The sequence below is a fragment of the Sorangiineae bacterium MSr11954 genome (assembly GCA_037157815.1).
Classification (GTDB): domain Bacteria; phylum Myxococcota_A; class Polyangia; order Polyangiales; family Polyangiaceae; genus Pendulispora; species Pendulispora albinea.
In genome coordinates, this window is record CP089984.1 from 5,377,817 (window position 1) to 5,435,487 (window position 57,671).

Consider the following 57,671-nt stretch of genomic DNA (forward strand, 5'->3'; position numbering starts at 1 on the left):
GAGCACCGACAGCGGCTGCAGCTCGAAGCCGATCACCGGGCGCAAGGCGCCCGCGCCGATGGCCACCCCGCCAAAGGCGCCGGCGAAGTTCTGCCGGCCAAGGAGCGAGTCCCCTCCCTCGTAGAGGCGCCGCCGGTAGCGGATGCGAAACTCGTCGCCCCCGAGCCGTGGATTGAGCTGAACGCCAACCGTGTTCGTATAGCGCAGCGGGCGCTCGGCCGGCGGGCTCTCCGCCTTGGCCTCCTTCGCGACCGACATCGGCGCCGCCCCGCCGAGCAGCAGCAACACCGGAAGGAACGATCCCCCGACCCGGTCGCGCACGCGCCGAAGAAGCGAAGGTGCCCACCCGTTGGCGCTCCCCGAAAGGCGCGAGGGGCCGCTCGCCCACGCTCCGCAGCCGAGTGATGTCATGGTACGAACGATCTATGGTATAATTTATATCGTCAATATAATATATTATATAATCGAATGATGTTCTTCCCCGGCCTGGGTAAGTTGGTGCGCCATGTCCTCCCGCAAGAACGCCCCCTCTCCGGCCCCCTCGCTCACCGATGTCGCCCTGGGTCAGCGCACCGGATACCTCTTCATCAAGGCCGGGGAGCTGGCGCTGCGGCTGGCGGAGGACGCGCTCGCCGCATCGGGCCTGCGCGCGCGCCACTTCAACGTGATGACCATGATCAACATGGGAAGGCCGCTTTCCCAGCAAGAGGTGGGGGACATCCTCGGCATCGACAAGAACCTGATCGTGGCCGTCATCGACGATCTGGAGGGGCGCGAGCTGGTCCGGCGGGAGCGCAGCCTCGAGGACCGGCGCCGTTATGTCCTGGAGCTCACCCCCAAGGGCAAGCGCCTCCTCAAGGAGGCGTACGCTCACGTCGAGCGCGCCGAGCGCGAGTTCTTGGCGCCGCTCACGGCCTCCGAGGTGCCCGCGCTGCGCGATGCGCTCAGCCGGATCGTCGCGCCGTGGTGGCCGGTCAAGAAACCGCGGTGAGACGCGCGGGTCACGAGAACGATCGTGCCACCGAACATGCTCGCAGCGCGCGTTCGATCGGCGGTCATGGAACACCGCGTTCCCACTTGTTACGTCCGCGTTTCGGGAGATCTTCCTCCGTGAAAATCTTCGGTCGATGCACCTGCTTCGCGCTTGACGATGTCGTGGCGGCGAGGCGAATGTGCTCGAACAACGAGGTGACACGATGGGACTCTTCAGCAAAATTCTCGGTACGCAACCCCAGAAGAAAGCTTCGGACGACGTGCTCCTTTTGCACGGCATGCTGCTCATGGCCGGCGCCGACGGAGTCCTCGAGGGCTCCGAGCGAGCCACCTTGGAAGCGTTCCTGACGACCCTCCCCGAGTTTCGCGACGCGGACTTCGAGGAGCAGCTGCAACAAGCGAACAAGGTCGCTCAGAAGTTCAGCACCCTCAAAGAGTCGGTGCGCGCGCTCGGCGACATCAGCAGCGAATCGGTCCGAAAGAAGTGCTTCATCTTGGCGGCCGACATCGCGCTCGCCTCCGGCGACATCGACGAACGCGAAGAGGAGCTGCTCGAGACCATGCAGCGCATCCTCGGCATCGACGACGCGCTGGCGCAACAGGCGATTCAAGTCCTCGCCCTGAAGTACGCAGTCTAGGCACGATGGACCGCGACATCCGAGAGCTTCGAGCCCGCCGCGATCTCGCCCTCGGCGAGCAGCTTCGCGCGGACAGCGGCGTGAAGCGCGCGATCGAAAAGTTCCGCGAGCGCGCCAGCGGCTACGGGTTCCGGCACCGGCGAGAGCTCTTGGCCGGTGCCTTGCGCCTCAATCGCACGATGGCGCCGCACGTCGCCGACGCGCTCGCCGAGTGCCGCGAAGCTCTCGGTGTGCGCGAGCCGGTCGAGATGTTCGTGCGGCCCGATCCGCAGTTCGGGGCCTTCTGCGCGAAGAGCCCGTCCGGGCACATCATGATCGGCGTGACCTCGCAGCTCCTGCAGCACTTCACCGCCGGCGAGCTGAAGTTCGTGCTCGGGCACGAGCTCGGGCACGTGGCCTTCGATCACTTCGCCATCCCCATGCCCATCACCGCCACCATCGAGGACCTCGGCGGCCCCATCGTCGGTCGAGCGACTCAGTTGCAGTTATTCGTCTGGTGCCGGGCGGCCGAGGTGAGCGCGGACCGCGCGGGGCTCCTCTGTGCGCGCGATCCCGAGGTGGCGGCGCGCGCGTTCTTCAAGATGGCGAGCGGCATCACCTCCGACGTGATCCGTCCCGACCTCCGCGCGTTCGTCGAGCAGGTCGAGTCCATCGTGTCGGCGCCGGCCGCGCGCGTAAAGCCGCGCGACGACGACGACACGCTCGATTGCTTCTCCACGCACCCCTACACGCCGGTGCGCGTCCGCGCGCTCCTCGCCTTCGCGCGCTCGCGCGCCTACGCGAGCTTCATCGGCGCGTCGCAGGGCGGTGAGCTCGATCAGGATCAGGTCGAGGCGGTGGTGGAGCGCGATCTGGCGCTGATGGAGCCGACCTACCTGGAAGAAACGACGGCGGAGTCCTCGTTCATGCGGCGGCTCCTCTACCACGCCGGTGTGTCGGTGGCAGCCGCCAACGGCGTCATCACCGAGTCGGAGCAGAGTGCGCTGCACGCGCTCCTCGGCCACGATCAAGCTGGGGCTCCGAGCGCACCCGAGGCGAGCGCGCGCGAGCTCGACGCCCTCCTGGCGAGCGCGCCCGAGCGCGTTCCGCTCTCCGGCCGTCTGCAGCTCGTGCAGCACCTGACGATCATCGCCGCGGCCGATGGCTGCGTCGACGCGTCCGAGCGCGACGCGATCGCGCGCATCGCGGGCCGCCTCGGGGTGGACGAGCGGATCGTCGACCAAACGCTGGCCGGGGCGGCCTCGCCGATGGATTGACGGGCGACATCGCCGTTCGCGCGCAGCGGCGCGTTCGCGCATGGCGGCGCCGTTGCACGCGGCGGCGATGCTCAAGATCGAAGCTTCGGCTCAGAAGACGGCCGACACCGCGAGCCCGCCGATGTACGCGCGCGCATTGCCGATGGCGGCGCCGCCGAGGGTATAGTCGCTGTAGTCGAACTGGAGCACGTTGCCGGTGGCGGCGAGCTTCAAGCTTTGCATCAAGCCGAAGAGGCGCCCGCGCGCCGGCAACAATGTGTAGGTTACACGCAATCCCAGCAGCACGCTGCTGAAGGGCGAGAGCTCACGGTCGCCCGTGAAATATTGCCCTTTGGGGCCCAGAGGCGCGTCGCCGCCCGTGTAGTCGTCGCTGTAGAAGAGGGCGCCGCTCTGGCGGTAGTAGCGGCCGCGGAGGGTCAAGCGCAGCGCCTCGCCGAAGTAGCGCTCGAACTCGGCTTCGACGGTGAGGCTCTTCACGTCCCACGTGTCCCAGTAGCCGCGCGTCTTCAGGCGCAGGGCGCTCTTGAGCGGCTGGAGGAAGACGTTGGCGCGGAGGGTCAACGACTCGCGGCCGCGGTTCTCCGGGTGGTGCTCCTGCGCCTTGAGCCCCTCGCCCACGATGACGCTGCGGTACGGGTTGCTCAAGAATCCGTGGAGGACCTCGGCCGAGTAGACGAGCTGCGTGGCGAAGATGCGGGTCCACGCTTGCGACCAGCTGGCCTGAAAGCCATCGCGATCGATGTCGCGGGTCCTGCGCCCCTCGTCCGACGTAAAGCAGCCCACCGAGTTCTCGAGCGCACGGTAACCCGAGGGCACCGCGTTGGCGCTCTGCACGCGATCGCACACGCGGTCGAAGTCGTGGGCGTAGGAGAACTCGAGCTGCGTGTTGTGCTCGAACAGCTCCGTCCTGGCCGCGATGTCGATGGCGTGCGACTTGTAATCCTTCTCCGTGGAGTACGTGTACCCGGGCGTGAGCGACACCGCGTCGTTCTTCAAGGTGAAGCCGCCCCTGGCCACGTTGCGCACGTCTTTGACGCTGGCGGTGGTGATCACGTCGGCCCCCGCGTGGTTGGCCTTGTACGTGGGCCCCGCCTTCACCGCCACGCTGGCCCCCGAGACGATGTCGGCCTCCCACCCGGCCCGCACGTCGAGGAACTGGGCCGGGCTCGCGCGCAGATCCGCCGAAGGCGAATAGACGGTCATGTTCGAGCGGGTGGGCGCCTCGTGGTAAATCGTATGCGTGGTGTCGAACTGCACGATGCCTTGCGCGCGGGCGCTCCCCGCCCCCAGCACGAGGCCCGCGGCCATGCACGAGGCCGAAAGCGTGGTTCTCAGTTGCACCCGCAGCCTCCACCGGAAACGCCGCCGCCCCCGTGGGATCCTTCGCGATTGTCGACGGCGTGCTGCACGCGCGAGTCAGCCTGCGGATCGCCTTCGAACTGCATGATGGGATCGGCCAGCTGACCGCGGTCTTGCGGCTTCACGGTCGCGCAGGCGCCGAGGAGCAAGGCGCAGGCGCCGAGGAGCAAGACGTGCGCGCCGCCGAGCGAGACGTACGGGCCGGGGAGCCGAGTTCCTGTTTTCATGATTAGAAATAGACTCCCAGTCCGCCCGCATACGTCTGAGCGCTCTTGTAAGTATCCGCCGTGAACAAAGTGAGGTTGGTCACCTCGAGCCGAACGAGGATGCGATTGCGGAGCGCGAGGAGCAACCCGCCGCCGACCCGTCCCACGAACGAGTCCTGTTTCTTGAGCACGAACGAGTCGGGCGCGGGAAAGGTGCTGAGGCCTCCGCCACCCAAGGTGCCAAAAGGACACACCGCCCAGCTCGGGAAAAAGTGCACGGTGGCTCCGGCGCCGTAGAGGAGCTGCTGCCCGTCCGATGTCAGCGCATCGCCCAGAAACCCGTCGAGGCTGATGGTTTTATGGAGCACGATCTGCGGGCGAATCTCCATGTACCCGAAGGTCGCGCGCGAGCCATCGCCCACGGGCCCCGAAAGGATGCCGCCCACGATCGCGAGGCCGCCGCGCGCACCCTCCAGCGGCGGCGGGGCAAAGAAGCCGGGCCGCGAGGGCGCCCCGCGCTCGCCTTCGTGCACGGCAAAGGGCTGCACGGCGTCGCCGAGCACATACGCCGCACGCCCGTCGGGCAAGAGGACGCGCAGCCAGAAGCCGCTGGTGGGTCGGCCGTCGAGCGCGAGGGTCTCGCCGCGCTTGGCGTTGCCGATGATCCGGTACGAGATCCCCGGGCCGCTGCGCAGATCGGCCGAGTCGACGATCACGCGGGCGAAGGCCTCGACCTCCTCGTCGCGGTCTTCGCGGCTCTCGCGCGCGTCGCGACTCGCATTGCGTTGTGCGTCCCGTTGCGCAAAGGCGGGGCCTGGAAAGACGGCCAGCGCCGCGGCCAACATGGCGGCAAAGATCGTGCGCCGGCTCGAACGGGGTGCGCGGGCCGAGGTCATGGCCGCTCCGCCCAGGTGCGGATCACGTCGACCACGGGGTCCTCCCTTTTGAAGACCTCGCGTGGATGGTCCCGATTGCTGGTCGGGCGAACGAACAGTGGGGCGGTCAAGTAGTCACGATTCATCTCGAGGGATGCGGCTTGCAAATTCCCTTGGGCAGGGCTCCCCGCGCCGATGCGCGTCCGGTCGACCGGATGATCGCCCCCGGCGCAGTCGATGGGGTCATGGTTGACGAGCGCCATCCCGCTCACGGCGGAGGCGTTGAAGTGGCAATTGCCGCCGTCCCCCGGCTCCCCCGAGCCACATTTCTTTCCAAAGATGAGGAGCGGCTCGACGCGGCAATAGAAGTAGTCCTCGTTGAACTGCTCCTCGGCGATCACGAAGTTGGGGCCTGGGTCAACCGCACGGCAGGCCGATAGCGCCACCAAACCGGCGGCAAGCGCCATGGGAAGGAGGAGCGATACCAGGCATTCGATGGGGAGGCGGGCGCGATGGGGCGAGCGTATCAAGCGGTCCGCACGATAGCCTGCGCCTCTTGCGTCCGGCTGATCTTTGTGTTCCCTCGCCCACAGGTTTTGGACGCTCACCCACGGCGAAAAAAAGTTCGCACCCGTAAGTTGTGAAAAGCACGCATCTTTTTTGACTCCGCAGCTTGGAATAGAAGGTGCGAAGCAGCGGCGTATGTCGCTTTCACTTGCTGAAGCAGGACCGAGCTCGGTAGAAGTTGTCCTGCCTCGCAGGGGTATCGTATCTTATCTTACATGTAGGGCCTCTGGTACTCGGCACTTCGACTACCAGATTCCAGCAATCGCGGCCATTACGGCCATTACGCCCAGGCATGTCACGCGGTCCACGCAGACCGCGGTGCTCCCCCGGAGAAGAAAGACTGCAATGAACGTAACCCCCTGGTGCCTCGCCGCTCTCGCTCCCATCGCCGTCGCCGGATGCTCCGGCACGTTTCTAGGTCACTTTGCGGTTTTGGCCCTTACCCTGGGCATCTTTTTCGGCACCTTGTCCCTTGGCCGTCATTCTTCCACGTCCTCTTCTGCCTCTTCTTCATCGGCCACCGTCGCGGCCCATGTCGTCACCGACTCCCCTGCCCCCACCGCGGCCCGCACCTCCGGCGAATCCCCCCGCGTCCTCAACGGCTAATTTCGGGCACTCCTCGGGCACCCCGAAACTTTTTTACCCCCGCAAGCGCGTGTCGTGCGACACACGCTTGCAGGTCTCGAACAAGTAGGATAATTACCCTTCCCAGATAGCAGCTGCGCTGGGGCGCATAACTCAGCGGTAGAGTGCGTCCTTCACACGGACGAAGTCACAGGTTCAAATCCTGTTGCGCCCACGGATTTCTCGGGAAATTCGACGTTTTTTTGGACAATTGGACGATTGCCGGACGATTGAGTTGAAGCTGAGCAATTGTCCGATTCGATGTGTCCCCGCCTCTCAAGTTGAGTAGGCGGACCGGTAGGACCGGGAAAACGTCTCCGAAGGTCCCCTGCCCCAGCATCTCCGCAAGCCGCGTATCGAGGAGCGTCGTTTGATAGCTCTCGTGACCGGCCCGCGCGTGAATCTTCGTAGCCTCGTCGCCGCGGATGGCCATTCACGTTAGGCCCGTGGCGCGAAGGTCATGGAAGTGAACCGGGCGGCTCGTCTTCGTTTTGACGTGGAGCTCTTCGCCGCAAACACCTGCGCGAAGTAAGTCCATCTTGAGCATGCCGGAGAGGCGGTATTCGCCGTCGGCGCGCGGGATTTCGTTCAGTCGAAGACAGAGCGTCGCCGTTCGGCTTCGGCTCGTGCCTTCATGGCGGTCCCGCCGAGGTGAGCGACCTCTGGTCTCGAGCTCGCTGTGTCGCCGAAGATGCGGACGCGCGGCCGGTGCTTTCGGAGCGAGATATCGACGTGGAAGCCATCGACGACCGTGCCATGGCGAAGATCATCCCCCCGCGACGCCACCCTTCCACGCTGGGCACGATTTCGCGGTCGAGCGTGGACCGAGACCGGGCACCGTTTGATCCTGCCCGTGTACGACGCGCGCGGGGACATGCGCTCCGTTCGGGCTTGGCGCATCATTGAAGGTGATTCGCCCAAGCGGCTACCTCCAGGTGGGTACAAGACATCCGGGCTCGTTCTTGCGGACGGCAGCGCGGTTTCGGTGCTGGCGACGGGCGGTTGGATCGATGAGGTGAATCTGCACGTCGTCATCACCGAGGGCGAGCCCGACTTCCTAACGTGGGCGACGCGCTATTCCGACGCGGATCAGGATGCGCCGGTCGTCCTCGGAGTGGTGGGAGGTTTGTGGACCGAAGACATGCGGCGCGAATTCCGGATGGCGCGCGCGTCGTGCTGCGCACCGATCCAGACGATGCGGGCAAGCGATACGCGCTACGCTACGCACTGCCGACACGCTTTTGGGCCGGTGCCGCGTGCAGCGGGCCCGCACGAACTGTAGACCCCCCGTACGGGCCAATCGTTCGCGTACCTCCATCCGCGCGAAGCCGAGGAGGTTCTGCCCGCGCCAGCGGGAAGGAACTCGCGCGCCGGGAGCACCCGCATTCCGAAAGCGGCGTGGACCGTATCAACGATCGCGATATCGAGAGAATTGCGCTGGCACCGCCATCGCGCGCAAGGGTCTGCGGACTTGCCGAGATCCCTGCGAGAGAAATGCCGTGCGATGTCACATCTCCGCGACGTGGTCGGTCTTACGGGTATGACCTTGCGACTTTTCGTACTCGGCGCCACCGGGCGAACGGGTACTCAGATCATCGATCTTGCGCTGGCGCGCGGGCATGAGGTGACCGCGTTCGTCCGCTCGCCAGCAAAGATCATGCGCCGCCATGCGGCCCTCACCGTCACGAAGGGCGACCCACTCGATGCACGCGCGCTGGGGGAAGCTCTTACGGGGCACGACGCGGTCGTCTCGGCGCTCGGGCCGGTTTCGCGTGAGGCGTTTCGCCCGAGCACCCTGCTGGCCGAGTGCGCGGCAAGCACGGTGTCCGCGATGCAGCGCGCGGACGTGGCGCGGCTCGCCATTGTGTCCGCGGCGCTGTTGTTTCCAGAGCGAAAGCTCTCGTTCGTTTTTTTCCGATGGTTCATCCGACACCACCTGCGGGATCTCGAGGCCATGGAGACCGTCGTTCGTGCTACGGACTTCGAGTGGACGATCGCGCGCCCACCGAAATTGGTCGACTCCCCCGACGAGACGTACCAAAGCCGCAGCGGCACGTACGCCGACGGCCGGTTCACGCTGTCGTTCCGCGCGACGGCGGCGTTCATGATCGATTGCGTCGAACGCGACACGCACAAGAAGGAAATCGTGGGGCTCGCCCGCCCGAAGCGAGGTGCCGCGTGACGCTCTACACGGCAGCACTCTCGCTCCACGTCATGGTCGCCATCGCCGGGACCGGTTTGCTCGGGGCCATCCCCATTGCGGCGTCCTTCGCGCGGCGGACGAGTATGGATCCAGCGCCCATTGCCAGTTTGATCGAGCGTCTCTTTCGCTATACGCGCGCGAGCTTCGCCATCATGTTCCTCAGCGGCGTCGTGCTCGACTATACGGCGGGCGGTGCATTTCACGAGAGAGGCTGGTTCCGCTCCGGGTTCGCGCTCCTCGTCGTGGCCGGCCTTTCGCAATTCCGAGCTCAGGCCGCTCTGCGCCGGGTGCGGGCGAAGGAGGCGGACGCCGAAAGTGCGCTTCGAAGCGTCGAACGTTGGGGCTGGGCCATGTGCGGGGCGGTTACATTGATCGCGCTGCTGATGGAAGCGAAGCCCTTCTAATGAGCCCCGAGTCCCGCAGGTCGCACAGCACGCACAAGCTGAGCGCGTTCGAGTCTTGCCGGCGCGAGCTCCTCGCGTTCGCCTACCGCATGCTGGGCGACGTTGCCCGCGCCGAGGACATGGTTCAAGAGACTTGGCTGCGCTGGCAAAAATACGACGGAGAGCCGGAATCCGACAAAGCGTTTCTGGTCACCATCGTGACGCGCCTCTGTTTGAACGAGCTCGACTCCGCCAAAATGCGCCGTGAAGAGAGCCGCGCGGATCGGCGCCCCGAGCCGGTCGATCTCGAAGAAGGAGGCATGCCGCTGCTCGAACAAGACGAACAGATCGAGCAGATCGAACGCATCTCCATGGCCTTCTTGGTCGTCCTGCAGCGGCTGACGCCCGCGGAGCGCGCGGTCCTTTTGCTCCACGACGTATTCGAGTTCGATCACGGCGAAATCGGGACGCTCGTCGCAAAAGCCCCGCCGCGTGCCGCAAGCTGCTCGAGCGCGCGCGACTGAATCTCGAAAGCGGGCGGCGCATGCTTGCCGCGCGGCCCGAGGAGCATCGCCGGTTGCTGCATGCCTTCTTGAACGCGGCCTCCGCGGGCGATGCGCGCACCTTGGTGGAGCTTCTCGCGGACGACGCCGTCATGGTCGCCGACGGAGGTACCGAGGGCCGCGTCGTCGGAGGCATCCGGAACCTGCCGCGTCCACTGCACGGCGCGGCGCGCATCACGGCCTTCGTTGTCGCCGCCACGGCGCGGCGGGGTATCGCTCTCCAAGTCGAAGAACACGAGCTCAATGGGCAGCCCGCCATCGTCTTTTGGACCGAGGATCGCCGTCCCTTCGCGGCACTTCTCTTGGCGGTCGCCGACGGCAAGATCCAGCGCATCTTCTTCCACGCAGACGCGGATCGCCTTCGCCATCTGGGCCCTGGCATCACCCATGGATGACGCTTCGTCGACGGAGTCGCTTATCGCTCCGTCGTGCGACGGCGAAGCACGGCCAAGACGCCCAGTCCACCGAGTGCGCAGCGGCCAGGAGCCCTCGGCGCGCGGCCGATGGCGCCGGCCCGTGGGCGGGATCGCGCAACGAGCGCCCGCCAGGGTTGGATTAGCCTGATCGCGCGCGAGACCGGAGACCGTCACCGGTCACGAGCAGCCGAAGCCAGCGTGCACGAACCTCGACGGCGGCCCCCCGCGCGCTGCCTGAGCTCGCTAGCACCCCCAACTGGCTCGCACGCGTTCGCGCATCCAGGTCCTCGGGCCGAGCGCCTACGGCGAGGCGGTCGAGCGGATCAGCGAATTTCTACGGGCGCAGGGTGAGTTTCGCGGGTCGAAGAGTACCGTGTGCGAGCGCATTGGGATGAATTGGAACAAGTTCTTCGCGGCGTTCGCCGAGCTCGAGTCGCGGGGCGACGTGCAGGCAGGTCGCGATGAATTGGGGGGGATGTGCGGTGGTTTGGGGCCACGACCACGACGACGACAGATAAATCCAACTAACCCCTACCTGATCAAACAAAGGATCCGACATCGGGCCACGCGAACTATTTATTTCGATGCCACGTTCGTAGCGCTCGTGCGTCTAAACATCGTCCTCTTTTTCGAGCGGGGCGGATGGCAAGTCCGGCAGGAAGAAAATGCGCCATGCTCCGCCAGGGGCTCCGCCAGGAAGGAAGCTACGGTCCTCGCCCCTGTACACGAGGCGCAACTCAAATTCGCGATCGAACGGCTGATCACGAAACTGTCCGCGCACCTGCACGGATACTAGACTGATTGCTGGCGATTGGTCGGCTATGCGAACCAGACGCACGTCGTGGATGCGGGTATTTTCGAAGCGCCTCCGATAAGCGCCTGCCGTCCGATTCACGCTCTCGCCGTCGGCGAGATCTGGGTCCATGCTGCGGACCAATCCGCCGTAGTTGCCCTTTCGTAAAAAGGAGAAGAACTCCAGGACTGCGCGCTCCGGGGTCCCATCTGGTAGATCTGAAGGTTCGGTGACGGATCGATACTCCGCGGCTACCTCGATGTCCCGTGGACGCCAGGCTTGGACCAGCGCTCGGAGTGCTTCATTCTTCTCGTGCAACTCCACATGGTGCCGCAATCGCGTCGCGAGCGTCCGGAGAGTCTGCCGCGAGCCCTGCTTCTTCTGTAGCGGCGGGGGTTCGAGTTTGCCCTGCTCTGACTTCAGCGCCCAATCACGAATCGAGAAGAGGGCAACCCATGACTTTGCGGCCACCATCTTGTTGTCATAACCGAGATCGCGCCCGTGAACTATGCCGTGACGATATGGAAGTGTGATTGCATTGGTCCTCGTCTTCGTGCGTGGCTCCTGCAGCAACCGTGAAAGACGCTCCAGTCCTGTCCCATGCGCGGACATCGAGTTCCACGCGTTCAGATCGACGTCCTTGGCGAAGAAACCGATCTGGCGTTGATGCAGATCGTTCACAAGGCCGTCGAGGAGAGACAGGGTAACGAGGACGCTTGCATAATAACGTCCCTCGGCGTAGTCGACCCGAGCCTTCTCAGCAAGTTCAGCTCGTGGCCTAAACGCACGAATGCCACTCATGAGCATGAGCTTCCAGCGAATGTTGTCCGGCGTAATCGCTTCGACGAGGTCTCTTTCGGCAGCATCGACGTTCCCCGCCTCGGCTTTCTCCACGCATGTTTTTGCTAGCTCGAAGTTGATCGTCTCGTACATGATCCAGCCGCGAGCCCCGAAAAATTGGTTGAATCGGTCGGGAACAGACACAAGATCCGCGGCTTGTTGTTCCCAGGCGCTCCACTCTGCAATTCTCCTATCGAACGCCTCAACATCCTTGCCGGCAAGCCGTACAATGGGGCGTGCCACATTAACTACCGCAAGCACCCCTTGGACAAACTGGCGCAGCCCAGCAAGCTCCTTCATCCGGGGCAAGTCACGGAGGCGGTCGTTCATGCTATCCCGAGATACCCACTCACCGGCGACAGGTCCACACCGAGCGCGAAGAAACCGTAGCGTCGGTGACTTCGGGCTTCACAGAGGAACCGAGATCGACGCCATCCCACACGCCAACCTATCCGTTCGTACTGTTGGACCGGAGGATCCCGCGCTCGAAGCTGCGATCGGTCCGAGCGTCCCACGCGGGGCGAAAATGTCGAGCGGACTAGCGAATTCCTGTGGGTGCAAAGCGAGGACGGCCCCCGATGCCCTGCTGCGTTGTTCGAACATCTGGATGTAGAAAACACACGATCAGGCAAAACCAAAGAGAGGTTGCCCTACGTGGTCGAAGCCTGCCACGGCTTGATCCTCCCCCGGCGCGGTGGACACGGTAACTATGCCGCAAGAGCGGCGACTTGGGACTTCAATTCGAACGCCATCGGACTGACATAGCCGACGTACGAATGTCGGCGTACGGTGTTGTAGAAGTGCTCGATGTAGTCACCGATGGACGCGGTCGCGTCGTCGCGCGTGGCGTAGCGTTGGTGGTCGACGTGTTCAGCCTTCAGCGTCGCGAAGAAGCTTTCAGCAACGGCATTATCGTAGCAGTCTGCCGTGCGACTCATGCTCACGACGACCCCCGCAGCGGCGAGCGCCTGGCGATAAGCCTCGCTCGCATACGGGCTTCCGCGGTCGGTGTGATGAATGAGCCCTGGGGCAGGTCGACGTGTTCGCAGGGCCTGGTGGAGCGCGGCGAGGACGAGGGAGCGGTCGTTGATGGCGCTCGTTGCCCATCCCACGACACGACGTGAGAAGAGGTCCACGAGAACGGCAAGATAGAGCCAGCCCTCGCCCGTCGCGATGAAGGTGACGTCTCCCACCCACGACCGATTGGGCGCGCTCGCCTCGAAGTCCCGCGCGAGGAGGTTCGGAGCGATGGTAAACGCGTGCTTTGAATCGGTCGTATGCCGAAAACGACGCTTTTGACGCGCTCGTAGGCCGGACTCCCGCATCAATCGTTCGACGCGTTTTTTTCCAACGCGTAGCCCGCGTGCCCGCAGTTCGGCGTGGATGCGTGGACTGCGTATCCCTCCTGCCAACCGCGTCGTGATTCCGTCGAGCAGGCGGCCTAGATTTGGCGGTGCGAATGACGGAGCTATCGAGCGCAGCGCTACTATGGGGACTCGCCGAGCTGCGGGGGGATGGTGATCTTCCCGAGAGGAGCCTCGAGCTCGTGGGGGAGGAGGCGGGCGCGCGTGGCGAGCCAGTTCATGGGGGCAAGTTCGACGACGCGTCGTTTGGGCCAACTCGGCAGGACACGAAACAGGTCGCGCAAGTATTCCTCGGAATCGAGTCCGGCGTGGCGCGCGGATGCGATGAGCGAAAGCCATGTGCAGGCCACTTCCGCGGCGTCGTCGGAGCCCAGGTGCATCCAATTTTTCCGTCCGATCGCCACATGTCGAATTTCGCGTTCAACGTCATTGTTGGAAAGTGGAATGCTCCCGTTCACCAAAAATCGCGTGAGCGCCTCCCAATGATTGTGGCTGTACCGAAGGGCGCGGGAGAAAGGCCCGCGTGGATCCACGCTGGGGTCGTCGAGCAGGCAATCGCGGGCCCTGGCGAAAATCTCGACCAGCGGTGCAGAGCGCTCTTTTCGAATCAAAAGGCGTGCGTCGGGCGAAAGGTGCGCGATGTCCCTCTCGATGGTGAACAGCTCGTCGGCAAGCTCGACGAAACCGCGCGCCCGCGTGTCGGTGGGCAAAGCAAAGAAATACTTGCGCCGGCAGTGTGCCATACAGCCGGCCTCTTTCGGCGCGCCGGGAGCGCGAAACAATTCGTCGTACACACTGGAGGCGTCTGCGACGACGATACCGCCAAATTCTTCGAGCCAGCTTTTCGGCATGTCGCTCGTGTGCAGCGCGGAATAGCGAAAAAAGACCTGCGCCCGATCGGCAAGGAGCACCCAGATGTGAGCTCTTCGATCGTGGGGGCTTGCCATCACGCGCACCCCCGTCGCATCGATGCCGATGACCTGGCACTGAGCCAACGCGTGTTCCCAAGCCGCATCGACGACGAGGCGCGCCACCGGCTCGGCGAGCTTTTCCCACGCGCTCAACGTGGAAACGGGCACACGCACACCATGCCGGGCGATGATCTTCGACAGGCGCGTGTACGGGATCTGATCGCCCCATTTCGAGTGAATCGTGTGGGCGAGCATCGCAGGATCGGGCAACGCGCGCGGAATCATCTCGTCGGGCACGGGCTCGATGTGCACGGCGACCGAGGCATCGTCATTGTCTTGGGCGAACTTTTTCCGGACCACACGCAATCGTGTATACCCGGACTTACGGAACGCCAATCGGTAAGAGACCTCCTCACCGATGTAGCGGGCTCCCTCAGGAGTTTCGCCGGGCGAAATGTCCACGGTTTCCACGGGCAGGTGCTCGGGAAGCTGCCCGCGCCCATGTGGAGTACGGCGCTTTCGGACACCGCTCGGAGGCGACGGGGTCACGCGATCGGGGCCGGCCAGTGGCTGCGCCGCGTTGGGCTTTTCGGGCTCGGCCGGGGCCGGCGATGGCTCACTGCCACTCGATGCGAGAATCGTCGCATCGAGCAGCACCTGCAACGTGCTTGCCGGCAAGCGCTCGCGTTTGACGCCGAAAAGCTGCTTCGAGAGCCATGCCACCTGCGCCTCGAGGGCATCGATGCGCACGCGTTGCGATTCACTTTCGGCACGTAACCGTGCGTTTTGCTCGCGAAGCTCTCTATCCTCAGCCACAAGCCTCGACACCGCATCCGAGGACGCTCCTTGGGCCAGCGCCGCAACGAGAGCGGCCGCGATGCTGGCATTGGGGGGCGTGACGGGCGACACGGCTCGATGCATCGAGAACGTCGTGCATATCACGATATCGCATCATGCGATATGTATTCAGTGTACGCTGCTATTCTTTTTCTTACCTTCGACGGCGAGTCCTTCGAGAAATCGGGAAAACGCCTCGGGACTCATTTCCATACGCGAGGCGCCCTCGGTGCGCGGCGGCGCGACGAATACCCCCTGATCAAGGCGCTTGTATAGAAGCGCATATCCGGTGCGGTCGTAGAATAAGACTTTGCACCTGTCGGTCGCCTTGTTGAGAAACACGAAGAGCGAACCTCCTCGCGGATCGTCACCGAAACGCTCGCGCACAATCCCCGCGAGCCGATCGAAACTGATGCGAAGGTCGACCCGCTCGACGCTCACAAAGATGCGGACATTCGCCGAGAACATCAGCTCTCCTCCAATACGCCGATCAACGCGCGAAGTACGGTGACGTTGGCCCCCGTCTGCACACGAAGTATCCGACCCGAGCGAAGAACCACTTCGATGCTGTCATAAGGCGAGGATGTCCCGCGCGCTGCAGCGGTCGTCGCAATAGGCACCTCGGGTGCGGGGGCCTTGCGCGACGGCACAACCTCGACAAATCCCTTGCCGACTTCGGTGCTCGCTTCGGGTCGCGCGATCTTCCTCTTCCACCACACCAACGTCCGTGGATTCCACCCGTGCTTCTTCGCATATTCGCCCGCGCTCTCCCCGCTGGCCTCCCACGCCGCGATTCGCCTCACCCACTCCGGCCTCTTCGCTCGCTTCCTCATGCATCGCGAGTTTGCTGCCGCTTCGGCCCCTCGTCACGACGCGCTCCGCAGGACGGATACGAGATCAATCCTTCCTATCTCGAGCTCGCACAGCACTACGGCTTCGCGGTCGTCCCCGCGAGGCCGCGCAAACCACGCGACAAATCCAAGGTCGAAAACGGTGTGCTCGTCGCCCAACGGTGGGTGCTCGCATGCCTGCGCAATCGCACCTTCTTCAGCCTCGACGAGCTCAACGCGGCCATCGGCGAGCTGCTCGAAAAGCTCAATGCGAAGCCCTTTCAGAAGCTCGAAGGTTGCAGGCGTTCCGCGTTCGAGAGCCTGGACCGGCCCGCTCTCAAGCCGCTCCCCGCTCACCGATACGAGCGTTCGGAATGGGAGAAACACAAGGTTCATGTCGATTACCACGTCGAGTTCGATCATCGCTTCTATAGCGTCTCGTGCACGCTCATCGGCGCACTTGTCGAGGTACGCGCCACGTCGAGTACCGTCGAAATTCTGTTCCGTGGACAGCGCGTCGCCTCTCACCCGCGCAGCTACGGACGCAAGGGCACCGCCGTCACCTCCGACGCCCACAGGCCGAAGCAGCACTCCGATTACGGCAATTGGCCGCCCGAGAGGATGCTCACCTGGGCCGCGTCCGTCGGTCCCTCCACTCGGACCGTCGTCGAGAAGATCTTCGCGCGCTACCCACACCCCGAGCTCGGCTATCGTCCGTTCTTCGCGCTTATGCGCGACGGAAAAACGTTTGGGCCCGAGCGCCTCGAGGCGGCGTGTGCACGGGCGCTCGCGCTCACCGGCTCCTACGGCCCCACGCGCAAAACCATTCACGCGCTGCTCGTGCGAAATCTCGAAGCCACGGCACTACCCGACGAGTTGGCCGAGAAGCCGCTGACAGCTCACGAAAACATCCGCGGCGCCCACTACTTTGAACTTCCCCCGATTCGGTCTGGGCATTCGTCACAATTTATTCTCGTTTTCAAGGAGTTCGAGCGCGATCGCGACGGGCGTAATGAATTCGAGGCCGCGCCGCAGTGTCACTGAGCCAGGTCGGCCACTTGAAGCGTGACCGGCGTGCCCGCCCAGTTGCGCGATCCAGCGGATCGCGTCGGCAATTGTGGGAATGTCGTCGGGAATTGATTCGGTTTTCTTCGCGTACTTTCGTTTCATGAGGACGAGCGCACGAAGCTCATAGTCGTTGAATTCGAGCGACGCCGGAGCGTCAGGCTTCGCCCGGGCGAGCATGCGTAACCGTTCGATTCGAGCGGCAGTCACCACGGCTAGAATCGCCCACTTGATAACGCGCTCCGCCGAACGCAGCTGCGACTGCTCGACGCAGCACGCACCGGACTTCCAAACTCGATGTAGTTCCTCAATCTTCCAGCGCTGTACATATCCGTGAAGAATGCCATCAACGTCTTCGCGAGTCACGATGCCGTGGTTCGTGAGCAAGCGCCAGTGCAACGCCTTTTCGCCTCGTGGTGGCGTCCCCACCTCCTTCACGTCCACCACGTTGAGCGGTACGGCCATGCGCTCGTCCGAGTAGGATTCTTTTGTGTACAAGACCACGGACGTCGTGCGAATGACGACCCGTGCCGTGCGTGCCGTCCGGTGCACGCGCTCGCGCAGTTCGAGCTCCACCGTTCCGCGAACCTTCCCCTTGCGCGCGACATCGCGCAATCGTTGAAGTCGACGTAGATTTCCAGCGTAGACAAATCGATGCGCATACGTAGAACGAACCGTGAACCATTCGCCCGAGTCACGCAAAGCCTTGAGTGTCCAGTACCGGTCGCCCTCGCGATCGACTTGAAACCACGCTTTCGAGCCACCAGCGGTCAGTGCCAACGTTGCGTCGCGGATCGCATCTACCCAATGACGAGTCTCCTTATCCTCCAGCGGCCGGCTTTGGCAATCGATACGTTTCTTCCGCCGCGCTCGTATCCACCACTGTTGATTCAGGACTCCGAGGGGCACTCCCTGCGGGGATACCGCATAGGCGTGTATTACCTTGAGGCCACTCGCTCCGAGTTGCGTGGATCCGACGCCGCCAAACCCTTTTTCTCTCTTCCAGTCTGTCAGCCGCAGGCTTGTCCCATCAACAACGACATGAACCCACGACTCGTCCGCGCATCGGCGAACCGTCGCACTACGCACGGCTGCTAGCAGATCTTCGCTGCGGACCTTCTCGTTACTCAGGAAATCGTAGGCGGCTTGTTGCTCGGCACTGCTGCGAAAAACTTCGAGTACTCGGCCCCCCGGCCGCGCCGCAAGCGACGCCGTCATACGGACCAAACGAGCCGTTCTCCGCGCATCGCCTAGTTCCGCGTGGCCAAATTCCTCATATGCCCACTCCCGCGCATCCCGACCACTTGAATCGTCCATGCTTCCAAAAGGGACCATCGCCCGTCAAAATTCCCGAAGAAAACCAACTTCCGATCAATGCCCAGCCGATTCGGTGGACATCCCCAATCATGCTGTTAACGCACCTATCTGTTGACGCTCGATGGCGCGAGATCGCGCCGGAAGTATGAGGGAGAGCGGCCATAGGCGACCTATTCCCCATCACATACATGGATTGGTCCCTTTCCCTCCAAGGGAGGTAGAGCGGGGCACGGAGGTGGAGCGTCGACGTGGTGTCGTCTGAAGACAAAAAGGAGACGGGAGGACCCGATTGGAAGCGGAAACGTCCTCCCGTCGCGCTCCGATCGCATGCTACCGAGACGGAGCGTTTACGTCGTCGTTCATCTGGCCATAGATGTCAAGAATTGGGCGAAGTCGCCGCCGAGCGTGGAGGCCGGCCGCCCCTCCTGCTGCCCCCGGTGCGGCGCGGCGTCGCGCCCGGTGGGGGGATTGCTCGGTCTCTGGGGGCATGGGCTTCGGGCTCGGCAAGTCCGCGGGCCGACAGAGCCCGAGGCAGCTCCGACGATGAGCGTCGTGCGGGTACGGCGTTACCAGTGTCGGCGCTGCAAAGCGACGATCACCGTGTTGCCTCGAGGAGCCGTGGCGCGTCGGCATTACAGCGCGGGGGCCATCGCCCTGGCGTGCGCGCTCTACGGCATGCTCGGCGCGACGCTTTCGGACACGCGCAGGCGGACGAGCCCCTGGCGTAGCGCCGAAGCAGGGTGGCCGACGCTCCGACGATGGCTCCAGGCCGTCGAGCGGCGCGTCCTGTTTCGCGTCGTACGGCCGTGGCCACGCGAAGCGCTGTTGCGGGCGCGAGCCGAGCGCGTCGCGGCCACGCTCGTCGCGTTCGCGCCCTTACCCCACCTCGTCTCGATCGAGGCGAGGGCGTTCGAGGGGGCCGCCTTCGCGGGGCGCGATTGACCCTCTGCCTCCAAGTGCAAGCCCGCGCCCCACCGCGTTGGATCGTCGCGCGCTGCGATCGAGTGCGCTCCATTCCCGTAGGCGCTCGGGCGTAGGGTCGTCCGGCGCAGAAATGGTGTATACTGCATGCAATCGCTCACTCCCAAAGATCACGCCGAGGCGGTCGCGCTTTATCGAAGTGAGATCGTAGGCTCCCTCACGCGCCGCGAGCTCGATCGCGGCCAGTTGGCCGAGGCGCTCACCGAGCTTTCTCAGCAGCGCTTTCGTCCACCACGAGGCCACTCGTCGCGCACCTACTCGGTCGCGACACTCGAGCGTTGGTACTACGCGTACAAGGAAGGAGGCCTCGAAGCGCTGCGTCCGCAGGCCCGTTGCGACCGTGGTCGGGGGCGCGAGATGCCCGTCGCCCTGCGCGAGCTTTTGGTCGACATTCGCCACGAGCATCCGTCGGCATCGGTGCCGCTCATCCTGCAGACGCTCGGAGCCGACGGGCGCCTCGAGCCGGGCACCGTCAGCGCGTCGACGGTGCGCCGTTTCTTCGCCGAGCGCGGGCTCGACAAGGCATCGCTGCGCGCCGGCGGTACGCGCGGCAAGATGCGGTTGCGTTGGCAGGCCGAGCATCCGGGCGCCCTCTGGCAGGGGGATGTCTGCCATGGCGCGCCGCTCGTCCATTCGTCCGGCTCGACGACTGTGCGCATCCACGCGCTCATGGATGATGCGTCTCGCTACGTCATTGCACTTGAAGCCATGACCTACGAGCGCGAGATCGACATGCTGTCGGTCTTCGTACGCGCCGTGCGCAAGCATGGTCCCCCCGACGCCATGTACCTCGACAACGGCGCCACCTACCGCGGCGAGACGCTCTCTCTCTCGTGCGCCCGTATGGGCACCACGCTGGTGCATTCCAAGCCGTACGATGCCCCGGCTCGCGGCAAGATCGAGCGCTTCTGGCGTACGTTGCGCGAAGGGTGCCTCGATCACATAGGCTCGCTCACCTCGCTCCACGCCCTCAACGTCCGGCTCTGGGCGTGGCTCGATGAGCACTACCACAAGACCCCTCACGGCGCGCTGATGGGCAAAACGCCGCTCGAAGTCTTCACCGCCGCTGCAAGCGAGCCCGATCCCTTCGACGAAAGAAAGCTACGCGCTGCACTCACCGTCCACGCCCGTCGTCGCGTCCGTCGCGACAACACCATCGCAATGGATGGCGTGGACTGGGAGACCGATCTGCACTTTCTTGCCGGCCAACTCGTCTCCGTCTCGCGCTGCCTGGTCGATCCGAGCGAGCCGCCATTCATCGACCACGAAGGCAAGCGCTTCGTCCTGCACCCGGTCGACCCCGTGCGAAACGCAACGCGTCCGCGCTCGGCACAAAACCTCGACGAGCCTCACGTTGCACGTGTCGCATTCGACCCATCGCGCGCGCTGCTCGACAAGGCGCTCGGCAGAAAGCCGGAGGGATCGCGATGAGCCCCGAGACGCTCTCCCACTTCGGTTTGAATCAAGAGCCATTTTCCAAGGAGATCGACGACGCGGATCTATGGCTGCCCCCCAGCAAGCACGCCGTCCTCGACGAGCTCACCGACGCGGTGCACGCTCGAAAAAGCGCCGTCCTCACCGGCGAGCCGGGCGCCGGAAAAACCTGCCTCTTGCGCGCGTTGCGGCACGCGCTCAAGGCCGACACCTTCCGTCTGACCTATTGCCACAACGTTACGCTCGGCCGGCGCGATTTCTATCGCCAGCTATGTCTCGCCCTCGGCGTTCCCCGTGGTGCCACTGCTGGTGATGTCTTCTTGTCCGTGAGTACCCACGTCGAGGAGCTCGCCAAAGAGCGCGTCTTCCCCGTCTTCCTCGTCGACGAGGCGCACCTGCTTCATCAGGACACGCTCGACCATCTCCACATCTTGCTCAATTACGCATGGGACAGTCGCGCACTGTTGTCGCTGCTGCTGGTCGGGTTACCCGATCTCGACGACCGACTGCGCCTACGGCGCAATCGGTCGCTCTATTCGCGATTACACCACCGCGTTTCCATCGGGTCGCTCACCGCCGACGATACGGCCGATTACGTCCGCATGCGAGTCACCCGCGCCGGCGGACCGAAAGATCTCTTCGCCCCCGACGCCGTCGCCATGCTCCACGAGGCGGCCGCCGGCAGCCTGCGCGACACCGATCGCATCGCCACCGCCGCTCTGCGCTTGGCAGTCCGGCGCAAACGCAAGACCATCGAACGCGAGCTCCTCGCCCGCGTCCTTCACGCCGAAGGAATTGCCACATGAATCGCGTGACCCTCGAAGCGGCCGCCCTGCGCGTCGCCATCACCCTCGTCCGGCGTACGCTCCGCGACGTCTACCTTCCAGGCGACGACGCCTTCGAGCCTCACCAACGTGACGTAGGCCGGGTACTCGAGTTGCTCGACCAACTCGAGATCGCGCTGCTCCGCCTCGACATCGCCCTGGACCGCGACCGCATCGGCTCGCAGCCCTTCTGACGCAGACCGCCCGCCACCGCGCCGTCTGCGTGATGCCCATCATTTAGCCGGCGCGGAACGACATCAAATTAAAGGCGTGGCAACAATGCGAAGATGGCCAGGGAGTGTCTCATGGCGAAACGGAAACGAAGGACGTTCACACCTGAATTCAAGGCGGAGGCGGTGCGGCTTTGCAAGGCCGGTGACCGCACGATCGGACAGGTTGCCGCCGATCTCGATCTTACCGAGACCGCACTGCGTTACTGGGTGAAACAAGCAGAGATCGACACAGGCAAAGGACTGCCGGGGGCGCTCACGAGCGGTGAGCGAGAAGAGCTCGTGGAGCTTCGCAAGCAGGTGAAACGGCTGGAACTGGAACGCGCCATCCTAAAATCAGCGGCCACCTTCTTCGCGAAGGAGAGCAAATGAAGTTCGCTTTTATCGCGGCGAAGGAGGTGGCCTTTCCCGTCCAGGCCATGTGCTCGGTGCTCGGGGTGTCACGAAGCGGCTACTACGCGTGGCGCAAGCGGCCTGTCGCGGCACGTCGGAAGGACGACGCGCGCCTTGCCGTCGAGATCGCGGCGGTACACGCTCGATGCCGGTACACCTATGGCAGTCCAGTATCCGTCCTGCGGAGCGCGTCGTGACGAGGGGCCGAAGCGGCAGCAAACTCGCGATGCATGAGGAAGCGAGCGAAGAGGCCGGAGTGGGTGAGGCGAATCGCGGCGTGGGAGGCCAGCGGGGAGAGCGCGGGCGAATATGCGAAGAAGCACGGGTGGAATCCACGGACGTTGGTGTGGTGGAAGAGGAAGATCGCGCGACCCGAAGCGAGCACCGAAGTCGGCAAGGGATTTGTCGAGGTTGTGCCGTCGCGCAAGGCCCCCGCACCCGAGGTGCCTATTGCGACGACCGCTGCAGCGCGCGGGACATCCTCGCCTTATGACAGCATCGAAGTGGTTCTTCGCTCGGGTCGGATACTTCGTGTGCAGACGGGGGCCAACGTCACCGTACTTCGCGCGTTGATCGGCGTATTGGAGGAGAGCTGATGTTCTCGGCGAATGTCCGCATCTTTGTGAGCGTCGAGCGGGTCGACCTTCGCATCAGTTTCGATCGGCTCGCGGGGATTGTGCGCGAGCGTTTCGGTGACGATCCGCGAGGAGGTTCGCTCTTCGTGTTTCTCAACAAGGCGACCGACAGGTGCAAAGTCTTATTCTACGACCGCACCGGATATGCGCTTCTATACAAGCGCCTTGATCAGGGGGTATTCGTCGCGCCGCCGCGCACCGAGGGCGCCTCGCGTATGGAAATGAGTCCCGAGGCGTTTTCCCGATTTCTCGAAGGACTCGCCGTCGAAGGTAAGAAAAAGAATAGCAGCGTACACTGAATACATATCGCATGATGCGATATCGTGATATGCACGACGTTCTCGATGCATCGAGCCGTGTCGCCCGTCACGCCCCCCAATGCCAGCATCGCGGCCGCTCTCGTTGCGGCGCTGGCCCAAGGAGCGTCCTCGGATGCGGTGTCGAGGCTTGTGGCTGAGGATAGAGAGCTTCGCGAGCAAAACGCACGGTTACGTGCCGAAAGTGAATCGCAACGCGTGCGCATCGATGCCCTCGAGGCGCAGGTGGCATGGCTCTCGAAGCAGCTTTTCGGCGTCAAACGCGAGCGCTTGCCGGCAAGCACGTTGCAGGTGCTGCTCGATGCGACGATTCTCGCATCGAGTGGCAGTGAGCCATCGCCGGCCCCGGCCGAGCCCGAAAAGCCCAACGCGGCGCAGCCACTGGCCGGCCCCGATCGCGTGACCCCGTCGCCTCCGAGCGGTGTCCGAAAGCGCCGTACTCCACATGGGCGCGGGCAGCTTCCCGAGCACCTGCCCGTGGAAACCGTGGACATTTCGCCCGGCGAAACTCCTGAGGGAGCCCGCTACATCGGTGAGGAGGTCTCTTACCGATTGGCGTTCCGTAAGTCCGGGTATACACGATTGCGTGTGGTCCGGAAAAAGTTCGCCCAAGACAATGACGATGCCTCGGTCGCCGTGCACATCGAGCCCGTGCCCGACGAGATGATTCCGCGCGCGTTGCCCGATCCTGCGATGCTCGCCCACACGATTCACTCGAAATGGGGCGATCAGATCCCGTACACGCGCCTGTCGAAGATCATCGCCCGGCATGGTGTGCGTGTGCCCGTTTCCACGTTGAGCGCGTGGGAAAAGCTCGCCGAGCCGGTGGCGCGCCTCGTCGTCGATGCGGCTTGGGAACACGCGTTGGCTCAGTGCCAGGTCATCGGCATCGATGCGACGGGGGTGCGCGTGATGGCAAGCCCCCACGATCGAAGAGCTCACATCTGGGTGCTCCTTGCCGATCGGGCGCAGGTCTTTTTTCGCTATTCCGCGCTGCACACGAGCGACATGCCGAAAAGCTGGCTCGAAGAATTTGGCGGTATCGTCGTCGCAGACGCCTCCAGTGTGTACGACGAATTGTTTCGCGCTCCCGGCGCGCCGAAAGAGGCCGGCTGTATGGCACACTGCCGGCGCAAGTATTTCTTTGCTTTGCCCACCGACACGCGGGCGCGCGGTTTCGTCGAGCTTGCCGACGAGCTGTTCACCATCGAGAGGGACATCGCGCACCTTTCGCCCGACGCACGCCTTTTGATTCGAAAAGAGCGCTCTGCACCGCTGGTCGAGATTTTCGCCAGGGCCCGCGATTGCCTGCTCGACGACCCCAGCGTGGATCCACGCGGGCCTTTCTCCCGCGCCCTTCGGTACAGCCACAATCATTGGGAGGCGCTCACGCGATTTTTGGTGAACGGGAGCATTCCACTTTCCAACAATGACGTTGAACGCGAAATTCGACATGTGGCGATCGGACGGAAAAATTGGATGCACCTGGGCTCCGACGACGCCGCGGAAGTGGCCTGCACATGGCTTTCGCTCATCGCATCCGCGCGCCACGCCGGACTCGATTCCGAGGAATACTTGCGCGACCTGTTTCGTGTCCTGCCGAGTTGGCCCAAACGACGCGTCGTCGAACTTGCCCCCATGAACTGGCTCGCCACGCGCGCCCGCCTCCTCCCCCACGAGCTCGAGGCTCCTCTCGGGAAGATCACCATCCCCCCGCAGCTCGGCGAGTCCCCATAGTAGCGCTGCGCTCGATAGCTCCGTCATTCGCACCGCCAAATCTAGGCCGCCTGCTCGACGGAATCACGACGCGGTTGGCAGGAGGGATACTTGATCTCTGGGTCGTATCGATCGGGGCCGCTGACAGCGCTGCGAAGTTGGTCGGGAACGATCACTTCGGGCACGCCGCCGATATATTCGAGCGCACGCATGGTCGAGGCGATGAAATCCGCTTTCTTCTGGGAGCGCGAGGCTTCAGCGTAGGTATAATTACTTGCGCCGAGCACGGCGACGAAAAGCTCGACCACGGTGACCTCACCGCTCTCCGGGTCGACGATGCACGGTTTCTTTCCGGAATAATCCACGAAGAGTTTCTCTCCGGCGCGATGCACTTGGCGCATCGATAGTGCGAGCGTCTTTTGCCACGCGTTGTATAGGTCACAGAATTGGCTGTACTGGTAGGGTCGGCTGCCATCGGCGCGCTCGATGACGGCGTGCTGGTACTCCGCGCACAGGAGTTGGAGTGTGACTCCCGGCTTTCGGAGCTCGGTATGAACCCATTGGAAATCGATCGGCGCGCGGAGCAATGGCTCGTTTCGACCGACAAGCCGGAACAGGCGCGCCTCAACCTCGGCATCCGTCATCGAACGCGCCTCGGGCCAGGTGAGGCCGCACGCCGCGGCGCGTTTCAAGTAGTCGCCGACCGAACCTTTCGAGAGTCCTGTCGATGCCTGGATCTCGCGTTGCGAGCAGCCAACTTCGAATCGTAAACGAAGAACTTCACGGACCTTGCGCATCGTGTGTCGCTCCGACATCCGTGCGTTGTCGCCCCTTTTCCAAGGTGACAACCACGAACCGCGTGACGACCACCTACCTCGTCGCTCACAGCCCGTGCGCCCGCCTCGTGCCCGGAACTTCGTGCCCAGGTCACGCGGAACGTGCGCCCAAGTGCTCCGGAATCAGTGCCCAAGTGCTCCGGAACGAGTGCCCAAGCCTTGGAATCGGTGCCCAAGTGCTCCGAACCGGTGCCCAAGTCCGGGCGGAATCAGCGCCCAGGTAGCGTCAGAATTGGTGCCCACGTCGGAGCGGAATACGCATTTTGGGACGAGCGGAGCTCGGGAGCCACCATCGCCTACCCTGAACCCGTTGGCCACCACGCCGGCCATGACCCGAGCGTCCTCTTCATCGTCGCATCCGGCATCGGGCAATTCTCCTGTCGTTTCAGAACCCGCCCCTCGCGCACGGTTGCCCAGTCCTCGCGACGACCGCAGAGACTCTCAGCATGCAGCTTCATGCGCAGCGGCTGCCCCGAGGACAGCACGCACGTGTGTGGCGCCTCCCACCCCGCGCGAAAGCGTGCTGCACCTCGACGTCGCGGAGAGCCTTCGACTCACCGCCGAACGCGCGCGCATGGCGTGGCCGAGAATGCTCTTCTCGGCTAACCTCACCGGGTGCCTTCCGAGAACGATTCTCAGGGATTCATCTTACGAGTCCAAGTCCTTCGCGATCGAATTCCCGACGCCTCCACGTATCCTTTCAGCATCCCTGCGCTCGCCGGCTTGACGAGCCTAGAGCTTCATCCGCAGGTGACCTACGTCGTCGGAGAGAATGGGTCGGGAAAGTCGACGCTTCTGGAGGGAATCGCTGCTGCCGCAGGCTTCAATCCCGAAGGGGGAAGCCCCAACTTTCAGTTCTCGACGCGCAGCTCCGAATCCCCGCTTCATCACGCGCTTCGTCTCGTCCGCTCCTCCCGTCGCCCACGGACTGGATTCTTTCTGCGCGCCGAGAGTTTTTTCAACCTCGCGACGAACATCGAAGAACTCGACAGGGTTCAAGCGTCCGCACCACCGATCATAAATTCCTATGGGCGACGCTCGCTCCACGAGCAGTCCCATGGCGAATCGTTCATTGCTCTGGCAACGCGTCGATTCGGTGCTCAAGGGCTCTACATTTTGGACGAGCCCGAGGCCGCGCTCTCGCCACTTCGCCAGCTCGGCATGCTCTCGCGCATGCAGGAGCTCGTGGAGCGTGGGTCGCAGTTCATTATCGCGACCCACGCTCCCCTCCTTCTCGCGTATCCCAGTGCATGGATCTATGAATTGAGCGAAGAAGGAATTCGACGGACATCCTATGATGAGACTGGAACTGTCCGGGTGACGCGCGACTTCCTCGCGGACCCAAACGGCACGCTTCGCAAGCTCCTCAAGTCCCCCCCCAGAGGGTAGGCTCCCGCGGAGAAGCTCGATCTGCCCTCCCCGCGGAGCAAGCCTCGTGTGCTGCTATTTCTGACGTTGCGCGATGCTACGTTTCACGACATCGTGCAGCTCCTCGGGGGCCAGATCGATGTACTCCTCGTAAACGGGTAGCTGCAATCGCTCGAACAGTTGCCAAATGATGGGCGCCACGGCGGAACGATAGGCTTCGAATTCGGCCTGCGTTCCATTGCTCTCGACGAAACGAAGCGCTTTGTTCAATCGGATGTCGCAGTCTACTGCGGCTCGAACGATTTCCTCTGCAATAGTGCGATCCATTTCAATTCTCCATCAGCAACCGTTGTTGAATTTACACTCCGCAACACATTTGTGAAATGGGGACGATTGCAAGTCACTATCCCTTCTTCCATTGAGATGGAACGAGCAGTCAGCGATGCACATGTTCGCCACTTGCATGCAGTCGGGCCCCTCCTTCGACTGGGTTTCCGGATTATCCGACCTCATCGTGAGCGCGATTCCGACACATACCCCGATGGCGACTCCCAGCGGACCACCAAGGCTTCCAACCGCACCGCCACTGACTCCTCCCCAGACCCACGGCGGCGCGAGGACGATCGGATTGTTCCCGCTGGGGTCGACCTTGTTGAGCGGGTCCCCCCCAACGTATGCGTAAAGGTTCGTATCACCGGCGCCAAACCGCAGCGGATCCTTTTGGAGCCACGTGCCGGTCTCCGGATCGTATTCACGCGCCCCAAAGTGCGCGAGCCCGGTGTCCGGATCGTACATCCCCCCTGCAAAGCCGAAGGGTTGAAATCCCACGCTACTGTCACTGACAATCCTTCCCCAAGCGTCGTAATCAAGTACCTGTGCGGCGGCCGTGCTCGTACCCGAGTTCACGACAAGCCGAACGCTGCCAAGATGATCGGAGACGAGCGCATACGTCACGCCATCGCGCACCATGGCATCGGGCACATTGCGGCCCCGGGCGTAGATGAACCGAGTGATCACTTTACCGGTCGCGTCGACCTCCGCCACGGGTTGAAGCTCGCTGCGGTAGAGCCAGCGATGCGTGATCGTCCCATTGCGGCTTCGCACGATGCGTCGACCAAGAGCGTCGAGCTGGTACTCGATGCGCACCCCGGACGGGAGCTCCACGGCAACTAGATTCCCTCGACCATCGTACGAATATTTCGCAACGCCCGCGGGAGTGGTTTTGGTTGCGCGTTCACCGCGCGGTGTGTACGTGAAGGTTGCATCGCCACGGCGCGTAAGGCGATCTTGTTCATCGACCTGTACTCCACCGTCGGTACGATTGCCGTTCGCATCGAAGGTGAAGACCGCTTGTTCAACGCCATTCTTGGTGACGCGCGCAAGCCGATTGGCCCCATCGTAGCTGTAGCCCCAGACCACACCGTTTTCTCGCTTCTCAACGAGCTGGCCACGAGTGTTGTAGGTGTAAGCAATGTCCAAAGAGGCACCGGCGCCGCTCGCCTTGTAGGTCGCCACCTCCCCGTGTGGCGTATACGTGTAGGTCTCGGAGAAGCGCCCCACCGTGCGTTTGGACAAGAGCCCCGAGGCAACCTCTCTCGATAGCGAGACGGGACCAAGGCCGGTGCCGAGACCGTCCGCGTCATACGAGTAAGTCAACGAGGAGCCGCCGCCCGAAACGGCTTCCGTCTTGGTTCGCAGGAGCCCGTCGTACGTCCAGGAGATGGCGCCTGGAGCGTTGCCCGTGGACGTTATGCTCGTCACGAGAGTGCCATCGTAAACCATTTGGATGGCTGAGCTCCCGGGACCGGTGAACGAGACCGCTTTACCCGTGGTGGTATCGTACCCGGTCACGACATTGCCGCTCGCGAAACGTAGCTTGGTACGACGGCCCGCGCTGTCGCGCTCGAGTACCGTCTGCGCTCCGTCCTCGTGCGTGATCGATCCAAGCGCGCGATCACCGTCGTACGCGGTGGACAGGAGTTGTGCCCCCGGGGCACCGTAGGATGCTTCGAGCCCGTCTTTGCCGTACGTCATCGTGTGCGCGGGCTTGCCGGGAGGTGTCAGCGCAATCACGTTATCGAGCGCATTGTACCCGAACGTCGTGCGAGCGCCATTCGCTTGCGTTGACGCGATGACACGCAGTACGGGATCGTGCTCGAACGAGACGATGGGTCCCAAAGCATCGGCGATGCTCTTGAGCGCTCCCGAGTTGACGTCGTACCCATAGGTGACACGTCGGTCGTCACGGACGATCTGGGCGGTGTGACCACGGTCATCGTAGACAACATCGACAGGAGCACGGCCGGGAGCCTCCATGCGTGCCAAGCGTCCGTCGGCATCGAGCATGGCGCGCACTTGTCGCCCAGCCGCGCTGGTATTGGTCCACGTGCGCGTTGCCACGTCGTAGGTCGAGCTCGACGCACCATCCGCCGTCGTGTGGGTGCCGTCGAGTCCGACGAATGCTCCGTCTGTGTCGAAGCGTGCAGACCAATTCGTATCGATGGTCCGTTTGAGACCGCTCGGCAGCGTGGTCACCTCGTGCGAAACATACGGCGCCTGCATGCCGAAGCGTGGATCTGCCGACACGACGGTATCCACCTTCGTCCCATCGGGCAATGTCACGTGCGCCCCGCGATCCGGATCCGTCGTCAGCACGGTCTTGGTGCCGTCCTCGTGCGTCACGCTACGCGCATCCCCCACGTCGCGCCCGCCCGAGGCCGAATGCAGACGCGTTCGCCCGAGCCCCGTGGTGATGCGCGTCTGCAATGGGGACGAGCTCTCGCGCGAGAGGGTCCACGTCGCGTTCTCGGCGTTGGCGTCGCTCAAGAGATTTCCGAGCCCATCGTATCCCATCGCGTGCACGCCGCCACCCGCATCGATACGCTGCGTGAGCAGGCCGCCGGCCCCGTACGAGAACTTCTCTTCACGACCGAGGGGGTCGGTCACCTTGGCGAGGTACCCGTTGGCATCGTAAGCCAAGGACGTTGTCTGCGAGAACGGTGCGACGATCGACGTTGCCCTCCCATTCGCGTCGTAGCCGATCACGGTCGCGTTGTGGTGGTTGTCCTCGATTCGCGCGAGTTTCCCCGCACCATTGTACGAAAGGCGAAGCTTCACGGCATTCGTGAGCGCATCGAGGGTCCGAAGGTGGCGACCGTTCGTATCGAAAACGTAGATCTCCCCCCCGTCGCTGCTCACAACCAATTTTTCGCCATTCGTTGTCGTAGGAACGACCGGGTGCAAGCGCAAGATGACGCTGTCCGCGAATTCGGATGTGTAGAGATCCCCATTGGGGGCCAGCACCAGCGCCGACGGAACGGTGTTCGCGACACGGCGAGCCGGTTGCCCGATGGCTCCACTCATCGTCGGGATGTCCCCGCCCCCGGCGAAGGTCGAAATGCGACCGTGATAAACGCGACGAATGCGGCCTCCGTCGGAGATGTAGAGGGTACCCTCTCCGTCCACGGCCAGTGCGCCCGGAAACTCGAGCCTGGCGAGGCGCGCATCGCCTCCATCGCCCGTGGAGCCTCTCTCCCCGATGCCTGCGACCGTCATGACGATCCCGCGCGGATCGATTCGCCGCACCCGATTGTCGATGGTTCCACCGCGCTCGGAAACGTAGACGGCACCATCGGGATCCACCGCGATGCCGGTGACATTGTTGAAGTTCGCGCGCAAGGCGAGCGCATTCTCGCCACGATCGGTCCCTCCTCCCGCCACCTTCCGCACGTAACCGCCGGGTTCGAGCTGCAGGACGATGTTGTCCACCGCCTGAAGAACGTACATGCTCCCATCGGGCCCGAATGCGAGATCCGTCGGCCGGGGAACGTTGGCTTGCGTGGCCAGTACGCCGGCAACGTTGACGATCTCCGTTCCGCCACCGAGCTCGGTTTGGATGATGCCGTTCTTGGTGACGCATCGCACTCGGTCCTGATACTGGACGCTAAAGCACACCGCGCCGTCGAAGGGACGGATGGCAATGGATGTTGGCGCGGAAATGTCGGCGGCCGTCGCGGGCCCGCCGTCCCCCGAAAATCCGTCGACCCCCGTGCCGGCGAAAGTCGTGATGGTCCCATTGGGGGCAACCTTGCGAACTCGGTTGTTGGTAGCGTCGGCGATGTAGAGCGTCCCGTCGGCGGCGCGCGCAAGACCCCAGGGATAGTTCAATGTCGCGGCTGTCGCGGGACCATCGTCGCCACCGTATCCAGGGGTGAAGTCCCCGGCGATATGTTCAATCACGGCTTGCGGATCGGGCTCATTTTGCCGTCCGTCGCCGAAGTAAAGGACGCCGTTGGTCGAATCGTAGTTTTGGAGTGCGGTGACCGTCCACCCGCCGAATCCGAGCCCCTCCTGCGGAAACGTACCGATGTTCATCTCGTAGGTGCGCCAGAACGTAAACTCACGACGCGCCGGATTCTCGGTAATGGGTCCCCCAACGTCGGTCCACGTGCCGAACGAAGGTGTTGTCGTATAGGAGCTCTCGTAGACGAGCCCCACGCGAACGTACGCGCGTGTTCGCCCCGGCCAAGCGCGCCCATAGGCGTCCTTGCCGTCCCACACGAAGGTGTGGGTCATGTTCGGCGTGAGCGTGTCGTACGTCTTGGTCGTCCGAACACCCAACACGGCGATTTCCACTTGGGCGCGCTTGGCGGACGCGGGAACCGTCGCGTCCGTGATGGGGATCGTCAAGGTCGAAGATTCGGTGTGCCCCGCCACCCGCTCCGAGCTGTACTGAAGTGCCACCTCGGTACCCACCACCGGGATCCGCTCGGTGAGCAGCCGCGATTCACAATGGATGGTCGAGCCGGCCGGCACGGTATCCTTTGGGGGGACGCACCCCGTCGACGTTCGGTCCGGTCCCGGAGGAGACGCTTTGGCGTCGGGCGATGGAGTCGACCCCCAGTTGAAGTCGTACGTGGAAAAGTGCTTCAACGGAACACGGAAGAAGCTTTTCCCGACGGGAGCGACGGGCGCGCTCGCGTCGATCTCGGCCTGGGTGATCCCGAGCGCCGCCAGCACGGTTGCACTATCGGCCTTGCCGTCACCGTCCGTGTCGTACCCACGTTTCCCGTTGGGTGCGTTCACCACGGCCAGAACACGGCCTGATTCGCTTACCTTCCACGCATCCATCTCGGGCGCGAACGCGCCGGAGGGCACGAGGGTCCCGATCTTCATGGACAGAAAGTTGTCGACGTACGCGATGACGGCCTTATCGAAGGACACTTCGCGAGCGTTCTTCGCTTCATCGAAGCCGAAATCCGAAGCATACGTGTATGCGCTCGCGGGAGGCAGCGCCCCCGGCATGGCCTCGTCGCCCAAGTCGCCGCGCGTGTACTCGGTCACGCGGAAGGTACCCGATGCGAGCGGTGCGGTCGTGCCGTCGGCCTTCGTCACGGTCGCGTGTACACCGGGCGGAAAGAGGACGTGCGTCACCCGGGCTGCCGCGTCATCGGCCGCCGAGGTCTCCCCGCTGGCGAGTTGCCAGGTGCTCCCACCGTTGAATTGAACGGCGGTTGTCTTCGCGCTCGAGCCGAGAAGGACGATGTCGTCCAGGTTTCGAAAGCGCTTGAGACCGGGTGTAAGGCCTCTCTGCGCCTCGATTTTTCCGGTCGCCGCGTAGCGCAGAAAGATACGCTCGCCGCCGTTTACCACGAAGTCGTACCAGCCTTCCGCGTTGGTCAGGGTTTGCCCGTACTCCGGATGGCCCGGCGCGACGACCTTGGCACCCGCAATCGGTTGGCCACCGCCATCGAGTACCCTTCCCCGAATGACCGCCTCACGCGACGGATCGATGGCCGCTTCTGCGACGCCCAATTGCCGCGCGTGCGGGCCGGAATAGATGAACCGCATCGCCTCGTGAAAGTTCACGGGCTTGGTGGGGTCGATGGGTGGGGCTTCGTAGCTCCCCGTCGCTTCCCCACTGCTGCACCCACCAAATGAGGGGATCACGACGACGACGAACAGACCGAGCGCCGACAGAAATCTCGAAGAGAGGCCTTGATGCATCGACGATCCTTCGCGTGATTGGACGTCGGAACTAGAATACGGCTCACCGACATCGGCGATGTCAGCACGCTTACTCTATCCGACTATCGGCGCATGGACGCGTTATCCATGCTAGCCAGTCGCGCAGATTGCACGATGGTAGTGACCAATGCAATGCCAGATTGCATCGTTCGCTGGCTGCATACGCAACGTCGTCAATTCGTAACACGGCAATCAACAATCAAATTTGTCTGAGTGACATCTACTTTTAACGAAACAAATTTGGCTCTCGGCCGATGCTCGGTTCCGCCCGTTGGTAGCCAATCGGGTCACCAGTGCATGGTCGAATACGACCATGCAACCTCCACGAAACGCGGGTAGTGCCGGGGAGAGCCTCCCACAGCAGGCTACCCGCACCGGCGACCTGCGCCTCAAGACACGCTTCGGGCACCACCGACTGCTATTAACACGACTGCGCCGGATCCCGCGCACGAGACATCGCGGTAGCCAGCGGGCGCTCGTGCGCGCAATGGGGAGGCGATGGGTGGCAAAGGAGTCTGAGAAGTGGCGTTCAGATCGCGAGGGTGCGCGGACGAGCGGAATGGTGCCGTCCGGCCTCGGGGGAAATGTTGCACACGCTCTCCGGCAATGAAGGCATAGCAGCAGAGGGCGACCGACACGTGATGATGCTCCCCGCACTCGCTGAATGACTCACGTCGTCGCGTTCACCCGGCGGGCGCGGGAAGGGCCTTGGGCGCTTCGGGCGGCTCACTCACATCGTCGTTGATCGCCTCTCGAATCACGCGCTCGGTGAGCTCGTTCAGGTGCGCATCGAGCTCCCCGGCGAGCGCCTGAAACTGTGGCCATAATGTTCGATTGTGGAATGTTTGCGGGGCACGGACTTGCACAGTGGTACTGCGACGGCCCGCTTCCCGGAACGGTTTGAGCCCGTAGCGCCGGCAGAGAGCGACGAACAGACGTCGCTTCCACGGATCGGGCATTCGGTACAAGAGTTCCACCTCTTGCTCGCGCCTGCGCAACTCCGCGAGCCGCTCGCGAATACGCTCCGCAGCGCGCCGCGCCGCCTCCCGTTCCCCGTCGACCTTCGTCCCCGCGTGCAGTGCTTCAATCTTCCGCAGCTTCTCGAGCAGTGTCCCTTCCAATGGCAACATGCCGCCCAGCCAAGCACGCCCGAATCTCGGCGTCAGCCCCCAATCCACAATACGGCGTCGGCCTGATCGAGATGCAGGCGCGACGCCAAGGCCACGTAGGATCGAGCCTGTTCGTCGAGAAACTCCGACACGGCAAGGCAAGTCCCGACGCGATTCGGGATGAGAAGCGTTACCGCTTCCATTGCCAGTGGGCGATGCCGACGGAGGGGGCGAGGGTGGGACCGGTGCCGGTCGTGGCGAGGTGGAGGCCGGAGAACCAGAGGCCGTCGACGGTGTGGGCGATCGCGGAGACGTTGGTGGCACCGATGCCGCCTTGCCAGGGAGTGAAGGTGGTGCCGTCGTAGAGGAAGACGTTGCGTGGGCCGGTGAGGGGGTTGACCTCGGGGAGGATCGATCCGGCGATCAGGAGACGGGAGCCCTGGGCAAAGAGGGCTTTGATTTGATGTTGCGCGCGTTCGGCAGGACGAGGGAGGCCGCGTTCGGGGGTGGCAATGTCTGTCCAGGTGGAGCCGTTCCATTGGCCGAGGGCGATGCGGGGTGCGCTCTCGTCGACGGCTGGTTCGGTGGCGGCGTACAGGGTGTTCGGTGCCCATGCGAGGGCGGCCACGGCGTGGGTGAGCCCTTCGCCGAGCGCCTGCCAAGTGGTGCCGTCGAAACGGGCGATGCGTGAGGCGGGCTTCGTGCCCACGTGCTTGAACGCGCCGCCAACGATGACAGCACCTGTGGGCTCGAAGTCGATGCTGAAGACCATCGAGTCAAAGCCGGATTCGACCACGGTGAAGTGGTCGTCGTCCCATCGGGCGACGAAGCCGGAGCCGGCGGATTCGCCTGTGCGCTCGCCGCCGAGGACCCAGAGGCGTCCGTTGGGATCGGTGCGGATTTCCCAGGCCACTCCGCGGACCGCGAGCGCGCCGAGGCGAATCCACTGATCGCCGTCGAGCTTGAGGATCACCGATGCGCGACCTTGATTGCAACCGAGAAAGACGCCGCTGGAAGGATGGGCGGCGATGCGCGAACAATGGAGGTCGGAAGGCGTAGGGCCGCCGACGGCGGTCCATCCGTCGTCGTAGCGAAAGACTCCGTAAGAACCATCTGGGGTTTGGCGGCTGGGCACGTCGCCCGCGTGGCTGATGGCACCGAGGACGTAGGCCTTGTTGCCTGGTCCGCTGACCACGGCGTCGGCGGAGCCCCAGAGGCCTCGCTCGGTCTTGCCTTGAGGAACCCAGCGCTGGTCGTGGTGCACCATGATGCTCTGCGATCTTTGTCCGGCGATCCCTGGGAACCAGCCGCCGACGAAGAGGCGCTCGCCGTCGCTGAAGAGGCGTTGGAATCGTACGTCCCACAGGGTGAAGCCGCTTATTTCGTTGCCGCACGTGCCGAATTGGAACCAGGCCATGGACGCGTGTGCCGTGCCATCGTCGAGGCTCTCCCATGCGGCGCCCGTCCATCGGGCGATGGACGCAGCGCGTACCGCGGGGCTGCCTGCTCCGTTGAAGCAACCGGCCGCGTAGATGCTTCCTTTGTGCGCGATGGCGTGGGCCACCACCGGCTGGGCGCCGTGAGACAAGCCGCCGCCGACGGGTTCCCAGGCAGTACCGGTCCAGCGAAGGAGGCCACCTTCGAGGTTGCCGCCGACGAGCAAATCGCCCTTTGGATCGCGGAGCACTGTGTACGCGCGACCTGGCAAGTCGAGCGAATACGCGCGCCACGAGGTGCCGTTCCACTCGGCGACGCGGTGCGCTTCGATGCCGCCGATATGCATGAATCCACCGGCGACGAGCAGGTTGTCGCCCTGGGCCACGAGTTGGTAGACCGCGCCGTCGACCGCGCCGCCCGGGGGGGCGGTCCACATGGCGCCATCCCAAACCGCTAGCGATTGCACCCCGCCGTCCGTCATCCTGAAGAGACCGGCGGCCCAGAGTTTTCCTTTGAACCAGGTGAGCGAACGGATGGTGCCTCGGAAGTGCCCGATCGCGCTCAGGCCGGCGGATGTCTCGAGCCAAATCTCTTGCTCGGCCACCCCTCCGAGCGGGCCGCTGTACGTGCTCAATGCCAGCTCGCCTCGAGGTCCGAACGCGACCGCCGAAAAACCCGTCTCCGGCACGGGACGCGACCATGCGCCGTGCGCCGGCTTCCATTCGTCATGATCGTACGCCGCGAAGTGGTCGACTTGCGTTTTGCCGAACCACTTGACCCCCCCGACGGCAACGACGCGGCCATCTTTGTCTTTGGCAAAGTCGAAGACCTCGGGGGCGATGCCAAGCGCACCGCTGAAGCCCGCGATGGTCACGCGTGGATTCCACTCTCCGGCGCGGGTGAGCGGGTCGGGTTTGGCCTCGTTCGCGTCGCCCGGCGCGTCCGCCACGGCGTCCGAACCTGCATCCGGGCCCGGAGATGCATCGTGGGGCCCCGGAGATCCGCCCGAGGAACTGCATGCCGCAATGACGACACCGCAGACAGCGGCCGCCACGATGGCGCGTAGATTACATAAAGGAATCACGATTATTTGTCCTTCCAGAGCGCGCAGTCGCGAGCGGGTTTGCTTTTCGCGTGCCGCAAGGTTCGCGTGCCGCAAGGCCCGTGCCTCGCCGCACGCGGCCACGTCGATCGCGAGAATCGCAGCGGGCGGATCATGATCGAGCGAATGCGACGCGCGGGCCGATAGCGTCAGCACGATCGTATCTGGCGCAGCACGGCACATGGCTTCCGCGCTAAACAATGAAATGTCGATAGCTGCGCCGCCATGAGCCCTATTGTCAAAACGCTGCCACATGACGTTCGTGGACGCGTCGTCGCGGCCTCGCCTTGATGAGTCTGTCCTCGGTTCGCTCGCCCGCCGTGTCCTCGTTAAAGAGCCTCGCCGCTCAAACGAAGTACAGGGCTGCTCGTAGAGAACCCATGAAAGGGCTCGTTCGACCGCAGGCGCGATGAAACGGTTGTCGCATGGTCACGAGGAAACTGAGGATGAACCTGTCGACGTTATCTTTGCCCCGAGCCCCCGAGCGTTCCACTGGAACGGGACCAGCTGGAGCGCTGCGTCCGCCGAGGGTGGCGCAATCTGGGACGCCGCGGCCAACGACGTCTGGATGATCAACGCAAGCAAGATCGAGCACTGGGATGGCACGGCTGGAGCTCGGTGCCAAACCCCACGAGCCCCAAGGTGATCGACGACGTGTGGGGCAGCGGACCTCGGAACATCTGGGCCGTCGGCCAGGATGGACGGATGCTTCATTACGATGGTGCCACGTGGAGCGTGCGGGAAAGCGGCACGGCGCACCATCTCAGCGCCGTGCGCGGCCACGGCGATCACGTCTTCGTGGACGGCCGCAAAGGCGCGATCGCATATCCGCCGCGATCTTAAATAAGACTTTGCACCTATCCGTTCCCTTGTTGAGGAAAACGAAAGCGAGCCACCACGCGGATCTTCCCCGAAACGCTCGCGTACGATGCCCCTCGGACGATTGCTGACAGTGGTGGACGAAGAGTCGTGCTGAGCCTTCCTCCGAGCGTGCGCATCTTCGTGGCTACGCAGCCGGTCGATGGTCGCAAAGGACTCGACAGCCTCGCGCTCATCGTCCGTAGCGTCTTCGAGCACGACCCTCTGAGCGGGCATCTTTATGTATTTTTCTCCCGCCGATGCGATCGCGTGCGTATCTTGTATTGGGACCGCCATGGCTTCGCAATGTGGATGAAGCGTCTCGAGCGCGGTCGATTTCACGCCAGATTTGGCGAAGACGGTGAGCTCTCGGTCAATGCGATCGAAGCTGCGGAATTGGGCTTGATTCTCGAAGGGATCGATCTGCCGGCGCGCGACGTCGTCCTCGTTGGGAGCCCCGGTCCAAAAAGCTCACCGTCGTGCGTGTCGCCTGAGTTTTCAGCAGCGCTCCGTCGTCCGATAAACGATGCGCCCGACGACGATCACTTCACCCTACGCGCCCGATATCGAGAAGGTGCGCGCGTGGCTCGAGGAGATGATCGCCGCGCTCCGCTTCATCGAGATCGTCGCCGCGATCCTTACGCTCATCACGCGCATGCGCGACGTCAACACCGAGCTGGTGACGAAGCTCGCTCACTTGAAGCGCAGGCGCCCGCCGTCGGAGACGCTGCAGCGGCTCGAGCGTCAGCTCGCACTGCCGCTCTTCAGCGTCGCGCTCCCGCGACGTAAGCGCGGACAGCACTCCAACGATCGGAGTCGGCATCCCGGGCGAGGACGGCTGCCCGCGCGTCTCGAGCGCGTCGTCGTCGACAACGAAGTCCCCGCCGCACAGCGCATCTGTCCACAGTGCGGCACGATGATGTCGACGGTGAGCTTCTCGTGCTGCGAGATGCTCGACGTCGTCCCCGCACGCATCATCGTCGTGCAGCGAAGAGACGAGACGGTCGCATGCCCCAATGACGACATGATTGTTTCCGCGTCGCCCCCCGCAGATCGTCGAGCGAGGAAAGCTCGGTGACACGCTGCTCGTCGAAGCCCTCGCCGACAAATACATCGAGCACATGCCGATCGAGCGACAGTGCACGCGCTTCGCTCGCGCAGGCATCGACGTTGCGCCGCAGACGCTCGGTCGCGGCGTCGCCGCTGCCATCGATCTCCTCGCGCCCGTCGCTCGGGTGATCGAGCAGCAGACGCGGGCCCCCGGCCTGCTCGGCACCGACTCCTCTGCGATCCCCATCCTGGATCCGACGACGCCCGAGGGCATTCGTTCGGCGGCGATGTGGTGTTGGACCAACGCGCGATGGATCACGTTCTTTTATTCGCCGCGCGGCGACTCGGAGAGTGTAAAACGATTCCTCGGTGACGACCTCGCGCGCACCGTGCAGTGCGACGGCACCAGCGTCACGACGTTCCTCAAGCGCGCGGGCGGCAAGCGGCCGGGCTGCTGGAGCCACGGAGGGAAACGCTTCGTCGAAGCCGCGCGCTCTGGCGATCGACTCGCGCTCGACGGACTTCGCCTTATCGCGCGCATCTTCGCGGTCGAGCGCGCGGCCACTCTCGCCGGCGACACCGCCCAAGAGCGGCGCGCACGACGAGACCAGCACACACGGCCCATTCTCGACGAGCTGCGCGCATGGCTCGACGACAGACGCGCCGACATCCCGCCCAAGTCGCCAGGGGATACTGTTCAGCATCCTCGCTGCTCTGAAACTTCCGACGATTGTGTAGCTGCCGCTATTGTTGCTCGCGAAGGCTCGAAAGAGACGGATACGCATGTTTACACGAGGGGTAATGAAGGCCGAAGGGTGGCGAGGCCGAAGCCGGGCGTGCGAGCGCATCCCGGATCCGCCGCGGGGCTGGTTGCCCCTGGGCGAGCCTTTATCGCTGTCAACCGCCATTGTATCGGTGCCCGTCACCGTCACCCGCCTCCATTTTGCAACGCCGCAACTTTGATGGGGCGTCCAGCGAGAGCCGGCGTCACCACAAATGCGCGGCGAATACCGGCGCTCCAGCAAGCCCGCCCGTCGCTCATCGCGGGAGCGAGGAGAACGCAGGCGCCTGGCTACGCGCGAGGCGATCGCTTCCTTCATCGGCGATGGCTTCGAAGCAGGTATCGAGATCCACGAAGATACTCCAGCGGTCTGCCTGGGTCCGCCGTGCGACCTCGTCGATGATGGCCGTTTCGAGAACCGGCCGCCGAACACCCTTCCAGAGCGCATCGGCGAGGGCGACGAGCTTCTCCTCGACCGAGCACGACGCGTGCTCCCACGCCGCATGGGATACGCAGGTATGAGCGACATGGCGCTCGACGCCGTGGGCCAAGAGCAACGCCTCACCCGCGCTCTCGTGCGACTTACCCGGTGCGTCGAGTTCGGATGGGTGCACGATCTTGCCCGCGTCGTGCAGAACCGCACCGGCCAAGACCCACGACTCATCCACGACAAAGCCGACCTGTCGCAGCTTCAAAAGGAGCACCTCCGCGGCTTCCGCGACGAGAAGTCCGTGGGCGATGAGCCGATACGGCGCGCCGAGTGCTTCGAGCACGGCGCGCGCATCTTGCACGGATCGAATGGGAGCGCGTGGACGCACGGAACCGTCGACCATGCAGCTCACTCTAGGAAACGAGAACGAATCGGCCAGCGGAAATGTTCGCTATTTTGTCAATCGATATGTGTGACGAGAATGGTCCCACGCGGTTTTCGTCAACAGGGGGTGCTACGTGCGCCCTGCCCTACAGTAGGCGACCGAGTTCACGTCGGATTTGCGAGGCCGGCCAGGCCTACGGCGGCCGGCGGTCGGCCGACCCGGCTTCTGCTCGACGTGATCGTGAAGGAAGTTGTCGATCGACGAGGAGAAGTCCTTGACGACGCCGGTGGCATAAACATCGGCAAGCTGACGAACGACCGCATGAAATTTTCTTGATATGCCGACCCAATAATCACGCATACGCAATGCGCAACCAAATGATTGCAATTCCGCGTCGATGAATAAGAGCACCGTCTCCGCTTGGCCTCGAGCTGCGTTCGACCACCGTGCGCACGGCGTCCGTAAGCCTATTGGCTTTCTCTGCGGTGCCGTTGGCGACGGGCGCGCCGTTCTCGATGAGCCGCTTTGGCGCGCCAAGCGAGGAAATTCGGGCAGCTCTCGATGTGCGGTCGAGCGCGCGCGAGAAGGATCCGGAATGGTTCGAGCGGTGGCGCAAAGGAGGGCTCGGAAACATTGCCGCGCACGATCTATCGAGGGTGTCGCTCTTCGACGAGGCGGAGTTCGTTCACTCGGTTACGTGCGGTATCGCCGACGCGCCAGGCCTCGGATATTCTCGGGACCAATTCAGCGCAAGGCCTGATTTAATTGAGCTCGCATACGTGATCCCAACATGACATGCCCTCAGGACAACTGAAGGGATCTTCATAACACGATATTGGAGCCGGCCCGATTCCGTAAAGAAATACAGCACCGTTCGTATCATCCAATGTCAAGTCCCAGTCGCCGGTATTGCTGCCCTTGCAGTGAGGGTAGTGCATGACGGACTGCGCATCGTATGTGGTGAGCTTACGAAAAAAACCATCTTCCTTGCACTCGCCTTCCGGTTTCGCTTCGGGGCGAATGTGCTCGTGGCGAAACCCGAGTACGTGCCCAAGCTCATGCTCTAGGACACCGAAAAGGCTTATTGGCCCAGCCGGGTCAGGTAGTGCACTATCATCGATGAGGATCTCGCGCGCCTGGCGCGGGTCGTCCGGGAAGAATGCGCGCGCCCAATATGGTTGGCCAGAGACGCGCCGGACATTGAACACCACGTTATAGTTATTCGTCGTACAATTGTAATCGTGATCGTATCTGTAGATGAAGCTGAAATTTGCAAACGTGTTCTCCCACACAACGTGCGCGCCGGTGATATGTTCGACAACCCGGTTGTAGTGCTCTCCAAAGGACACCGCATTCACACAATACGTTATTCTTCGTTTCTCATTGTCATCCCATTTGCTATCTTGGCCGGGGCCGCCGCCCGACCAGTTGCCCACAATGAGCGCGCCTTCATGAGATGTCGTGCGGTCGTAATACGCACGCAATTTATCCTCGTTGGCGATAGGTATATCTCCGTCGACGATGTAGATTCCCGTATCTGGCTCCTGGTAAATGGTTCGTTTGAACTCGTCGAAGCTAATTCTGCGATTCGTGGTGCCAAGGTTTTCGCGGAATTTGGGCGAATTTTCGCAACCCATCAACGAGAGGACCACTGCAGCGAAAACGACGGCATGATGCATTCCCCTTCGGTCTTTCATAGAACCCTCCGCGTTCGATGGCTGCAAACACCATGCCATTGGCGTGACAAAGAGGCTTCGTGCGAGACGCTATCCAAAATCGAAGCAGGGGGGGTTCCTGTCCTGTGTCGAGAGCGTACCAGTTTGCTGTATCAGTGTACCGTCGTTGTACCATGAGCGTACTGCGTATTCCGCGTCCGTCGGCGCACTGGGCACTCACGTCTCGTCGCCATCCTCCGCCTCGAGCGCGTCGTCTTCGTCCCTTTCAAATTCTCCGGACGCCGGGAAACGCACCTGCTCACGGGATACCCTTAATGCCGACCGTCAGCACTGCGGTTTTGACCTCGGGCATCGTCGCCGCGTGGATGCGATATTTGACTTCTAAACCTTTCGGGATGGTTTCGGGCCGCTCGAACCATGCTTCAAAGGCGGGTAGATTTCAGGCACCCGTGACGATGGCGGCAAGCTCCGTCTCCCCATAAATCAATTTGGAACGAAAGGGCTCGGTTGGACGTGGGGTGTCGGGCCCTTGGCCTATTGCCTGCGCGCGGCCTTTTCGTACCGATTCACCGCAATCGATGACGGCGGTACGAAAATCGGCGTTCGAACGGCGCCTTGGGAACCCCGGGCGAAATTCTCGACGTCGAGACGGCCTTGCTCGCTCGGGTTGATGCCTCGAAGCTCAGAGCAACGCCGTCGTCGAAGAGCGCCACAGCTTCGGGCCATTCGTCACACGCACCAAACTAGTCGCCGCCATCCCCGCCCCCTCCGTCTCCGCCATCGCCACCGTCCGAGTCACCGTCTCCGAAATCGCCGAAATCGCCGAAATCGAGGCTCCAGCCGTCATCATCTCCTCGCCACCCTCCGTGACCATTCCGGAAATATCGATGGTAGTCCGCCGGGTCGAAATGAAGAGGAGGAGGAAAATCGTCGAACGGCCGGCGGCACTTTTCCAGCCATTTTGCGACGGCTTGGAACTCGTTTCGATCGAACCACGTACCGTGTTGGTCGCAGAGGTCGATCTCGATGGTGGTCTGGTCAACCGTGATTCGCCGCAGATGAGAAGCGCAAACGGGGCACTTTGGGTGAGGGACCGACGGCGGAAACGGGAGGAGAACGACGAGAGGCCAGGTCCGCGAGCTCGATCGCGTCGGTCTCGAGCCGCTCGAACATTCGCTTGGCCAGGTCGTTTCCAACCCAAAGGCCGCCGCAAATACCGCAACCGTGGAGGGTCACGGAGCCGCGCGTACCGTGATAGAGGGGCCGCCCTTCGCAGTGCGGACAGATGAGCGTTTTGGAGATCGGTCACGGCAGGATCGTACGCAAACGTGATGGGGCGGCAAGGGCGCACTTCCGCGCGCTGCGGGCTCGGGTTCCACGCAACTTCGCCAACGACGACGGGGTACCCGAGGCGCTCTTTGCCGCTCGGCGGAATGATGCTCACCTTCCCAGACATCGGACAGCGGCCGCCCTTTCGACTCTTCCTCCTCGACGCTCGGCTTTCGGTGCCCCGATGAGAAGTCGGCCTTTTGCATCTTCGTCCCGTACGTTCGAAGGGTCGATGGTGTGAGAAAGCGCGGCCGAGATCGCCTGTGTGATAGCTTCGCAGCGAGCGGCGCACTGCAATCGACGGCTGTCGGTGCCGAAGGATGGAAGCGACCGAGTACAGGTCGATGGCCGCATCGAGCTGCCACATGTCCCTCGCCTACTCTGGCCGAGTTGCAGCGCTCCGCGCGCGCCTGTGCGGACGGCAGCCGGAAGGCACCGTTACCAAGTGGATCTTCGAGTGAGCTCCGAGCTCCACGGCGGTACGATCACGGTCGCGCGACGGAGAGGGAGAGAGAAAGAGAGACGCGGCACGGAATTCGTCGTCTCTTTGCCGGTATCGTCGTCGCCGACCTCGCGGGCCGTTCCCACCGAGGTCCCCCTCATCGCATACCTCGAGAACGAGGCCCCTAGCGCGTTGGCGCTCGAGGGGTGAGCTCGCGCCCCCTCGCGAGCTCGCGCGCCAGCATGCGAATCGTCGGTTGCTCGTAGAAGAGCTCCGACCCGAGCACGTATCCGATACGCTCTTCGAGCTCACTGATGAATGCCAGCGCGGTGACCGAGTCGAGCCCGAGCTGTGCGAACGATCGCTCCGGATCGATGTCCGTTCGAGGGATGCCGAGCTTGTCGACGAATTGATGGATGATCCACGCCTCGATGCTCGCAGGGTCCGCCAAGTCGAGATTCGGCTCGACATCGGGTGCGAGGGTATCGTCTGCAAGCCACGTGTGAGGGGCGGTGTCCGCGGGTAACGAATTTTGTCTCTTTGTCAGCGGACGCGTCCACGTCGCGACCGCCGGTAGGGAGCGGTCCAAAAAGGCCTGCTTCGTGTCGCGTCGCTGCAATTTACCGCTCGACGTGAGCGGGATGCTGTTTCGGCCAACGAGAAGAATGGTGTGGGGTGGCACCCCGTGCTCGTCCGCGACCGCATCGCGAATGGAGTGAAGAAGCGGGGTTGGATCCTCCGTTTCGCCTTCGACCTCTTGAACGATCACGAGTCGCTCTTCCGCGTCGCGCTCGAGCGAGAAGACCACACCCCGCCCCGCCCGAAGCTTCGGGCTCACCGCTTGGACCGTCCCCTCGATATCCTGCGGATAGTGGTTTACCCCATGAATGATGAGTACGTCCTTGACGCGCCCCGTGACGAAGAGCTCACCCTCCCGCAAAAAACCGAGATCGCCCGTCCGGAGATAGCGTTCGCCACTCGGGTCCCCATCGATGGCCTGCTCGAACACCATCTGGCTCTCCGACTCGAGCCCAAAATAGCCTCGGGCCACGCTCGGCCCCGATGTCCAGATTTCGCCGACCCGATCGTCCTCGAGGACCCGCCGCGTCGCGGGATCGACGATTTTCACGATAGCACCGGGTGCGACCTCTCCGGAGCCGACCAAGCGCGCCGCGCCGCGCGCCTCGCTGCGCACAATCCGATTTTTGCCCAGCGCCTCGGCATCCACCCGCAGGATGCGGCCTCCCGTCGCCCTCGGTCCACCGCTGACCATGAGGGTTGCTTCGGCGAGGCCATAGCAAGGCAGAAAGGCCGTACGGCGAAATCCGGCGGGTTCGAACGCGCGCGCGAAAGCGTCCAAGGTCTCCGCACGAACGGGCTCCGCCCCGCAGAAAGCGACTTCCCAACTCGATAGATCGAGCTTCGCGCGTTGCTCGGATGTCGTTTTGCTAACACAAAAATCATACGCAAAATTTGGGCCGCCGCTGTTCGTTACGCGGTACTTCGTGATGGTTTCGAGCCAGACGAGCGGCCTACGCAGGAAGAGCGTGGGCGACATGATCACGGTAGGCATTCCCACATAGATTGTATGCAGTATCCCGCCAATCAGCCCCATATCGTGATACGGTGGGAGCCACATGGCGCCACAACCTTCGTCGAACTTTTGCCCGGAGGCCGCGCGAATCATCTCCACGTTGTGAAGAAGGTTCTCATTGGTCACCATCACACCTTTGGGGCTCCCCGTGGAGCCGGAGGTGTATTGCAGCATCGCCAGAGCGCCGGCCTTCGACGGTAAAGCGCGCCACTCCGAGGCGTGAACGGGAGCGCAAGCTTCGAAGCACACCCACGGGAGATCATCGAAGTCCGCCGGCAGCATTTTGCCCTTACGGACCGCCTTCTCGACGTGGTCCTCGGCGAGCACGACTTTTACGCGCGCATCTCGAAGAATGCCGACGAAGCGGTCGAAGTGCGTGCCCGGGCGCGGAGGAAAAGCAGGAACGGCCGTCGCGCCCGCGTACAAGCACCCCAAGAACGCGGCGATGAACGAGAGGCCAGGGTGCGCGAGCACGATGACGCGCTCACCCACCACATCGAACTTCGACAAAGCCACCGCCACGCCTCGAACCAGGCGGTCCAACTCGGAGTACGTAATATGCCGCTCGCTACCCGGCGCCCCGCCGTCCAGGAACGTATAAGCCCGCGCATCACCGGAGTACCGAGCACGCCATTGAAGTACGTCCGCTGGTCCCGAAACGCTCGACGCAAAACTTGCGCTGACCATGTCACCCGGGTCTCGTGCTCTCATTCGAACTCCTGTACGGGCAAGGAGGTGCTCGCGTTCGATCGAGACCGAACATCTCATCCCGTAACAGGTTTTTCACTACGTTGCAGTTTCGCGGCTGTCAATGGCCATGGACATGTTCGTTTAATGAAGGAGCGTTCGTACGCAAATTTTGATTTTAAGCAACGACCCTGGATTACTCTCTTAAATAGTTGTCAAACCGAAATTGTAGTCATTTTCGAACGTTGCTGTATTTAACGCGGCGTCAGATGGGCACGTAGACATATGTGCCTGCGCGTATACCGATCGCCGAAGCGCGCACTCGCCATGGGCAGTAAATTCCGCAAACATGGTATGACCCGCGCGGCAGGTGGGAGCCGGACATCGAGCGTTGGCGTTCGGACAACCTCGCCCCGCGATGGCGTTCGACGCTTTTTTTCGGCGTACTTTGCATAAAACCGAGCGTCCGCCTGCCCGACTGGCCTCGATGAACGAGCAGCACGATGGGAGGCAAAGACGAACCAGCACAAGTCCTGCCAAAATATAGCCGATTGGGCCATGGACGTTCTGCGCCAGCCGATGATCTCATATCGAGCCTCGTGGACATATGCGCGTTCATGCTGAAATGCCCACGAAACTTGGAGTACGCGTGTGCACATACGGCGCAGGATTAAATCGGAAGTGACCGCTGAAATTGTTCTAGCCAACCGATTGAGCGAAACGTAATAGAAGCGTATGAACGGTTTCGATTCGCTGGAAGCTCGAATTCGAAAGATCATTGCTTCGACACTTGGATTCGATGAACAGGCGATTACACGCGAATCGCGACTCGCCGAGGATCTTCGAGCGGATTCGCTCGACATCGTCGAGCTCCTCCAGGAGCTCGAGGAAGCGACCGATACGACCATCGACGAACGAGATGCCATGGGGCTCCGCACGGTGGGAGACGTGGTGGCCTATGTTCGCGCGCTCACCGTCGACCTTCGCGACTCGGTGCTGCACCGCAAAGCCGAACGCTCGAGCGATTGGCTCGTAGCCTCCGGCGAACAGGAACGATGAGACGTTGCGTCGTGACAGGGGTCGGCATGCTGACCCCGTGCGGCGCGACGACCGAAGAGACTTGGGCCGCGCTCATCGCGGGCCAAAGTGGTATCGCGTCCGTCCCCGAGTGGGCGGATTTGCGCTTTCCGCGCGGAAAGCTGCCGGTGACGATCGCCGGGCGGGTTCCGGCGTTCGACCCGCTGCGATCGGGCATGACGGCAAAGGACACTCGCCGCACGGACCTCTTTCAGCAATATGCCCTCGCCGCCAGCCACCAAGCTTGGCAGCAAGCGTCTCTTCCCGATCGCTTGGAGGGAGAGCTCTCGGAGCGTGCTGCCGCCATCTTCGGTGTGGGCTTTGGTGGCTTTCATACCATCGTCAAGCAGCACGATGTCTTGCGCGACGGCGGACCATCGCGCATCTCGGCGTTCTCGATTCCTTCCGTGATTTCCAATGGAGCGCCCGGAAACATCGCTATCCGGTACAATTTGCGGGGACCGAATTGGGCGGTGACGTCGGCGTGCGCATCGAGCGCTCACGCGCTGGGAGAGGCCTTTCTCCACATTGCTTACGGTCGGATCGACTTGGCCGTGACAGGCGGAAGCGAAGCGTGCGCCACGCCGCTCGCCATTGCGGGTTTCGCGTCGGCACGCACGCTCACGACCTCCCACAATCACGAGCCGGAGAGAGCGAGCCGCCCCTTCGAGCGGCATCGAGACGGATTCGTGCTCGGCGAGGGTGCCGGGGCACTCGTCCTCGAAGAGCTCGAGCACGCCAAGCGAAGAGGCGCGGTCATCTTCGCGGAGGTCGTCGGCTACGGGTCGACGTGCGACGCGAGCCATTCGACCATGCCGAGCCAGGGCGGCGACGGTGCCGCGCGCGCCATGCGGCAGGCGCTGTCGATGGCGAAGATGGCCCCCGACGAAATCGGCTATCTGAACGCGCATGGGACGTCGACCGTGGCGAGTGACCGAATCGAAACGGACGGCATCAAAGCGGCGCTGGGCCCGCACGCCAAGGACCGACTCATGATTAGCTCGACGAAATCGATGACGGGTCACATGCTCGGCGCGGCCGGTGCCGTCGAGGCGGCCATATCGGTGCTGGCGCTGACGCGTGGGGTGCTGCCGCCCACCATCAATTACGACGAGCCCGATCCCGAGTGCGATCTGGACTATATCCCAAACACGCTGCGCGAGAGGCCCGTGAACGCGGTGATGTCGAATTGCTTCGGGTTCGGCGGCACGAACGCAAGCCTCTTATTTCGCCGGTTCACGAGCTGATTTTCTGGGAGCCTCGGATGAAGGTAGAAAATACACGCGTGGGCTGGGCTCACCTCGGGCGCGAAAAGCTGATGGAGATCGCACGCCTCGATGTCGAGTTCGTGGAGGCTCGAGGGGACCGGCTGACGTGGATCGACGATACGGGCGCGCGTCGCTCCGTGCTGGACCTCGTAGGTGGCTTTGGGTCGACGCTTTTGGGGCACAATCACCCGGAGGTTCGCGGCGCGCTCGAGCAGCACATCGCCTCGGGCCGGCCGACGCTCGTGCAAGCGTCGCGGCGAGGACCGTCCGAGCGCCTGCGGAGAAAGATCGCCGGCATGCTCCTCGTCCAAACCGGTGAGCCGTTCGAGGTCCTTCTCTACAGCACCGGCACCGAGGCCATCGAAGCGGGGCTCAAACACGCGCGGCTCGAGTTCGCGCTCCGGCAGCGGGACGCGGCGGACGCGATTTCGGCGCGCACGAGGGAGCTCCGCGGCCTCGTCGAGGCGGGCGAAGTCACCTTGGGCAAGTCGTTCTGGCGCGATTGCGAGAGAGCGCTCCGTATGGCCCCCATCGACGATCTCGACGGCCTCGAGGCCGCGCTCGCCCTCGCGAACGCCGAAGCGCTCTTGCACCCGGGCTACCTCGTGGGCGTCGAAGGAGGCTTTCACGGCAAGACGATGGGCGCGCTGGCCGTCACCTGGAACCCGGACGCGCGCTTGCCGTTCGCGCGAGGGCCGTCCCTCGTCCGCTTTCTGCGCCCGGGTGTCGACGCTCTGGCGGAGCTCGACGACGAGTTTGCGACCACGTTGGTCGAGCTGAAACTCCCGGATCCATCGGCGCCGTCTTCGAGCGCGCGTCTCGGATCGCCCCGGCTCGAGCGGGTGCGGTTCCCTCGCATGGTCGCGATCGTCGTCGAGCCGATCCGCGGCGAAGGCGGCGTCTTCGAGTTGGAAGAAGACGCGATCCAGGACATACGGCAGTTTCGAGCCGACAATCCGCACGTCCCCGTTTTGGTCGACGAGATCCAGACCGGGCTCGGTCGCACGGGCTGCATGCTCGAGGGCGTCCGGCGCGAGCTCCCCATCGACTATCTCACGCTCGGAAAATCGCTCGGCGGCGGTATCGGCAAGGTGACGGCGCTCGCCATTTCGCGCGAGCGCTATCGGCCCGAGTATTCGCTGTTGCACACGTCGACCTTCGCGGACGACGAGCTCACGTCGGCCCTCGGCGAGCGCGCGCTCGAGGTGATCGAGCGGGATCAGCTCGCGCGGAAGAGCGCGGCCTCGGGTGCCGCGCTCCGCCGGGAGCTGGAGGCGTTGCAACACAGGTGGCCGCAGTTCGTTTCGGCCGTGCGCGGTCGCGGGTTGATGCTCGGGCTCGAGCTATCCATTCCGGCCGATCATCCGTCGAGCGCGATCCGCCTCCTCTCGGAGGAAGGTCTGCTCACGATGATCCTCGCAGGGCACCTCCTCCACGAACACGACGTCCGCGTGCTACCGACCGTGGGAAGAAGGACGACCCTGCGCTTCCAACCCTCGGCCTATTTTCCCGAGGCCGACGCGGCGCTCGTGGGAGGGGCGCTCGAGCATGTTTGCGACGCGCTTCACCGCGCGGACGCGCGGGCGCTCATGCGCTACCTCGTCGAGCAAGGCCGGCCCGGGCCGGAGCGTTTGGGCGAGCATTTCGCCGCCCCCGCGGCCAGCATGACCCCGGCGACGGCGGCGGTCCAAGTTTCTTCGAGCTCGCCGAGCCCCCGCTCGCGGGTCGCCTTTCTGGCCCACGTCATCGACGCCGCGAGCCTCCGCTCGTGGGACGCATCGCTCGGCCGCTTCTCCAACGAAGAGCTCGCGTCGCTCGTGAGCCGCCTTCGAGGTGTCTTCGAGCCGCGCGTGCTCGCCTCGCGCGTGGTGCGGTCTCCACTGGGGCCGGCCACCGAGCTCTCGTTGATTGGCATCTTCATGACGTCGGCGGACATCGAGAGTGATCTCCGGCAAAATCAAGGTCGAGAGATCCGTGCACAGGTGCACGCCGCCTATGAACGCGCCCGCGATCTCGGGTGCACGCTCGTCGGCTTCGGCGGCTACACCTCCATTGCCACCGGCAATTGCACCGAAATCAATGACCCTCGTCCGGCGGTCACCACGGGCAATGCCCTCACCGTGGCCATGGGGCACGAGGCGATGCTCCGCGCCGCGGGCGATCTCGGGATCGACGTGGCGCGTGCCGGTGCCGCCGTGTGCGGCGCAAATGGCAATATCGGTCAGGTGCACGCCCGCTTGCTCGCAGCGGAGTGCGGGTCCCTCGCCTTGTTCGGGCGCCCGGGATCCATGCGCCGCCTGCGCGCCATCGCCGAGGAGGTGGCGATCGAGCTCGCCCTTCGAGCGTCTCGCGGAGAGACCGGCGGCGCTCTCTTCGAGCGATTCGTCCGGGCTTACCGGAAGCTCGGAGCACCGCCCGTGGCGTCCTCCGGCGCGGCGCCGCTGGCCGCGCAGCCGCTCCTCGCGCGCATCGACGAGGCCATCGAGGGCGGCCCCTTGGTCGCGCTCCACGAAGACCTCGCCAAGCTGCGCGAGGCCGATCTGATTTTGACCGCGACGAATAGCGCGACCCCCATCATCTTTGCCGAGCATCTGGCCCGCGTCCGTCCGGTGGTCATCTGCGACACGGCGGTGCCGGGGGACGTCGCGCCCGATGTCGCCGAGCGGCGCCCCAATGTGCTCGCGATCCTGGGCGGCGTCGTCGCGGTTCCGCAGGACTCCCATTTCGAGCTACCGGGATTCGCGCTGCCAAAGGGGCAGACGTTCGCTTGCACGGCCGAAACCATCCTCCTCGGGCTCACCGGAGCGGGGAAGAGCTACAGCCGCGGGGCCCTCTCCACCGACCAGGTTCGCGAGATCATGGCGCTCGCGACCCTCCACGGATTCAAGCTCGGCTCCCGCAAGTCCGAGCGAAGCTACTGAGGAAACATGGACCTCGCCCGATACCGCTCCGCCGAGGAGCTCGAACGCCAGCTCGCGCCGCACGCGGCCGAGGGCGGCCCCTTTTGCCCTGCACGAATGGTCGCCCAAGACGACGGCGACGCGTTTCCTCAGCAAGCACTCGACGTCCTCGGCGGGCTCGGGACGCAAAACTATTTCATACCGGAGTCGCTCGGCGGCAAGCTCTCGAGCTACGAGGAGTGCCTCGCTTTGCTGCGCGTCATTTCACGCCGGGATCTCACGGCCGCCATCGCCTTCGGCAAGACGTATCTCGGCGCCGTGCACGTGTGGGTCGGCGGCAACGCGGAACAACGAACGGAGCTCGCGGAGATCGTGGCTCGAAACGAGCCGGTGTGCTTCGCGCTCACCGAGCGCGCACACGGCAGCGATGTGACGGCCAGTGAGGTCTCCGCCGAGAAGGTCCCGGGCGGCTGGAAGCTTCGCGGTGAAAAATGGCTCATCAACAACGGCACACGGAGCACGGTGGTGACCTTGTTCGCTCGAACCGATCCGCGTGGAGGCGCGCGCGGGAGCTCTCTCTTCATGGTGCGCAAGTCCGCCCTCGCGCCCGGAACGTACCGACATCACCCCAAGGTGCGCACCTTGGGCATCCGAGGCGCCGACATCAGCGGCGTCGTGTTCGAAGGCGCGTTCGTCCCCGACGCGGCGCTGATTGGAATGGAGGGCGGAGGGCTCGATATCGCCCTCAAAGGCTTGCAGCTCACGCGCACGCTTTGCGCAGGCTTCTCGTTGGGAGCCGCCGACACGGCGATGCGCCTCGCCCTCGATTTTGCGATGTCGCGCGTTCTCTATGGAAAGACCGCGCTCGAGATCGAGAACGTGAGGGGCACGTTCGTCGACGCATTCGTCGATCTCCTCCTCGCCGATGCGGCCGCCATCGCAGCGCATCGAACCATCCAAGTCGCGCCCGAACAACTCAGCGCACTATCGGCCATCGTGAAGTACTTCGTCCCCACGACGAGCGAGTCATTGGTCCGCGATCTGTCGGTGGTGCTCGGAGCGCGCCACTTCTTACGCGAGGAGCATCACGCGGGCGTCTTTCAGAAGACGATGCGGGACAACTCCGTCGTGAGTCTCTTCGACGGCAGCACCATCGTGAACCTCGGCCTCCTCGGCGCCCAGCTTCTGCAGATCCAAAAGACCCGCCGGCGGCTGGGGGCAACCGCGTCCGCGGAGCGCGATGCGCGCATCGCGCGGATCTTCGATCTCGAGGTGGATCTCCCGAGGTTCGAGCCCGAACGGCTCAAGCTCATGAACTTCGGCGTCGAGCATGGTGTCCAGTCGCTCGACCGAGCCGTGGCGCGGTTCGCCGAGGAGCGGGGTGAGATGGGGCTTTTGCCGGACGTCCAGGAGGCCATCTTCGATTGCGCGCAAAAGCTGGTGATGGAGCGCGATGCGCTCGAGATCGCGGTGGACGACACGGCGGCGCGCGGAGGCTTCGCGGCGGGCGCGCACGAGGCCTTCGAGATTTCGAGACGCTACTGCGCACTCTACGCTGCCTCGGCCGCGCTCCAGCTCTGGATCCATAGCCGGCACGCCATGCCGTCATGGCTCGCGCGCGGACACTGGCTGGCCCTGGCCCTCCGGCGCACCCTGACTCGATTCCGGCCGGAGTTGGCGCTCGGACCGCGTCCATTCGTCTCCACCGTGCTCGAGGATCTCGTATCGCTCGTCCGAAAAGGAAACATGATCTCGCTCGTCCCGTTCCGGCTCGCTCCCCCGTGGAACGGTATTTCGAGTTAGCCATGCCGACGGATCCTACGAAGCTCGTACAATTGAGCTCCCACGCCCTCGTCGCGCTCTTGCTGGCGCTCGCGATCGTCGTGCTTACGGCGCGTTTGTTCGGTGAAATCGCGCGAAGATTCGGGCAGCCCGCCGTGCTGGGGGAGATTGGAGCCGGCGTCCTGCTCGGTGCAACGGTGCTAGGCCGGCTGTTTCCGCGCACGTACCAGTCCCTGTTCCCGCACGAGGGCCCCGGGGCCGTCGTCTACAACGCGCACGTCCAAATCGCCATCATTCTCTTCATCGTCGTCGCGGCGATGGAAATCGATCTCGGGCAAGTATGGCGCAATCGGCGGCGGTCGGCCTTCGTCGCCCTGTCGGGGCTGCTCGTCCCCTTCGCGACCGGGTTTGCGCTCGCGTGGTGGTTCACGCCGTGGATCCAGGGAGGATCGAGCATCCCTCGTTTCAGCGTCGCGCTCTTCTTTGCGACAGCGCTCTCCATCTCGTCACTCCCGGTCATCATCAAGACGCTGCTCGACCTCGACCTCCTCGGAACCGACATTGGGGTGGTCATCGTGTCGTCGGCGATCCTCGACGACTTCGTCGGCTGGATCCTCTTCGGCGTCGTCTCGTCGACGATTGGAGGCAATGCGCACACCCCCGGCTCCAGCGCGATCCTGATGCTCGTCTATGCGGCCGCGATGCTGACCCTGGGCCGCCGCTTGCTCGATCGCGCGTTCGTGTACCTCGGCGCCAGCGGAGGGAGCCCCGGCGTGTTCCTCGGCGTGAGCGTTGCCCTTGGATTGCTGGGCGCAGCGACCGCGGATCTCATCGGCGTGCATACGATATTCGGGGCGTTCGTCGTCGGTGTCGTGGTCGGGCGCAGCGAGCATCTGCCCGCGAGCGCCCGTACGTCGCTCGAGCAATTCGCGACGTTTCTCGGCGCGCCCTTGTTCTTCGCGAGCGTCGCGCTCCACATCGACTTCGCCGCCAACTTCGACCCGCTGCTGGTGCTGGGCGTGTTCACCATCGCGTGCGTCGGCAAGGTCGTCGGATGTTCGCTCGCGGCGCGCATCAGCGGCGCCGACGCCCGCACGGCCCTGGCGATTGGTTTCGGGATGAACGCTCGGGGGGCCATGGAGATCGTGCTCGGACGAATCGCGCTCGAGCTGGGAATCATCGACAAAAGGTTGTTCGTCGCGCTCGTCGTGGTCGCGCTCGCGACCTCGGCGCTCGCGGGACCGGTGATCCGTGGCGCGCTGGGGCCCCGGCTCGCCGGGCTCACCGAGGCGGGGCGACGTTCGAAAGGGGCTCTTCATTCGTCCGAGAGATTCACGCATGCATAACCAAGATTCCACCCGGGCCATCGAGATCCTGGCCAAAGCCACGTTCAAACAACTTCAGGCGGGGGGATACGAACGTGTCCAGATGATTCGATTTGCCACGGAGCTCCTCGCGCTGATTGGCTCGAGCGTTACGGCAAACCCGCAAGAGCGTATTGCGCCAACCGATCTGGGTGACGGAGTCACGTGACGGCGCGAGGACGACGCCACGCGTTCCGCTTCCTTGCCCCCCTCTCGATGCTGCTCCTCCCGCGAGGAGCTTGGGCGGGAACGCCGGAATCGAATGCGACGGCGACCGCCGCGCCGCCGGCCGACGGCGCCGCGCCTGCACCGTCGAGCCATTTCGACTTCGGTGGCAGCTTCCGGACCCTGCCCGTCGCTTTGCAGCCATTGAACCTACCCGACCCCCATGCGCGCAAACAGCTCGAAGGCGCCGCGGTCACCCAGCTCCGTTTGACCCTGAAGTGGAAGCCCGCCGATTGGTTCACCTCGGAAGCCCACGTCGTGCAGGTGTTCGCCGCATCCACGCTCCCCGGATCGGTCGATGATTTGACCAACGCGCCACCGCAACGCTATCGGGCCCTCGGGCTCACGAACACCTGGGCGGGGGGCGAGCGGTCCGCTGCGGTGGTGAACGTCGACCGTCTCACCATCAAGCTCTCGGCCCCTTGGTTCGACGTGACGGTCGGGCGGCAGGCGATCAACTTCTCGAAGGCCTATTTTTTCAGTCCGCTGGACGTGTTCTTACCCTTTGGTCCGCGCGCCATCGATCGCGAGTACAAGCCGGGCGTCGACGCGGTTCGTGTGGATGTTCCAATCGGAGACCAGTCGGGCGCCAATGTCGTCTTGGCGGCAGGCCCGGCGGTGGACGTCGATCCGGTCACGCAGGCCTTTACCCCGCCGCGCGCGCTCTATTCCGCAGAGCCGCAGACCTCCGCCTTGCTTGCGCGCTTCTTCACCACGATTGGCTCGTGGGATCTCTCGGCGCAAGGAGGGTCGGTCTACGGTGGCTATCACGCCGCCGCCGGTGTGGCCGGGGAGCTGCTCACCCTCGGAGTTCGAGCGGAGGCGAGCTATCTCGTCTCACGCCATATGACACTGGCTCGAGCGCCGCCGAGCGCCGCGAGTCCGACGATTCTCGTTTCGGGGCATCATCCGAGCTTCGTCTTTAGCGTGGATCGTCGCTTCGAGAATGGCCTCTACATCAGCGCCGAATATTTTTATAATGGGGCCGTCACGGGAGACTCCTTCCTCGCGGCCGCGCTGCGAACCCGCATCGGCGAAACGACGAACCTGGGCGAGCACCTCGTCGGCGCGCTCGTCACGTACGAGGCCACGCCGACGATGAAGATCAAGGCCGCATCCGTGCTCTCGATTCATCCGGAGCACTTCAGCGCCTCGGCCCTCGTATCGCCGAGCGTCGATTGGTCGGTGGCGGAGAATGTCGACCTCACCGTGGGTGCACTCTTGATGTTCGGGGCACGCCCCGCCGTCGATCCAAGCGGCACAACGGTTGCGCGGAGCGAGTTCGGGCTATTCCCGAACGTCTATTATGCACAATTCAAATTTTACTTCGGCGCACACTGACATTCCGAATTTTCGATACCGAGAGCCGGCTTGACTTAAATTGCATTCGACATTAAATACTTCGAGAGCTCACTCTTCGTTGCGTAGAAAGGGAAGCGATGGATCAGGAACGAGAGCGCCCCACCGATGTGGTGGTCATCGGCGCGGGGATCATCGGATTGATGAATGCGCTCGGCCTGGCGAAACGTGGCCTGAAGGTCACCTTGATCGACAATTATGTCGGCCAGAAGCGGAGCTTCAAGGTCGGCGAGTCGCTCCTCATCTTCAGCAACATGTTCTTGCGAACCATCGGGGAGCTCGACGAATTCAACGCGACCTCCTTTCCCAAGCACGGGGTCTGGTTCACGTACGGAATGGAAGGACGCGAGAACTTCCACGAAAGGCCGGAGTGGGGCATGGAGACCAGCGCCCCCGCCTTCGTGAAACAGGGCTTCGCGAATCCGCTTTTGGGGCGCGCGATGATGGAGGACGTCCAGATCTGCCGGCCCGAGGCCGAGGACGTCCTCGCCGACAAAGCGCGCCTGCATCCGGACATCACATTTCTCGACACGGCCACCGTCAGCGACGCCGTCATCGACAAGAATGGCGCAAATCACACGGTTTCATGGCGCTGCAAGGCGACAGGAAAGACTGGAGCGGTCGAGACGCGCTGGGTCATCGATTGTTCGGGGCGCAATCGCTTCCTCGCGAAACGCCTCGGACATTGCGTGGAGGAGAGCTTCCTCAGCGACGGCTTTCGGACGACCGCCGTTTGGGCACAATTCGATGACATCGACGACGCGCAGTTCGAGGCATTTCGCTTTACCTTCGACAATGGCCACGAGACGCGCCGCGATCTGAGCACCTTGCATCTATGGGGCGATGGCTACTGGATCTGGGTGATCCGACTCTCCAACGGCCGCATCAGCGTCGGTGCCACCTACGACCGGCGGGTCGAGCCGCCCGGGGACGGCTACAAGGAGAAGTTCTGGAACATCATGCGCCGGTACAGGATCTTCGACGGCACCCTCCGCGAGGACAACCTGCTCGAATTTCGCAGCTACAAGAATGTGCAGCATGCAACCGATACGTTCGTGAGCGAGCACCGCTATGGCATGGTGGGTGACGCGGCGTCCGTCATCGACGCTTACTACAGCCAAGGGATGTCGCTCGCCTTCGTCACCTCGTGGCACATCGCGAACATCGTATCGCGCGACGTGTCGGAGAAACGCCTCGAACGCGAGTACATCCGTCGGGTCAACGACCAGACGCATTCGGACTGGCTGATGATGCGCAACATGCTCGTGTCCAAGTACACGACGGCCGCTCGGGATGGTCGTTTCTTCTTCCTGTCACACCTTTGCGACATGACCGTGCTCGGCTCCGTCCAGCAGAGATACCAGCTCGCAAAGTGGTTGTCCGAGACGGGCGGTGATCCGAGCAAGGAGACGCCGGAGCTCGCGCGGGGTCGCGCGTCACTCGAGGAGAACCTCTATTACTCGAAGGTGTGGCCATACCGCCGCAAGCCGCCGCACGAGGCGCAAGCCATGCAGCGTCGTTTTCAAGAGAAGCTCGGTGAGCGCGCGCGATGGCGCGTCGAGCATGGGGTCGAGGCGGGAGCGATCCGATGCCTCTTGCGCCCGTTCGGCTCGGGCTTGTTCGCGTTCTGGAAGCTGCCATTCGCTCGCGGCAAAAAATTCATCGATATCTCCGGGAAGAGCCTCGCGAAGATTCCGAAGTTCATGCTGCTCGATGGCAAGAGCGCCGATGTCCCGAAGCCGTTGCGCGCCGCGCCGTACATCGTCTTTGCGATCTTCATGTTCCTCTACGTGTACGACTGGTTCGACACGATGCTCTCCAAAGTTCTGGTCGCGCTCGGCCTCATCGGTCACAAATTTCCCTCGAACCCTCGAGTACCCATCGGATGAGAGCCGTACTATTTCCCGGTCAGGGCTCTCAGAAGAAGAGGATGGGCTTCGGCCTATTCGATCGATTCGGGGATTACGTCGAAAAGGCGGACCGTATTCTCGGCTACTCCATCGCCGAGCTGTGCC

At 63.6% G+C, this 57,671-nt stretch carries 52 protein-coding genes and 1 tRNA gene (2 of these 53 running past the window's edge); 32 read left to right on the top strand and 21 right to left on the bottom strand.

The genetic code is table 11. The features are described 5' to 3' along the window. Window positions 1–411 carry the 5' portion of a hypothetical protein gene (locus LZC94_20915; protein ID WXB19674.1) on the bottom strand. The gene continues 621 nt to the left of window position 1, outside the view, so 411 of the gene's 1,032 nt are visible here — the first part of the coding sequence; the start codon lies at window positions 409–411; its stop codon lies beyond the left edge, outside the window. 94 nt (window positions 412–505) lie between these two features. Here LZC94_20915 and LZC94_20920 point away from each other — a divergent pair, with 94 nt between their 5' ends. The 3 genes from LZC94_20920 (at window position 506) to LZC94_20930 (ending at window position 2,887) form a co-directional block, all read left to right on the top strand. Further along, window positions 506–991, top strand: coding sequence for a MarR family transcriptional regulator (locus LZC94_20920; GenBank protein WXB19675.1), 486 nt, complete (start codon window positions 506–508; stop codon window positions 989–991). 205 nt (window positions 992–1,196) lie between these two features. After that, window positions 1,197–1,631 (top strand): tellurite resistance TerB family protein, encoded by a 435-nt coding sequence (locus tag LZC94_20925; protein ID WXB19676.1) that lies wholly within the window; start codon window positions 1,197–1,199, stop codon window positions 1,629–1,631. A 5-nt stretch (window positions 1,632–1,636) separates the two neighbouring features. Further along, window positions 1,637–2,887 (top strand): M48 family metalloprotease, encoded by a 1,251-nt coding sequence (locus LZC94_20930; GenBank protein ID WXB19677.1) that lies wholly within the window; start codon window positions 1,637–1,639, stop codon window positions 2,885–2,887. Between the two features lie 90 nt (window positions 2,888–2,977). Here the strand turns inward: LZC94_20930 and LZC94_20935 are convergent, their stop codons facing one another. The 4 genes from LZC94_20935 to LZC94_20950 are packed head-to-tail and all read right to left on the bottom strand — an operon-like array spanning window position 2,978 to window position 5,794. Then, a complete protein-coding gene (locus LZC94_20935; protein ID WXB19678.1) occupies window positions 2,978–4,228 on the bottom strand; it encodes a DUF3570 domain-containing protein in 1,251 nt (416 codons plus the stop codon). Continuing rightward, window positions 4,219–4,473 (bottom strand): DUF4266 domain-containing protein, encoded by a 255-nt coding sequence (locus LZC94_20940; GenBank protein WXB19679.1) that lies wholly within the window; start codon window positions 4,471–4,473, stop codon window positions 4,219–4,221. Before LZC94_20940 ends, LZC94_20935 begins: the two co-directional genes overlap by 10 nt. Window positions 4,474–4,475: 2 nt before the next feature. Further along, window positions 4,476–5,348 (bottom strand): SH3 domain-containing protein, encoded by an 873-nt coding sequence (locus LZC94_20945; protein ID WXB19680.1) that lies wholly within the window; start codon window positions 5,346–5,348, stop codon window positions 4,476–4,478. Beyond that, window positions 5,345–5,794 carry a hypothetical protein gene (locus tag LZC94_20950; GenBank protein ID WXB19681.1) on the bottom strand — a complete coding sequence of 150 codons (450 nt, stop codon included), beginning with the start codon at window positions 5,792–5,794 and terminating at the stop codon, window positions 5,345–5,347. The genes LZC94_20945 and LZC94_20950 overlap by 4 nt, the downstream gene beginning before the upstream one ends. A gap of 445 nt (window positions 5,795–6,239) precedes the next feature. On the opposite strand from LZC94_20950, the gene LZC94_20955 reads away from it, so the two are divergent. The 7 genes from LZC94_20955 to LZC94_20985 all read left to right on the top strand — a co-directional run bounded on the left by LZC94_20955 (window position 6,240) and on the right by LZC94_20985 (window position 10,062). Beyond that, window positions 6,240–6,500: a hypothetical protein gene (locus LZC94_20955; protein ID WXB19682.1), complete on the top strand. Its 261-nt coding sequence runs from the start codon at window positions 6,240–6,242 to the stop codon at window positions 6,498–6,500. A 121-nt stretch (window positions 6,501–6,621) separates the two neighbouring features. Next, a tRNA-Val gene (locus LZC94_20960) sits at window positions 6,622–6,693 on the top strand. Window positions 6,694–7,359: 666 nt separating this feature from the next. Continuing rightward, window positions 7,360–7,800, top strand: coding sequence for a hypothetical protein (locus tag LZC94_20965; GenBank protein ID WXB19683.1), 441 nt, complete (start codon window positions 7,360–7,362; stop codon window positions 7,798–7,800). 258 nt (window positions 7,801–8,058) lie between these two features. Then, window positions 8,059–8,700 (top strand): NAD(P)H-binding protein, encoded by a 642-nt coding sequence (locus tag LZC94_20970; GenBank protein WXB19684.1) that lies wholly within the window; start codon window positions 8,059–8,061, stop codon window positions 8,698–8,700. Further along, a complete protein-coding gene (locus tag LZC94_20975) occupies window positions 8,697–9,125 on the top strand; it encodes a hypothetical protein (GenBank protein ID WXB19685.1) in 429 nt (142 codons plus the stop codon). Before LZC94_20970 ends, LZC94_20975 begins: the two co-directional genes overlap by 4 nt. Then, window positions 9,125–9,628, top strand: a complete 504-nt coding sequence (locus LZC94_20980) for a sigma-70 family RNA polymerase sigma factor (protein WXB19686.1) — start codon at window positions 9,125–9,127, stop codon at window positions 9,626–9,628. Before LZC94_20975 ends, LZC94_20980 begins: the two co-directional genes overlap by 1 nt. 20 nt (window positions 9,629–9,648) lie before the next feature. Continuing rightward, entirely contained in the window at window positions 9,649–10,062 is a 414-nt protein-coding gene (locus LZC94_20985; protein WXB19687.1) for a hypothetical protein, read from the top strand. 631 nt (window positions 10,063–10,693) lie between these two features. Here LZC94_20985 and LZC94_20990 read toward each other — a convergent pair. From LZC94_20990 to LZC94_21010, 5 genes are all read right to left on the bottom strand, one after another. Continuing rightward, window positions 10,694–12,046, bottom strand: coding sequence for a hypothetical protein (locus tag LZC94_20990; GenBank protein ID WXB19688.1), 1,353 nt, complete (start codon window positions 12,044–12,046; stop codon window positions 10,694–10,696). A 377-nt stretch (window positions 12,047–12,423) separates the two neighbouring features. Then, window positions 12,424–13,128, bottom strand: a complete 705-nt coding sequence (locus LZC94_20995; GenBank protein WXB19689.1) for an IS3 family transposase — start codon at window positions 13,126–13,128, stop codon at window positions 12,424–12,426. 74 nt (window positions 13,129–13,202) lie between these two features. Then, window positions 13,203–14,741 (bottom strand): IS66 family transposase, encoded by a 1,539-nt coding sequence (locus LZC94_21000; GenBank protein ID WXB19690.1) that lies wholly within the window; start codon window positions 14,739–14,741, stop codon window positions 13,203–13,205. Between the two features lie 216 nt (window positions 14,742–14,957). Next, complete coding sequence (gene tnpB / locus LZC94_21005) at window positions 14,958–15,296, bottom strand: IS66 family insertion sequence element accessory protein TnpB (protein ID WXB19691.1); 339 nt, start codon at window positions 15,294–15,296, stop codon at window positions 14,958–14,960. After that, window positions 15,296–15,631: a hypothetical protein gene (locus LZC94_21010; GenBank protein ID WXB19692.1), complete on the bottom strand. Its 336-nt coding sequence runs from the start codon at window positions 15,629–15,631 to the stop codon at window positions 15,296–15,298. Before LZC94_21010 ends, tnpB (LZC94_21005) begins: the two co-directional genes overlap by 1 nt. 192 nt (window positions 15,632–15,823) lie before the next feature. Here LZC94_21010 and LZC94_21015 point away from each other — a divergent pair, with 192 nt between their 5' ends. Continuing rightward, window positions 15,824–16,702: a hypothetical protein gene (locus LZC94_21015; protein ID WXB19693.1), complete on the top strand. Its 879-nt coding sequence runs from the start codon at window positions 15,824–15,826 to the stop codon at window positions 16,700–16,702. Here the strand turns inward: LZC94_21015 and LZC94_21020 are convergent. Beyond that, a complete protein-coding gene (locus LZC94_21020) occupies window positions 16,619–18,040 on the bottom strand; it encodes an IS4 family transposase (GenBank protein WXB19694.1) in 1,422 nt (473 codons plus the stop codon). The two genes, LZC94_21015 and LZC94_21020, sit on opposite strands and share 84 nt — an antisense overlap. 618 nt (window positions 18,041–18,658) lie before the next feature. Here LZC94_21020 and LZC94_21025 point away from each other — a divergent pair. The 9 genes from LZC94_21025 (at window position 18,659) to LZC94_21065 (ending at window position 24,591) form a co-directional block, all read left to right on the top strand. After that, window positions 18,659–18,982, top strand: a complete 324-nt coding sequence (locus LZC94_21025) for a hypothetical protein (GenBank protein WXB19695.1) — start codon at window positions 18,659–18,661, stop codon at window positions 18,980–18,982. Between the two features lie 126 nt (window positions 18,983–19,108). Further along, entirely contained in the window at window positions 19,109–20,452 is a 1,344-nt protein-coding gene (locus tag LZC94_21030) for a DDE-type integrase/transposase/recombinase (GenBank protein WXB19696.1), read from the top strand. After that, window positions 20,449–21,261 carry an AAA family ATPase gene (locus LZC94_21035; protein ID WXB19697.1) on the top strand — a complete coding sequence of 271 codons (813 nt, stop codon included), beginning with the start codon at window positions 20,449–20,451 and terminating at the stop codon, window positions 21,259–21,261. The genes LZC94_21030 and LZC94_21035 overlap by 4 nt, the downstream gene beginning before the upstream one ends. Continuing rightward, window positions 21,258–21,473, top strand: coding sequence for a hypothetical protein (locus tag LZC94_21040; protein ID WXB19698.1), 216 nt, complete (start codon window positions 21,258–21,260; stop codon window positions 21,471–21,473). The genes LZC94_21035 and LZC94_21040 overlap by 4 nt, the downstream gene beginning before the upstream one ends. Window positions 21,474–21,584: 111 nt before the next feature. Next, window positions 21,585–21,881: a transposase gene (locus LZC94_21045; GenBank protein ID WXB19699.1), complete on the top strand. Its 297-nt coding sequence runs from the start codon at window positions 21,585–21,587 to the stop codon at window positions 21,879–21,881. After that, a complete protein-coding gene (locus LZC94_21050) occupies window positions 21,878–22,099 on the top strand; it encodes a hypothetical protein (GenBank protein WXB19700.1) in 222 nt (73 codons plus the stop codon). Before LZC94_21045 ends, LZC94_21050 begins: the two co-directional genes overlap by 4 nt. 63 nt (window positions 22,100–22,162) lie before the next feature. Then, window positions 22,163–22,498: a hypothetical protein gene (locus LZC94_21055; GenBank protein WXB19701.1), complete on the top strand. Its 336-nt coding sequence runs from the start codon at window positions 22,163–22,165 to the stop codon at window positions 22,496–22,498. After that, entirely contained in the window at window positions 22,498–22,836 is a 339-nt protein-coding gene (gene tnpB, locus LZC94_21060) for an IS66 family insertion sequence element accessory protein TnpB (GenBank protein ID WXB19702.1), read from the top strand. Before LZC94_21055 ends, tnpB (LZC94_21060) begins: the two co-directional genes overlap by 1 nt. A gap of 216 nt (window positions 22,837–23,052) precedes the next feature. Next, window positions 23,053–24,591 carry an IS66 family transposase gene (locus LZC94_21065; GenBank protein WXB19703.1) on the top strand — a complete coding sequence of 513 codons (1,539 nt, stop codon included), beginning with the start codon at window positions 23,053–23,055 and terminating at the stop codon, window positions 24,589–24,591. 41 nt (window positions 24,592–24,632) lie between these two features. Here LZC94_21065 and LZC94_21070 read toward each other — a convergent pair whose 3' ends face one another. Then, a complete protein-coding gene (locus LZC94_21070; GenBank protein ID WXB19704.1) occupies window positions 24,633–25,367 on the bottom strand; it encodes a hypothetical protein in 735 nt (244 codons plus the stop codon). Between the two features lie 654 nt (window positions 25,368–26,021). Between LZC94_21070 and LZC94_21075 the strand changes: the two genes are divergently transcribed. Further along, window positions 26,022–26,795, top strand: a complete 774-nt coding sequence (locus LZC94_21075; GenBank protein ID WXB19705.1) for an AAA family ATPase — start codon at window positions 26,022–26,024, stop codon at window positions 26,793–26,795. A gap of 54 nt (window positions 26,796–26,849) precedes the next feature. On the opposite strand, the gene LZC94_21080 is transcribed toward LZC94_21075, so the two are convergent. The 4 genes from LZC94_21080 to LZC94_21095 form a co-directional block, all read right to left on the bottom strand. After that, complete coding sequence (locus LZC94_21080; GenBank protein ID WXB19706.1) at window positions 26,850–27,101, bottom strand: hypothetical protein; 252 nt, start codon at window positions 27,099–27,101, stop codon at window positions 26,850–26,852. Window positions 27,102–27,113: 12 nt separating this feature from the next. Beyond that, the gene (locus tag LZC94_21085; protein ID WXB19707.1) at window positions 27,114–32,780 is read right to left on the bottom strand and encodes a hypothetical protein; all 5,667 of its coding nucleotides are present in this window, start codon (window positions 32,778–32,780) and stop codon (window positions 27,114–27,116) included. A 704-nt stretch (window positions 32,781–33,484) separates the two neighbouring features. Continuing rightward, window positions 33,485–33,979, bottom strand: a complete 495-nt coding sequence (locus tag LZC94_21090; GenBank protein WXB19708.1) for a hypothetical protein — start codon at window positions 33,977–33,979, stop codon at window positions 33,485–33,487. 121 nt (window positions 33,980–34,100) lie between these two features. Then, a complete protein-coding gene (locus tag LZC94_21095) occupies window positions 34,101–36,296 on the bottom strand; it encodes a hypothetical protein (GenBank protein ID WXB19709.1) in 2,196 nt (731 codons plus the stop codon). A 771-nt stretch (window positions 36,297–37,067) separates the two neighbouring features. Here LZC94_21095 and LZC94_21100 point away from each other — a divergent pair. Beyond that, a complete protein-coding gene (locus LZC94_21100) occupies window positions 37,068–37,292 on the top strand; it encodes a hypothetical protein (GenBank protein WXB19710.1) in 225 nt (74 codons plus the stop codon). Between the two features lie 126 nt (window positions 37,293–37,418). After that, window positions 37,419–38,096: an IS66 family insertion sequence element accessory protein TnpB gene (gene tnpB, locus LZC94_21105; GenBank protein ID WXB19711.1), complete on the top strand. Its 678-nt coding sequence runs from the start codon at window positions 37,419–37,421 to the stop codon at window positions 38,094–38,096. A gap of 185 nt (window positions 38,097–38,281) precedes the next feature. Here the strand turns inward: tnpB (LZC94_21105) and LZC94_21110 are convergent, their stop codons facing one another. From LZC94_21110 to LZC94_21130, 5 genes are all read right to left on the bottom strand, one after another. Next, a complete protein-coding gene (locus LZC94_21110) occupies window positions 38,282–39,061 on the bottom strand; it encodes a hypothetical protein (protein WXB19712.1) in 780 nt (259 codons plus the stop codon). A 334-nt stretch (window positions 39,062–39,395) separates the two neighbouring features. After that, window positions 39,396–39,911, bottom strand: coding sequence for an HD domain-containing protein (locus tag LZC94_21115; protein WXB19713.1), 516 nt, complete (start codon window positions 39,909–39,911; stop codon window positions 39,396–39,398). 171 nt (window positions 39,912–40,082) lie between these two features. Beyond that, on the bottom strand, window positions 40,083–40,364 hold the full coding sequence (locus tag LZC94_21120) for a hypothetical protein (GenBank protein ID WXB19714.1): 282 nt from the start codon (window positions 40,362–40,364) through the stop codon (window positions 40,083–40,085). 350 nt (window positions 40,365–40,714) lie between these two features. After that, window positions 40,715–41,632: a hypothetical protein gene (locus tag LZC94_21125; protein WXB19715.1), complete on the bottom strand. Its 918-nt coding sequence runs from the start codon at window positions 41,630–41,632 to the stop codon at window positions 40,715–40,717. A gap of 1,952 nt (window positions 41,633–43,584) precedes the next feature. Further along, a complete protein-coding gene (locus LZC94_21130; protein ID WXB19716.1) occupies window positions 43,585–45,705 on the bottom strand; it encodes an AMP-binding protein in 2,121 nt (706 codons plus the stop codon). 711 nt (window positions 45,706–46,416) lie between these two features. Here LZC94_21130 and acpP point away from each other — a divergent pair. From acpP to fabD, 9 genes are all read left to right on the top strand, one after another. Beyond that, the gene (gene acpP, locus LZC94_21135) at window positions 46,417–46,740 is read left to right on the top strand and encodes an acyl carrier protein (protein WXB19717.1); all 324 of its coding nucleotides are present in this window, start codon (window positions 46,417–46,419) and stop codon (window positions 46,738–46,740) included. After that, entirely contained in the window at window positions 46,737–48,005 is a 1,269-nt protein-coding gene (gene fabF / locus LZC94_21140) for a beta-ketoacyl-ACP synthase II (protein ID WXB19718.1), read from the top strand. The genes acpP and fabF overlap by 4 nt, the downstream gene beginning before the upstream one ends. A 17-nt stretch (window positions 48,006–48,022) precedes the next feature. Next, window positions 48,023–50,947: an aminotransferase class III-fold pyridoxal phosphate-dependent enzyme gene (locus tag LZC94_21145; protein ID WXB19719.1), complete on the top strand. Its 2,925-nt coding sequence runs from the start codon at window positions 48,023–48,025 to the stop codon at window positions 50,945–50,947. A 6-nt stretch (window positions 50,948–50,953) separates the two neighbouring features. Further along, window positions 50,954–52,729 (top strand): acyl-CoA dehydrogenase family protein, encoded by a 1,776-nt coding sequence (locus LZC94_21150; protein WXB19720.1) that lies wholly within the window; start codon window positions 50,954–50,956, stop codon window positions 52,727–52,729. 2 nt (window positions 52,730–52,731) lie between these two features. Continuing rightward, window positions 52,732–54,054 (top strand): cation:proton antiporter, encoded by a 1,323-nt coding sequence (locus LZC94_21155; protein ID WXB19721.1) that lies wholly within the window; start codon window positions 52,732–52,734, stop codon window positions 54,052–54,054. Further along, the gene (locus LZC94_21160) at window positions 54,047–54,241 is read left to right on the top strand and encodes a hypothetical protein (protein ID WXB19722.1); all 195 of its coding nucleotides are present in this window, start codon (window positions 54,047–54,049) and stop codon (window positions 54,239–54,241) included. The genes LZC94_21155 and LZC94_21160 overlap by 8 nt, the downstream gene beginning before the upstream one ends. Before the next feature lie 47 nt (window positions 54,242–54,288). Then, a complete protein-coding gene (locus LZC94_21165) occupies window positions 54,289–55,638 on the top strand; it encodes a hypothetical protein (GenBank protein ID WXB19723.1) in 1,350 nt (449 codons plus the stop codon). Window positions 55,639–55,736: 98 nt separating this feature from the next. Beyond that, the gene (locus LZC94_21170) at window positions 55,737–57,545 is read left to right on the top strand and encodes an FAD-dependent oxidoreductase (GenBank protein ID WXB19724.1); all 1,809 of its coding nucleotides are present in this window, start codon (window positions 55,737–55,739) and stop codon (window positions 57,543–57,545) included. A 41-nt stretch (window positions 57,546–57,586) separates the two neighbouring features. Beyond that, a protein-coding gene (fabD, locus tag LZC94_21175) for an ACP S-malonyltransferase (GenBank protein WXB19725.1) crosses the window boundary here: on the top strand, window positions 57,587–57,671 show its 5' portion. It continues 2,213 nt past the right edge of the window; only the first 85 of its 2,298 coding nucleotides appear in the window; the start codon lies at window positions 57,587–57,589; its stop codon lies off the right edge, out of view.

What these genes read in the sequence shown, in the direction of transcription:
- LZC94_21040 (WXB19698.1), top strand. Translation starts at nt 21,258, where the DNA reads ATGAATCGCGTGACCCTCGAAGCGGCCGCCCTGCGCGTCGCCATCACC.
- tnpB (WXB19691.1), bottom strand. Translation starts at nt 15,296, where the DNA reads ATGTTCTCGGCGAATGTCCGCATCTTTGTGAGCGTCGAGCGGGTCGAC.
- LZC94_20945 (WXB19680.1), bottom strand. Translation starts at nt 5,348, where the DNA reads ATGACCTCGGCCCGCGCACCCCGTTCGAGCCGGCGCACGATCTTTGCC.
- LZC94_21125 (WXB19715.1), bottom strand. Translation starts at nt 41,632, where the DNA reads ATGCATCATGCCGTCGTTTTCGCTGCAGTGGTCCTCTCGTTGATGGGT.
- LZC94_21155 (WXB19721.1), top strand. Translation starts at nt 52,732, where the DNA reads ATGCCGACGGATCCTACGAAGCTCGTACAATTGAGCTCCCACGCCCTC.
- LZC94_20940 (WXB19679.1), bottom strand. Translation starts at nt 4,473, where the DNA reads ATGAAAACAGGAACTCGGCTCCCCGGCCCGTACGTCTCGCTCGGCGGC.
- LZC94_20930 (WXB19677.1), top strand. Translation starts at nt 1,637, where the DNA reads ATGGACCGCGACATCCGAGAGCTTCGAGCCCGCCGCGATCTCGCCCTC.
- LZC94_21110 (WXB19712.1), bottom strand. Translation starts at nt 39,061, where the DNA reads ATGCTGAACAGTATCCCCTGGCGACTTGGGCGGGATGTCGGCGCGTCT.
- LZC94_21145 (WXB19719.1), top strand. Translation starts at nt 48,023, where the DNA reads ATGAAGGTAGAAAATACACGCGTGGGCTGGGCTCACCTCGGGCGCGAA.
- LZC94_20950 (WXB19681.1), bottom strand. Translation starts at nt 5,794, where the DNA reads ATGGCGCTTGCCGCCGGTTTGGTGGCGCTATCGGCCTGCCGTGCGGTT.
- LZC94_21170 (WXB19724.1), top strand. Translation starts at nt 55,737, where the DNA reads ATGGATCAGGAACGAGAGCGCCCCACCGATGTGGTGGTCATCGGCGCG.
- LZC94_21035 (WXB19697.1), top strand. Translation starts at nt 20,449, where the DNA reads ATGAGCCCCGAGACGCTCTCCCACTTCGGTTTGAATCAAGAGCCATTT.
- LZC94_20990 (WXB19688.1), bottom strand. Translation starts at nt 12,046, where the DNA reads ATGAACGACCGCCTCCGTGACTTGCCCCGGATGAAGGAGCTTGCTGGG.
- fabF (WXB19718.1), top strand. Translation starts at nt 46,737, where the DNA reads ATGAGACGTTGCGTCGTGACAGGGGTCGGCATGCTGACCCCGTGCGGC.
- LZC94_20980 (WXB19686.1), top strand. Translation starts at nt 9,125, where the DNA reads ATGAGCCCCGAGTCCCGCAGGTCGCACAGCACGCACAAGCTGAGCGCG.
- LZC94_20970 (WXB19684.1), top strand. Translation starts at nt 8,059, where the DNA reads ATGACCTTGCGACTTTTCGTACTCGGCGCCACCGGGCGAACGGGTACT.
- acpP (WXB19717.1), top strand. Translation starts at nt 46,417, where the DNA reads ATGAACGGTTTCGATTCGCTGGAAGCTCGAATTCGAAAGATCATTGCT.
- LZC94_21085 (WXB19707.1), bottom strand. Translation starts at nt 32,780, where the DNA reads ATGCATCAAGGCCTCTCTTCGAGATTTCTGTCGGCGCTCGGTCTGTTC.
- LZC94_21165 (WXB19723.1), top strand. Translation starts at nt 54,289, where the DNA reads ATGCTGCTCCTCCCGCGAGGAGCTTGGGCGGGAACGCCGGAATCGAAT.
- LZC94_20955 (WXB19682.1), top strand. Translation starts at nt 6,240, where the DNA reads ATGAACGTAACCCCCTGGTGCCTCGCCGCTCTCGCTCCCATCGCCGTC.
- LZC94_21020 (WXB19694.1), bottom strand. Translation starts at nt 18,040, where the DNA reads ATGGACGATTCAAGTGGTCGGGATGCGCGGGAGTGGGCATATGAGGAA.
- LZC94_20920 (WXB19675.1), top strand. Translation starts at nt 506, where the DNA reads ATGTCCTCCCGCAAGAACGCCCCCTCTCCGGCCCCCTCGCTCACCGAT.
- LZC94_21150 (WXB19720.1), top strand. Translation starts at nt 50,954, where the DNA reads ATGGACCTCGCCCGATACCGCTCCGCCGAGGAGCTCGAACGCCAGCTC.
- LZC94_21050 (WXB19700.1), top strand. Translation starts at nt 21,878, where the DNA reads ATGAAGTTCGCTTTTATCGCGGCGAAGGAGGTGGCCTTTCCCGTCCAG.
- LZC94_21080 (WXB19706.1), bottom strand. Translation starts at nt 27,101, where the DNA reads ATGGATCGCACTATTGCAGAGGAAATCGTTCGAGCCGCAGTAGACTGC.
- LZC94_21070 (WXB19704.1), bottom strand. Translation starts at nt 25,367, where the DNA reads ATGCGCAAGGTCCGTGAAGTTCTTCGTTTACGATTCGAAGTTGGCTGC.
- LZC94_21160 (WXB19722.1), top strand. Translation starts at nt 54,047, where the DNA reads ATGCATAACCAAGATTCCACCCGGGCCATCGAGATCCTGGCCAAAGCC.
- LZC94_20925 (WXB19676.1), top strand. Translation starts at nt 1,197, where the DNA reads ATGGGACTCTTCAGCAAAATTCTCGGTACGCAACCCCAGAAGAAAGCT.
- LZC94_21030 (WXB19696.1), top strand. Translation starts at nt 19,109, where the DNA reads ATGCAATCGCTCACTCCCAAAGATCACGCCGAGGCGGTCGCGCTTTAT.
- LZC94_21045 (WXB19699.1), top strand. Translation starts at nt 21,585, where the DNA reads ATGGCGAAACGGAAACGAAGGACGTTCACACCTGAATTCAAGGCGGAG.
- tnpB (WXB19702.1), top strand. Translation starts at nt 22,498, where the DNA reads ATGTTCTCGGCGAATGTCCGCATCTTTGTGAGCGTCGAGCGGGTCGAC.
- LZC94_20985 (WXB19687.1), top strand. Translation starts at nt 9,649, where the DNA reads ATGCTTGCCGCGCGGCCCGAGGAGCATCGCCGGTTGCTGCATGCCTTC.
- LZC94_21130 (WXB19716.1), bottom strand. Translation starts at nt 45,705, where the DNA reads ATGAGAGCACGAGACCCGGGTGACATGGTCAGCGCAAGTTTTGCGTCG.